The organism is Enterobacter sp. SM3 (assembly GCF_009811935.2).
Classification (GTDB): Bacteria; Pseudomonadota; Gammaproteobacteria; order Enterobacterales; family Enterobacteriaceae; genus Enterobacter; species Enterobacter asburiae_D.
The window spans coordinates 3,383,654-3,440,465 of the sequence record NZ_CP099971.1 but is presented as its reverse complement, the minus strand read 5'-3'; the positions used below and the strand labels follow the sequence as shown (position 1 = coordinate 3,440,465).

Below are 56,812 nucleotides of genomic sequence, written 5' to 3'. Positions count from 1 at the left end.
CCGTGCTGATTGCGTTGATCACCGTGCCGGTGAACCTCGTGTTCGGGACCCTGTTGGCCTGGCTGGTGACCCGCTTCAACTTCCCGGGACGTCAGCTGCTGCTGACCCTGCTGGACATTCCTTTCGCCGTATCGCCGGTGGTGGCGGGTCTGGTGTACTTGCTCTTTTACGGCTCCAACGGCCCATTGGGCGGCTGGCTGGACGAGCATAACCTGCAGATCATGTTCGCCTGGCCGGGCATGGTGCTGGTCACCATCTTCGTGACCTGTCCGTTTGTGGTGCGTGAGCTGGTGCCGGTGATGTTAAGCCAGGGCAGCAACGAAGACGAAGCGGCGGTGCTGCTGGGCGCGTCGGGCTGGCAGATGTTCCGTCGCGTGACGCTGCCGAACATTCGCTGGGCGCTGCTTTACGGCGTGGTGCTGACCAACGCCCGCGCGATTGGTGAGTTCGGCGCCGTGTCCGTCGTCTCTGGCTCCATCCGGGGTGAAACCCTGTCGCTGCCGCTACAGATTGAGCTGCTGCAGCAGGACTACAACACCATCGGCTCGTTTACTGCCGCAGCGTTGCTGACGCTGATGGCCATTTTGACCCTGTTTTTGAAGAGTGTGGTGCAGTGGCGTTTAGAAAATCAGGAAAAACGTCAGCATCAGGAGGGAAATCATGAGCATTGAGATTGCCAATATTAAGAAGTCTTTTGGTCGCACCCAGGTGCTGAATGATATCTCGCTGGATATCCCTTCCGGACAAATGGTGGCGCTGCTGGGGCCGTCTGGCTCGGGTAAAACCACGCTGCTGCGTATTATTGCCGGGCTTGAGCATCAGACCAGCGGGCACATCCGCTTTCACGGCACCGACGTGAGCCGCCTGCACGCCCGCGATCGTAAAGTAGGCTTTGTGTTCCAGCATTACGCGCTGTTCCGCCACATGACCGTGTTCGACAACATTGCGTTTGGTCTGACGGTGCTGCCGCGTCGCGAGCGTCCAAATGCAGCGGCTATCAAAGCCAAAGTGACCAAACTGCTGGAGATGGTGCAGCTGGCTCATCTGGCGGATCGTTTCCCGGCCCAGCTGTCCGGCGGTCAGAAGCAGCGCGTGGCGCTGGCGCGCGCGCTGGCCGTTGAGCCGCAAATCCTGCTGCTGGATGAACCTTTCGGCGCGCTGGATGCGCAGGTGCGTAAAGAGCTGCGCCGCTGGCTGCGCCAGCTGCATGAAGAGCTGAAATTCACCAGCGTCTTCGTGACCCACGATCAGGAAGAGGCGATGGAAGTCGCGGATCGCGTGGTGGTCATGAGCCAGGGCAACATTGAGCAGGTTGACGAGCCGGAGCAGCTCTGGCGCGAACCGGCGACCCGCTTCGTGCTGGAATTTATGGGCGAGGTAAACCGTCTTCAGGGCACTATTCGCGGCGGCCAGTTCCACGTTGGCGCGCACCGCTGGCCGCTGGGCTATACCTCCGCGCATCAGGGGCCGGTCGATCTGTTCCTGCGTCCGTGGGAAGTGGACGTGAGCCGCCGAACCAGCCTGGATTCACCGCTGCCGGTACAGGTGCTGGAAACTAGCCCTAAAGGTCACTACACCCAATTGGTGGTACAGCCGCTGGGCTGGTATACCGAGCCGCTGACCGTGGTCATGCGCGACGACGTGCCGCCGCACCGGGGCGAGCGCCTGTTTGTTGGGCTGCAGCACGCCCGTATTTATCACGGGAAGGAGCGCATCGAGACGCGCGAGGATATTGCTCTGGCGGAGTCAGCCTGATAGGTTATTAGGATGTTTATCGCCCGGTGGCGCTGCGCTTACCGGGCCTACAGTTATCATTGCGTCTTGTAGGCCGGGTAAGCGAAGCGCCACCCGGCTTTTTTATTGAGTAAAAATCGTGAATACACTCGAACACACCATCGGCAATACTCCTCTGGTCAAGCTGCAGCGCATGGGGCCGGACAACGGCAGTGAAATCTGGGTCAAACTTGAAGGCAATAACCCGGCGGGGTCGGTGAAAGACCGCGCGGCGCTGTCGATGATTGTCCAGGCCGAAAAGCGCGGAGAAATTAAGCCAGGCGACGTGCTGATTGAGGCCACCAGCGGCAACACCGGTATCGCCCTGGCGATGATCGCCGCGCTGAAAGGCTACCGCATGAAGCTGCTGATGCCGGACAACATGAGCCAGGAGCGCCGCGCCGCGATGCGTGCCTACGGAGCCGAGCTGATTCTGGTAACCAAAGAGCAGGGAATGGAAGGCGCGCGCGACCTGGCGTTAGAAATGGCCGAGCGCGGCGAAGGTAAACTGCTCGATCAGTTCAACAACCCGGACAACCCTTACGCGCACTACACCACCACCGGCCCGGAAATCTGGCAGCAAACCGATGGGCGTATCACCCATTTTGTCTCCAGCATGGGTACCACCGGCACCATTACCGGAGTATCTCGTTTTCTGCGCGAGCAGGAAAAAGCCGTCACCATCGTTGGCCTGCAGCCGGAAGAGGGGAGCAGCATTCCGGGCATTCGCCGCTGGCCCGCGGAGTATATGCCCGGCATCTTTAATGCGCAGCTGGTGGACCAGGTGCTGGATCTTCACCAGCGCGAGGCGGAAAATACCATGCGTGAGCTGGCCGTGCGCGAGGGTATCTTCTGCGGCGTCAGCTCGGGCGGCGCGGTAGCGGGTGCGATTCGGGTGGCGCAGGCAAACCCGGGGGCCGTAGTGGTGGCGATTATTTGCGATCGCGGCGATCGCTATTTGTCTACCGGCGTCTTTGGTGAAGAGAGTTATTCGCAGGGGGCGGGGATTTAAGCGTCATGGAGATGATTCTATTCCGGGATAATACCCGGGCGCAGCAAACCGACATTGTCGCTGTGCAGTCGCAGGTAGTTTACGGCAGCGTGGGGAACAGCATTGCGGTACCGAATATTCGTACCCACAGGCTGAACGTTACCGCCGTGCCGACGGTACTGTTTAGCAACACGCCGCACTACGACACGTTTTATGGTGGAGTGATCCCCGACGAGTGGTTCAGCGGCTACCTCAAGGCGCTCGAAGAGCGCGAGATCCTGCGCGAGCTTAAAGCGGTCACTACCGGCTATATGGGCAGCGCCAGCCAGATCGTTCTGCTGGCGCAGTGGCTGAAGGCGGTCAAAGCGCAGCATCCGGACCTGCTGGTGCTGGTCGACCCGGTCATCGGCGATATCGACAGCGGAATGTACGTGAAGCCCGAGATCCCGCAGGCGTATCGGGAGCACCTGCTGCCGCTGGCGCAGGGGATCACGCCAAACGTCTATGAGCTGGAAGTGTTAAGCGGCAAACCGTGCCGAACGCCGGAAAGCGCCATCGCGGCGGCGCAGGGACTGCTTTCCGACAGCCTGAAATGGGTGGCGATCACCAGCGCGCCGGTCGCTGACGACCCGGAAAACATCCACGTGGTGCTGGTGACGCATGAGGGCGTGACCGTCAGCGCGCATCCGCGCGTTGAAACCGATCTGAAAGGGACGGGCGACCTGTTCTGTTCAGAGCTGGTGAGCGGAATTGTAGAGGGGAAAACTGTCGCCGATGCTATTCGCATGGCCGGCGATCGAGTGACTGACGTGATGCTTTATACCCAGTCAAAAGGTTACGACGAGCTTATCCTCCCTGCATAAACTAAAATGGCGCCCGAAGGCGCCATTTTTCTGTGTGGCAAGAATTACTTCTTGATGCGGATAACCGGGGTTTCACCCACGGTGACGCTGCCAGACAGTTTGATCAGTTCTTTGATTTCGTCCATGTTGGAGATAACAACCGGCGTCAGGGTAGACTTGGCTTTTTCTTCCAGCAGTGGCAGATCGAATTCAATCACCGGGTCGCCAACTTTAACACGCTGGCCTTCTTCCGCGATACGTTTGAAGCCTTCGCCTTTCAGTTCAACGGTGTCGATACCGAAGTGAACGAACAGTTCGATACCGCTATCAGATTCGATAGAGAACGCATGGTTGGTTTCAAAAATTTTACCGATGGTGCCGTCAACTGGAGCAACCATTTTGTTGCCAGTTGGTTTGATAGCAATGCCATCACCAACGATTTTCTCAGCAAACACTACATCCGGCACGTCTTCGATGTTGACGATCTCGCCGGAGAGCGGAGCAACAATCTCAATAGTTCCGGAGTCTTTTTTATCATCAGAAACCAGAGATTTCAGTTTATCGAACAAACCCATGATCTTCTCCTAAGCAGTAAATTGGGCCGCATCTCGTGGATTAGCAGATTGTTTTTTCTTCAATGAACTTGTTAACCAGCGTCATTAACTCGTCCGTTGTCGGTTGAGCAAGAGCCTGCTCTGCTAATACCTTCGCATCTTCGAAGTTCGTGTTACGGATAATCTTCTTAATGCGCGGGATGGAAATGGCGCTCATAGAGAATTCGTCCAGACCCATACCCAGCAACAGAAGTGTAGCACGTTCGTCGCCTGCAAGCTCACCACACATGCCAGTCCATTTACCTTCTGCATGAGAAGCATCAATAACTTGCTTGATCAAGTTCAGTACGGACGGTGACATTGGCTGGTAGAGATGTGAAATCATATCATTACCACGGTCAACTGCCAGGGTGTACTGCGTTAAATCATTGGTGCCGATACTAAAGAAATCAACTTCTTTGGCTAAATGACGCGCAATGGTCGCCGCCGCAGGTGTTTCCACCATCACGCCGATCTCGATTGACTCGTCAAACGCTTTACCCTCGTCGCGCAGCTCCTGTTTGTAGATTTCGATCTCTTTCTTCAGTGCACGCACTTCTTCAACAGAGATGATCATCGGGAACATGATACGCAGTTTACCGAAAGCAGAGGCACGCAGGATCGCGCGAACCTGGTCACGCAGGATCTCTTTACGATCCATCGCGATACGGATTGCACGCCAGCCCAGGAACGGGTTCTCTTCTTTCGGGAAGTTCATGTACGGCAGCTCTTTGTCGCCACCGATGTCCATGGTACGGACGATAACCGCCTGAGAGCCACACGCTTCAGCCACGGCTTTATAAGCAGCAAACTGCTCTTCTTCCGTTGGCAGCGCGTCGCGGTCCATGAACAGGAATTCTGTACGATAGAGACCTACGCCTTCCGCACCGTTGCGCTCAGCGCCATCAACGTCGCGGACGGTACCGATGTTTGCACACACTTCTACCTGATGGCCGTCCAGGGTGATGGCCGGCAGGTCTTTCAGCTTAGCGAGTTCCGCTTTTTCAGTCGCAACCTGCTCCTGAACCGCGCGCAGTTTATCGATCTCTTCATTGGTTGGGTTGACGTAAACCAGATTGTTTACAGCATCCAGAATCAGATAGTCGCCGTTTTTCACCTGAGAGGTGACGCTACCGGTACCCACGATGGCAGGCAGTTCCAGAGAACGCGCCATGATAGAGGTGTGGGAAGTACGGCCGCCCGCGTCGGTGATGAAACCGAGAACCTTTTTCAGGTTCAGCTGTGCCGTTTCAGACGGGGTGAGGTCAGCGGCAACCAGGATCACTTCATCCTGAATCGCGCTCAGGTCGATGATGGCCAGGCCCAGGATGTTGCGCAGCAGGCGCTTACCGATGTCACGTACGTCAGCCGCACGCTCTTTCAGGTATTCATCATCCAGTTCTTCCAGGGCAGTTGCCTGACCTTCGATAACTTCATGCGCAGCCGCGTCGGCCGTCATGCCTTTATCTTTAATCAGGGCTATGATTTCCTGCTCCAGCTCCTCATCTTCGAGCAGCATGATGTGCCCTTCGAAGATGGCTTCTTTTTCTTCACCGAAAGTTTCGCCAGCTTTAGTTTTGATTGCTTCCAGTTGCGCAGATGCCTTGGCACGACCGCTCAGAAAACGTTCAACTTCCTGATCAACCTTGTCGGCAGAAATTTTTTTCCGGTCGATGACGATCTCGTCTTCTTTCAGCAGCAGTGCTTTGCCGAAAGCGATACCCGGGGATGCTAAAATGCCTGAAATCATAACCCTACCTTACTTGTGACTGATATTTAAAAGAACCCGGAAACTTACTCGAGCTCAGCCATCAGTTTAACCAGATGCTCAACTGCTTTCTGCTCGTCTTCACCTTCTGCAGAGATGGTGACAACGGTGCCCTGAGTCAGGCCCAGAGTCTGCAGTTTGAACAGGCTTTTTGCGCTCGCGCTTTTGCCGTTGGAAGTCACAGTGATTTCAGAAGTGAAGCCTTTTGCTTCTTTAACAAACTGAGCAGCAGGGCGGGTGTGCAGACCGTTCGGAGCGGTAATGGTAACTTCTTGCTGGAACATTGTATTTCCCCAACTTATAGGTTTAGTGTTGTGGAACTAAAGTCTAGCCTGGCGACTGAACTTTAGCCTGTATTGTTAGCGCTGACGTTTCGATCGTCATTAAACATTATGCAGCGAAAGCAAGACTTGAACCAAATCATAAAATCGATTCAGCAAGGCTATTTCGTTCACTGATTAATTTCACGCATCAAAATAATTGCTGGTTTAAATACCAGACCCAACGGGGTGAAGCAATGCCAGGAGGGGCAAAAGTTTGAAGCAGGCCACAAAAAAGCACCTGAAAAGGTGCTTTTTTACGCGTTATTAACATGCTGGCACTACTGTTGCAGCTCTTTTTCGGTAAACAGATCGGCAAACAGTGCGGTGCTCAAGTAACGCTCACCCGAGGAAGGAAGGATAACCACAATATTCTTATTGGTAAAGGCTTCATCTTCCTGAAGTTTGAGCGCTGCCGCAACGGCCGCACCGGAAGAGATTCCCGCCAGAATGCCTTCTTCATCCATCAGGCGACGCGCGGTAGAGATGGCTTCTTCGTTAGTGATGGTGACAACTTTATCGATCAGCTTCAGATCCAGGTTGCCCGGAATGAAGCCTGCGCCAATACCCTGGATTTTATGCGGGCCTGGTTTGAGCTCTTCACCCGCCAGTGCCTGGGTGATAACCGGTGAGTCAGTCGGCTCAACGGCCACGGTGATCAGGTCTTTTTTACCCTTTGTGCCTTTAATATAGCGTGACACGCCGGTCAGCGTACCGCCGGTACCCACGCCGGAGATAAAGACGTCAACCTGGCCGTCGGTATCTTCCCAGATTTCCGGACCTGTGGTCTTCTCGTGAATTTCCGGGTTAGCCGGGTTGCTGAACTGCTGCAGCAACAGATATTTTGCCGGATCGCTGGCCACAATCTCTTCGGCTTTCTGAATGGCACCTTTCATGCCCTTCGCGCCTTCGGTCAGCACCAGGTTCGCGCCCAGCGCTTTGAGCAGCTTACGACGCTCGATGCTCATGGTTTCTGGCATGGTCAGCGTCAGCTTGTAGCCACGCGCGGCAGCCACATAGGCCAGAGCGATACCGGTATTGCCGCTGGTCGGTTCCACCAGCTCAACGCCAGGCTTCAGTACGCCACGTTTTTCAGCATCCCAAATCATGTTTGCACCGATACGGCATTTTACGCTGAAGCTCGGGTTACGTGATTCGACCTTCGCCAGAATGCGTCCATTACCGATACGGTTCAGTCGAACCAGGGGCGTATGACCGATAGTCAGCGAGTTGTCTTCATAAATCTTACTCATGGCCTGTCCTTAACTGTATGAAATTGGGATACCGACCCAGCATACCTGCTAAGCAGGTAGGGGGAAGTAAGGAATTCGCATATCTATATACTGCAAGGAAATAATGGGGATCAGTATGGAATAAGGGGCGGCATAAGCCACCCCTGCTTTACACATTTTTGCATTATTTCCATAACGCGTGCTTAGCACGGTAGCAGTCGACCCACATCGCCGTCGCGCCGCAGACGGCGACGGGCATGATGAACAGATTCAGGAAGGGAATCATGGTGAACAGGCTGGTCAGCGCGCCAAACTGCATATTGGCGACCTTCTGGCTGCGCAGGGCGGTGCGCATCGCTTTAAACGGCACCTTGTGGTTATCGAACGGATAATCGCAGTACTGAATGGCCAGCATCCAGGCGCTGAACAGGAACCACAGCACCGGCGCCACCGTCTGGCCAATGCCTGGCACAAAGTAGAGGATAAGCAGCACGATCGCGCGGGGCAGGTACCAGGCAAACTTTTGCCACTCGCGCTTCATGATGCGTGGCAGGTCTTTCATGATCCCCAGCACGCCCGTATCCGGCGGCGTTGCGCCGGTAAGCCGCGCTTCCAGCTGTTCCGCCAGCAGACCGTTAAACGGAGCGGCTATCCAGTTCGCAATCGTCGAGAAAAAATACCCAAACACCAGCAGCACGGAGATCACCGCCACCGGCCAGAGCAGGTAGTTAAGCCACTGTAGCCAGTCCGGCACATGGCTCATCAGCGACGGGATCCAGCTCTCCAGCTTTGTGAACAGCCACCAGAACGCGCCGCCCATCAGAATAATGTTGATCAACAGCGGGAGAATGACGAAGCGTCGAATCCCCGGTAGGGAGACCAGTTTCCAGCCCTGAGAAAAATACCAGACGCCGCTGCGCGGGGGAGAAGAAGATGTTGAAACCATAGCCAGGCTGTACTCCTTTTTACACAACCAGTGGAATTGCCCGCCTATATTATCCACTTACGGAGCAATGACCAGTTCGGAAATGTTCGAAAAACCAGCAAAAAGCACGATTTCCTTCATCTTTATGCTGTGAATGCTCTGCACACACTTGCACTTGACGTAAACGGCAAATACTCTTAGTGAGTAAATGTTTGCCGTGGTGGCAAGGTGTTAGAACAACAGAGAATATAATGATGCAGGATTTGCGTCTGATATTAATCATTGTTGGCGCGATCGCCATAATCGCTTTACTGGTACATGGTTTCTGGACCAGCCGTAAAGAGCGTTCCTCGATGTTTCGCGATCGCCCACTGAAGCGCATGAAGTCCAGTCGTGACGACGATGACAGTGAAGATGACATCGACGGCAGCGATGACGACGGCGTGGGTGAAGTTCGTGTTCATCGGGTCAATACTGCGCCCGGCGCAGGCCATGGGGAGCATGAAGCGCCTCGTCCTTCGCAGCACCAGTATCAACCGCCGTATGCTTCTGCACAGCCGCGCCAGCCAGCGCCGCAGCCTGTGGAAGAGCCGGTGCGCCAGCCGCCGCAACAGCCTGTCTATCAGCAGCCTGCCCAGCCGGTTCAACAGCAACCGGTGCAGCAGCCCGTGCAACAACAGCCTGCTCAGCCGGTACAACAGCCGCAGCAGCCTGTTCACGTGCAGCCCGCGCCTCAGCCCGCTCCGGCTCCGCACGTTGAGCCTGAGCCCGTTGTAGAGCCAGAGCCGGTTGTTGAAAAACCGCAGCGTAAAGAAGCGGTGATCATCATGAACGTGGCCGCGCATCACGGTAGCCATCTCAACGGTGACGTGCTGCTTAACAGTATTCAACAGGCAGGCTTCAAGTTTGGCGATATGAACATTTTCCATCGCCACCTGAGCCCTGACGGTAGCGGCCCGGCGCTGTTCAGCCTGGCCAACATGGTTAACCCTGGCACCTTTGATCCGGAAATGACCGGTGATTTCGTGACCCCGGGCGTGACTATCTTTATGCAGGTGCCGTCCTACGGCGACGAACTGCAAAACTTTAAGCTGATGCTGCAGTCCGCTCAGCACATCGCTGATGAAGTCGGTGGCGTGGTGCTCGACGATCAGCGTCGAATGATGACCCCGCAGAAGCTGCGCGAGTATCAGGACCGCATCCGCGAAGTTAAGGAAGCCAACGCGTAATCGTCGCGTTTACTTCGACTCCTCCTCAACCCCCGCCTGTCGGGGGTTTTTCTCATTGATGGTGCGATATGGACTCAATCGAACAACAACTCACTGAACTGCGAACCACGCTTCGCCATCATGAATACCTCTATCATGTTATGGACGCGCCGGAAGTACCGGATGCGGAGTACGACCGCCTGATGCGCGAGCTGCGCGAGCTGGAAACTCAGCATCCGGAGCTCATCACGCCGGACTCCCCGACGCAGCGCGTCGGTGCGGAACCGCTCGGTGCTTTCAGTCAGGTACGCCACGAAGTCCCGATGCTGTCCCTGGATAACGTCTTTGATGAAGAGAGTTTCCTGGCGTTTAACAAGCGCGTTCAGGATCGCCTGAAAAGCAGTGATTCGCTGAGCTGGTGCTGCGAGCTGAAGCTGGACGGTCTGGCGGTCAGCATTCTTTATGAAAACGGCGTGCTGGTGCGTGCCGCGACGCGTGGTGACGGTACAACGGGTGAAGACATCACCACCAACGTGCGTACCATCCGTGCGATCCCGCTCAAGCTGCACGGCGAGAATATTCCTGCGCGTCTGGAAGTGCGCGGTGAAGTGTTCCTGCCTCAGGCGGGCTTCGAGAAAATAAATGAAGAGGCGCGCCGCACCGGCGGGAAGGTGTTTGCTAACCCGCGTAATGCGGCGGCAGGCTCTCTGCGCCAGCTTGACCCTCGTATCACCGCGAAGCGACCGCTTACTTTCTTCTGCTACGGTGTGGGTATTCTTGAGGGCGGCGAGCTGCCGGACACGCACCTCGGGCGTCTGCTGCAGTTTAAAGCGTGGGGCCTGCCGGTGAGCAACCGCGTTCAGCTCTGCGACTCGCCGGAAGCGGTACTGGCGTTCTACCACAAGGTGGAAGAGGACCGTCCGACGCTCGGGTTTGATATTGATGGCGTTGTCATCAAGGTGAATTCACTGGCGCTGCAGGAGCAGCTGGGCTTTGTGGCGCGCGCGCCGCGCTGGGCGGTGGCGTTTAAGTTCCCTGCTCAGGAGCAGATGACCTTCGTTCGTGACGTAGAGTTCCAGGTTGGCCGTACGGGTGCCATTACCCCGGTCGCCCGTCTGGAGCCCGTGCAGGTTGCTGGGGTGTTGGTGAGTAACGCCACGCTGCATAACGCTGATGAAATCGAACGCCTGGGCCTGCGCATTGGTGACAAAGTGGTGATCCGCCGCGCGGGCGATGTGATCCCGCAGGTGGTTAACGTCGTGGAGTCAGAACGCCCTGCCGAAACGCGCGAGATCGTCTTCCCGACACACTGCCCGGTGTGCGGCTCTGACGTCGAGCGTGTGGAAGGCGAAGCGGTGGCTCGCTGTACGGGCGGCTTAATCTGTGGCGCGCAGCGTAAAGAGTCGCTGAAGCACTTCGTTTCTCGTCGCGCAATGGACGTCGACGGCATGGGGGATAAGATTATCGACCAGCTGGTTGAGAAAGAGTATGTCCACACGCCAGCGGATCTCTTCAGGCTGACGGCAGGTAAACTGACCGGTCTGGATCGAATGGGGCCAAAGTCAGCCCAGAACGTGGTGAACGCGCTGGAAGCCGCCAAAGAGACCACCTTCGCCCGCTTCCTGTACGCGCTGGGCATTCGTGAAGTGGGTGAGGCGACGGCCGCGGGCCTGGCGGCGTACTTTGGCACGCTGGAGGCGCTGGAAAAGGCAAGCATCGACGAGCTGCAAAAAGTCCCGGACGTCGGCATCGTCGTCGCCACGCACGTCTTTAACTTCTTTGCCGAAGAGAGCAACCGTGAAGTCATCGGCAAGCTGCTGGAGGAGGGTATCAGGTGGCCCGCGCCGGTGGTGGTTAACGCCGAAGAGATCGACAGCCCGTTCGCCGGTAAAACGGTAGTCCTGACCGGTAGCCTGAGCCAGCTTTCACGCGACGATGCGAAAGCGCGTCTGGTGGCGCTGGGGGCCAAAGTGGCGGGCAGCGTGTCGAAGAAAACCGACCTGGTGATCGCCGGTGAAGCGGCGGGTTCGAAGCTGGCGAAAGCCCAGGAGCTCGGCATTGCGGTGATTGACGAAGCGGAAATGATGCGTCTGTTAGGAGAGTAACGTGGAGAAAGAACAGCTCGTTGAGATCGCCAATACGGAGATGCCGTTCGGTAAATATAAGGGCCGCAGGCTGATTGATTTGCCGGAGGAGTATCTGCTGTGGTTTGCCCGCAAGGATCAATTCCCGGCAGGGCGGCTGGGCGAGCTGATGGCTATCACGTTACTGATCAAAACCGAGGGGCTGACCCAGCTGGTTCAGCCCCTGAAACGTCCTTAAGCCTTCGCGGCGCGGGTCTCTTCCTGCGCCAGCTTCTCGGTCTGGCGCTTGTAGCGACGCGCCAGCACCGCGCAGACCATCAGCTGGATCTGATGGAAAATCATCAGCGGCAGCACCATCATCCCAATCACCGAGGTCGGGAACAGAATGTTGGCCATCGGGATACCGTTCGCCAGGCTCTTTTTCGAACCGCAGAACACAATCGTAATTTCATCCGCTTTGTTGAAGCCGCACCTGCGTGCCACAAAGACGTTTACCGCAATCACAATCGCCAGCAGGACGATGCTGACCACCACGATAAACAGCAGCGAGCCTGCACCCACCTTGTGCCAGATGCCATTTACCACCGCTTCACTGAAGGCGGAGTAAACCACCAGCAAAATCGAGGTCTGGTCGGTTTTTGAAATCCATTTTTTATGCTTCGCCACAAACGCGCCGGTCCACGGTCGGGAAAGATGCCCCAGCACAAACGGCAGCAGCAGCTGCAGACAAATTTTGCCGACCTGCTCCAGGTTACCTTCCGCACCGTGCATGTTCATCAGCAGGCCCACCAGCAGCGGAGAGACGAAAATCCCTAACAGACTGGAGGCGGATGCTGAACAAACGGCTGCCGCTACGTTGCCGCCTGCCAGCGAGGTAAAGGCGATGGCAGACTGCACGGTAGCGGGGAGAATGCACAGATACAGGAACCCGGTATACAGGGCTGGGTCGACATTGACCGGTGCCCACCAGGCAAACAGCACCCCGAGTATCGGGAACAGAATGAAGGTGCTGCACATCACCCACAGATGCAGTCGCCAGTGTCCGCCGCCTGCAATGATCGCTTCACGGGAGAGTTTGGCACCGTGCATAAAGAACAGCAGGGCGATGGCCGCCGTGGTCAGCCCTTCAAAGAATGGGACGAAACCGCCGCGAGCCGGGAAAAACGAGGCCAATAATACGGTAACTACCAGGGTAAGTGTGAACGGATCAAGAATACGAAATAGTTTCATAATGACTCCTGAAATCAGATATCGCTATTGTGCTTTTTTCCATTTGAGAAATAAAATTGATTTATTGCATCCATTCATGAACTAAACAGATGAATTACTCCTTACGTCAGCTTCGTATTTTCGTCACCGTTGCCCATGCCCGCAGCTTTAGCCGGGCAGGGGAGATGATTGGCCTGAGCCAGTCGGCGGTCAGCCACAGCGTGAAAGAGCTGGAGAATCAGACCGGGGTGAAGTTGCTTGACCGCACCACGCGCGAAGTGGTGTTGACCGAAGCAGGGCAGCAGCTGGCCCTGCGCCTCGAACGGCTGCTGGATGAGCTAAACAGCACGCTCAGAGACGTGGGGAGGCTGGGGCAGCAGCTTTCGGGGACCGTGCGCGTCGCGGCCAGTCAGACGATCTCTGCGCACCTTATCCCGCAGTGTATTGCCGAGTGCAGCCATCGCTACCCGGACATTGATTTTGTCCTGCATGACAGGCCGCAGCAGTGGGTGCTGGAGAGTATCCGCCAGGGAGATGTGGATTTTGGTATTGTTATCGATCCCGGCCAGGTGAGCGATCTGGCGTGCGAAAGCGTGCTTTCTGAGCCCTTTTTGCTGCTCTGCCGTGACGACGATCCGCTGGCCACGTTGCCGGAGGTCAGCTGGCAGTCCCTACAGGGCGCGAACCTGGTTTTACAGGATTATGCCTCGGGCAGCCGTCCGCTGATTGATTCCGCGCTGGTGAATCAGGGGGTAAAGGCAACTATCGTGCAGGAGATTGGTCACCCGGCGACGCTGTTTCCGATGGTGGAAGCCGGCATTGGCATCAGCGTGTTGCCCGCCCTGGCGCTTCCCCTGCCGCAGGGAAGCCGACTGGCCGTCAGGCGATTAACGCCCGTTGTCGAGCGAAAGCTGATGCTGGTGCGGCGAAAAAATCGCTCACTCTCGGGGGCGGCGCAGGCTATCTGGGAAGTGGTGCGTATCCAGGCACAACGATTAACCGAAGCCCGCATACGCGACCCACTGTTTAACGCATCAGAAGATTAGATGTAGATATCAATCTGATTAGTGTCTGACGGACTGTTCACCCCTTCCACTTTGCCCAGCTTTTGATCCTGCTTCTTCTGGGCCTCTTCGGCCTGCTGGCGCTGCAGCGCGGCGAGCTGCGCCTGCAGCACCTTGATCTGGGTCTGAATAAGTTCCTGCTGCTTCTTCTTCTCATCGGTGCTGACGGGACTGTTTGCCAGTTCTTTTAACTGCTGAGTCAGCTTTTTGATCTTGTCGAGAATGCGGGTGATTTGCGCAGAGATATCGTTACTGCTCGAAGTTCCACTCGCGCCGCTGGTTTGAATCTGTTGGGTTGAAGCCTGAATGGTCGTCATACTTTTTCCTCGCGTTATAAAACAGAAGTATCGGCACCGACGGGATTAGCTTGAGCAAAACTGCCATATCTGGCAGGGAGTTGCATCGATACACAATCAGTATTGATGGTGCGGTGAAAGTGTATTGGAGGTCACCGGCAGGCTGCGGATATAAGACGTAAGTCATGCGATCCTCGCTATCGCGATCTTAATCCTTAAGGAGCCTCTATGACCCTCTCGAATAACCCGTGGTACTGCGCCGACATCATTCGCGCCGCTAAGCCGAACTTCACGCCTCGCGTGGCGTTTATTCTCGGCTCTGGCCTGGGCGCGCTCGCCGACCAGATTGATGACGCCGTTTCCCTGAGCTACGAAAAGCTGCCGGGCTTCCCGGTGAGCACCGTGCATGGTCATGCTGGCGAGCTGGTGCTCGGGCATCTGGCCGGGGTGCCTGTGGCCTGTATGAAGGGGCGCGGCCATTTCTATGAAGGGCGCGGGATGACCATCATGACCGATGCGATCCGCACCTTTGCGCTGCTGGGGTGCGAGCTGCTGTTTAGCACCAATGCGGCGGGCTCGCTGCGCCCGGAGGTTCAGCCAGGAAGCCTGGTTGCCCTGAGCGACCATATCAACACCATGCCGGGCACGCCGATGGTGGGGCTGAACGATGAGCGCTTTGGCGATCGTTTCTTCTCTCTGGCCAATGCTTACGACGCGGATTACCGTGCCGTTTTACAAACCGTGGCAACGAAAGAAGGCTTCCCGCTGCATGAAGGGGTGTTTGTCTCTTATCCCGGCCCGAACTTCGAGACGGCGGCCGAGATCCGCATGATGCAGATTATCGGCGGTGATGTGGTGGGGATGTCCGTGGTGCCTGAAGTGATTTCCGCACGCCACTGCGGCCTGAAGGTCGTGGCCGTTTCTGCAATTACCAATCTCGCCGAAGGTCTGGGGGAGGTCAAACTCTCGCATGAACAAACCCTTGCCGCCGCCGAGCTCTCCCGCCAGAACTTTATCAATCTTATCTGCGGTTTTCTTCGCCATATTGCCTGAATAAAACAATAAAGTGGCCCGCCAGGGCCACACTGCTATAAGGAATGGGTTATGAACATCACGACTCGCTTAAAGATGATGTCCTTTATGCAATATTTTATCTGGGGGAGCTGGCTGGTTACCCTGGGCGCTTACATGATCAACACTCTACACTTTACCGGCTCCGACGTGGGCATGGTGTACAGCTCCAAAGGACTTGCCGCGATCGTTATGCCTTCGCTGGTGGGGATTATTGCCGACAAGTGGCTGCGGGCCGACCGTGCCTACGTGATTTGCCACCTCGTCTGCGCCGTCGCGCTCTGCTATGCCGCGCAGGTCAATGAGCCCGGGCTGATGTTCTGGGTCATGCTGGTGAATGCGATGGCCTTCATGCCCACGATTGCGCTGTCGAACACCATTTCCTACTCCTGTCTTGAACAGGCAGGGCTGGATACGGTGAGCCATTTTCCGCGCGTGCGGGTGTATGGCACCGTGGGCTTTATTGCCGCGATGTGGGCCATAAGCCTGATGGGGGCGGAGCTGAGCAACGTGCAGCTCTATATTGCGGCTGCCGCGTCCCTGCTGCTGGCGTTTTATTCTCTGACGCTACCGGCCATTCCGGTTGCGAAGACAAAAGCGTCTCCGTCTCTGGCAAGCAAGCTGGGCCTCAATGCGTTTATCCTGTTTAAACAGCCCCGCATGGCGGTGTTCTTTTTATTCGCGATGTTGCTGGGCGCCGTGCTGCAGATAACCAACACGTTTGGCAGCCCCTTCCTGCATGATTTTGCGCGTAATCCGGCGTATGCAGATAGCTTTATCGTCAAATATCCGTCCATCCTGCTCTCCGTTTCGCAAATGTCCGAGGTGTTCTTCATTCTGACCATTCCGTATTTCCTCGGACGATTTGGCATTAAAGCCGTTATGCTGATGAGCATGGTGGCCTGGATGCTGCGGTTCGGGCTATTTGCCTTTGGAGATCCGTCCGCGACGGGCTTTGTGCTGCTCATGCTCTCAATGATTGTCTACGGCTGCGCGTTCGACTTCTTCAATATTTCAGGCTCGGTATTTGTTGAACAGGAGGTCAGCGCCGATATCCGCGCCAGCGCGCAAGGGTTGTTTATGACGACCGTTAACGGTATCGGGGCGTATTTTGGTTCGGTATTGAGCGGTATGGCAGTGGATTATTTCTCGGTGGACGGGGTGAAGGACTGGCAGACGATCTGGCTGGTATTTGCGGCCTATGCCCTGGCGCTCGCGGTAGTCTTTTACTTCAGCTTTAACTACCGCCACACCTGTAAAAACAGCGGGATGCGCACAGTTGCGCACTAAATTTTCCCTCCGGACGCTGAAAGGCTTTAAGGTAGGCGCATAAGTGTTATCGCCAGGATATGTTTTGATGGAACGCGTCTATCGGACCGATCTCAAGCTGCTGCGCTATTTTCTGGCCGTGGCGGAGGAACTGCATTTTGGACGGGCTGCGGCCCGTCTCAACATGTCTCAGCCGCCGTTAAGCCTGCATATTAAAGAGCTGGAAAGTCAGCTGGGCACGTTACTGTTTATTCGCCACTCGCGAAGCGTCGCGTTGACGCATGCCGGTAAAGTGCTGATGGAAGAGTCCCGTCGGCTGCTCGCCAGCGCAAACCAGGCTCTGGCTCGCGTCGAGCAAATTGGTCGGGGTGAGGCAGGGCGCATTGAGCTGGGGATTGTCGGCACCGCCATGTGGAGCGAGGTGCGCACGGTGATGCGCGCTTTCCTGAAAGAGCATCCGAATGTTGATGTCGTTTTTCGCGAAAAATCGCCGGTAATGCAGATGGCGCTGCTTGAGCGCCGGGAGCTGGATGTCGGGATCTGGCGAATGGCAACGGAACCTACCGCGGGGTTTACCAGCCTGCGGTTGCGTGAAGCGGCTTTTCTGGTGGCGATGCCGGAAGATCACCGGCTGGTCAGGGAGCCTTCCATTGCGCTCGCAGAATTGCAGGATGAGTATTTTGTCACGATGCCGTCGGCCCATTCAGACTGGGCATTTTTACATCGCGTCTGCCAGCAGGCCGGGTTTTCGCCGATGATTGTGCGCGAAGCCGTTGAACCACAAACGGTGCTGGCGATGATCAGCATGGGGATGGGGATTACGCTCGCCGCAGACAGCTACGCGCAAATGCAGTGGCCGGGCGTGGTGTTCCGCCCGCTGAAAGAGCGTATACCGGCAGATTTATATGTAGTGTATGACGAGAAGCAGGCGACGCCCGCGGTGAAGACGTTAATTACGACGTTGACGGCTGGGAAGTAGACAAAGCGTAGATAGCAAAAAGGCGCCTTTAGGGCGCCTTTTTACATTGGTGGGTCGTGCAGGATGACTCGCTTCGCTCGCCCTTCGGGCCGTCGCCGTAAACGGCTCCGGTGCCTCACTGCGTTCGGCTCGAACCTGCTGCAGGTTCGAATCATCCATATCGCAGATAGCAAAAAGGCGCCTTTAGGGCGCCTTTTTACATTGGTGGGTCGTGCAGGATGACTCGCTTCGCTCGCCCTTCGGGCCGTCGCCGTAAACGGCTCCGGTGCCTCACTGCGTTCGGCTCGAACCTGCTGCAGGTTCGAATCATCCATATCGCAGATAGCAAAAAGGCGCCTTTAGGGCGCCTTTTTACATTGGTGGGTCGTGCAGGATTCGAACCTGCGACCAATTGATTAAAAGTCAACTGCTCTACCAACTGAGCTAACGACCCGAAATGGTGGGCGATGACGGGCTCGAACCGCCGACCCCCTCCGTGTAAAGGAGATGCTCTACCAACTGAGCTAATCGCCCAATCTCAATTCTTATCTACACTGCGAGTCTACCGAAGTAGATGGTGGGTGATGACGGGCTCGAACCGCCGACCCCCTCCGTGTAAAGGAGATGCTCTACCAACTGAGCTAATCACCCCCGCTGTGTGGAGTCGCATTATAGGGAGAGTTGAAAATGAGTCAACGCATTTTCTAAAGTTTTTATTCGTTCGTCGTAAAATTAAACAAAACGATCGCGAAACGGGCTGTGGCGCATGATTTCTAAACAAAAATCGCAAACTCGGTCACGATAAAGGGATCAACATTGAGGAATCCCCCCACAGTGATAGAATATTGCCCATCGTTTTTTCCCCAGGATTTGCCGATTGCCGGCATCTTTATAACGTAAGGCCATTTCATGAAAATCAAAACTCGCTTCGCGCCGAGCCCGACAGGCTATCTGCACGTCGGTGGTGCACGTACCGCTCTCTATTCCTGGCTTTTCGCACGCCACAACAAAGGTGAGTTCGTGCTGCGTATTGAAGACACCGATCTTGAGCGCTCCACGCCAGAAGCAATTGAAGCCATTATGGATGGGATGAACTGGCTGAATCTGGAATGGGACGAAGGCCCGTATTTCCAGACCAAACGCTTTGACCGTTACAACGCCGTCATTGATGAGATGCTGGTCGCGGGCACGGCGTATAAGTGCTACTGCTCCAAAGAGCGTCTGGATGCGTTGCGTGAAGCGCAGATGGCAAACGGTGAAAAGCCGCGCTATGACGGCCGCTGCCGCCACGACCACTGCGAGCATGCTGCTGATGAACCTTGCGTGGTGCGTTTTGCTAACCCGCAGGAGGGCTCTGTGATCTTTGACGACCAGATCCGCGGCCCAATTGAATTCAGCAACCAGGAGCTGGACGATCTGATCATCCGTCGCACCGACGGTTCCCCAACCTATAACTTCTGCGTTGTGGTTGACGACTGGGATATGGAAATTACCCACGTTGTCCGTGGTGAAGACCATATCAACAACACCCCGCGCCAGATCAACATCCTGAAGGCGCTGAATGCCCCTGTGCCAGTTTATGCGCACGTCTCCATGATCAACGGTGATGACGGGAAAAAACTGTCTAAACGTCACGGTGCGGTAAGCGTTATGCAGTATCGCGACGACGGTTATCTGCCGGAAGCGCTGCTGAACTATCTGGTGCGCCTGGGCTGGGCCCACGGTGACCAGGAGATCTTCAGCCGTGAAGAGATGATCGAACTGTTCTCTCTGAGCTCTGTGAGCAAATCAGCGAGCGCGTTTAATACCGACAAGCTCCTGTGGCTGAACCATCACTACATCAATACCATGCAGCCAGAATATGTGGCGACGTATTTGCAGTGGCATATTGAGCAGGCAAATATTGATACCCGCACTGGCCCTGAACTGGCGGATCTGGTGAAACTTCTCGGCGAGCGCTGCAAAACGCTGAAAGAGATTGCCGAAAGCTGTCGCTACTTCTATGAAGAGTTTGATGCGTTTGACGCGGACGCCGCGAAGAAACACCTCCGTCCGGTTGCGCGTCAGCCGCTGGAAGTGGTGCGTGACAAGCTGGCTGCACTCACCGAGTGGACCGCTGAGAATGTGCATCACGCCATTCAGGCGACGGCAGACGAGCTGGAAGTCGGTATGGGTAAAGTCGGTATGCCACTGCGCGTTGCGGTGACCGGTGCGGGTCAGTCTCCGGCGCTGGATGTGACGGTTCATGCCATCGGCAAGTCACGCAGCGTGGCGCGCATTAACAAGGCGTTGGATTTTATCGCTGAACGTGAAAATCAGCAGTAATTACGCCTCAGATAAAAAACGGCAGGGTAACCTGCCGTTTTTTTTTATGCCTTTTATTCCGTGATTCCCAGCCGCGTAAGAAAGCCATGTATGCCTTCGCGTTTCAATAAGGCGTCCAGACGCTTCTGCTCCGGCTGAGTCATACTCTCCAGCGTCTCAATAATGCCCAGAGACAGGTTTGAAGAGGGGTCACTGTAGGAAGTGGTGACCTCCGCGAGATGGTAGACCGCCTGACGGTTACGGATCGCCGGAAGGCTCATAATATGTTCCTTCACGCGCGCATCTACATGAATGAGCCGTGCCCGACCACCCTTCACGCCGTTGAGTCCTTCCGTTTTCCACCCCTGCTGGCGTATCCAGCGATTAACCGTTTGTCTGGCAACGCCCAAACTCTCCGCCAGCTCTTCCGTGGTCATTTTGCTACGTAATTTTTTCATATCAGTTCTGATCGCGAATCCCTAAACGTTGCAACAATCCGGTAATCCCTTCCCGCATTAACAGCGATGTCATCTGCTTCTGCTCTTCCGGCGTCATTTCATTGGCCAGCGTCAGGAGTAGGGTGTGAAGCGAACCCTCATGGCTGGCACCTTCTGGCAGTTCGGACGTTTCACTTGCCCGACGTGCGCTGCGGATAAAGTCACGGACTTTTTCGTTCACATGTACCAGGCGCGCTTTCCCGCCCTGGACGCCTGGCTTTGGTGACGTAATCCAACCCTCTTTGCGTACCCATTTATTGATGGTCTGGCGGCTATAGCCAGTGAGGAGGGCTAACTCTTCTGGCGTCATTCGTTCCTTGATCATGCAATTTCCTGAATATCTGTGGGGTTAATTAACGGCTCATTTTATAGCACCGTTTTACGTGAAAACGTGACAGGCTTAACTCCTGACTGCGAGCAGACTCGCAAAGTGATTCATTTGCATGATTTTTCGGCGATCGAATAGCGGGAATTGATTTTGCCGTTGACACTCCGCAGCGGAATTCATATTATGCCGCCCGTCAACATGACAGCTTTACAATGGGGCTATAGCTCAGCTGGGAGAGCGCTTGCATGGCATGCAAGAGGTCAGCGGTTCGATCCCGCTTAGCTCCACCAAACTCTGAACCCAACAGAGTGTGGTTAGTAAAGTCACATGTGGGGCTATAGCTCAGCTGGGAGAGCGCTTGCATGGCATGCAAGAGGTCAGCGGTTCGATCCCGCTTAGCTCCACCAAAATTGTAAACCCTCGTCAAAAGACGAGGGTTTTTTTTTATGTACTTGTAACACCCTCCACCGTATTTTGTTATCAAAAAGCAGGTATTCTCGTACCTCACCTCAATCGACATCAATAAACCAGTCTATAAATAGACTTGAACTTGATTCGTGCAATTAATAAACCTATTATCCATCCGGTCAATGATTCGAACGGATAATATACTCATCATCTTAATGAATAGAAAAACGTACAATAATGTAAAGATATTTATAATTGCCCTGACACTTTGTCTGATTGCGGTACCTGTCTCCCGTTATCTTTCTCCCCGCGCAATTGTTAATGGTCACGACGTTTATTTAGCATGGCTACCGCTAAGCGTTATGCTGGCGGTAGTTCTGCTATTTGGGCGCAGGGCAATTCTTCCCATTTTGTTAGGTTTTACTGTCACTAATTTATTTTATGTTAATTTAGCACCGCTACAATATTCAGTATTGCTGTTTTGTCAGACCTTTGCGCTGTTCACGGCGTGCGGCCTTCTGCGCATCATGCTGGGTAAGCGTTGGCGCTACGGCATCCCCAACAAGCACATCGGTTTACGTATATTCTGGCTCGGTTTTATCGTGCCGATAGGTATTAAGCTGTCGATGTATATGGCGGGCTATTTGTTTGATTTTCCGGTGACTATTTCGACCTTTTTCGGTGAAGGAACGGTAATTTATAACGTTGTGGATATACTGAGCCTGATATGTGCGGCGTTGATTTTTACCATGATGTTCTATTACCCATTAAGAATGATAATTAATCCTCGTTATGCGATGAACTTCTGGCGGCAAAGCGTGAAGCCCGTGTTTTTTCACAAGAATTCGTTATATATTTTTGTCTGGCTGATGCTTTTAAGTTTCATTCTCGTCATTTTATGCGGTCCTTTTGAATCACCCGTCATTGCCGGCTATTTGATGCCGCTGATTTTTATTCTTTTTACCTTAGCGATAAGCCGTCTTACCTACGCGCTTATCTCCCTGCAGTGGTCCGCATCCGCGCTCCTGCTGTTGACCTACAACTACAATTTCCTTAACGGGGTGGAAACGGGCCATTCGCTCTCTTTTATCCTGTCCGTGCTTATCTCCTTCGCTATCTGTCTGCTTTACATGTCGCGGATCTATCAGCGTAGCGAATGGCTCAAGCGGGGCTGGCAGGACAGGGCGCTCACCGATCCGCTGACAGGATTGCCCAACATTCGCGCGCTGGAGGAGTATCTTGAGACTCACCCGGATGCAAAAGTGAGCATTCTGCGTATGGATAACCTGGAGTTTTTGAGCCGCCACTATGGGATCCTCATGCGTGTCCATTGCAAACGCACGATCGCCACGTCGCTGCAGCCACTTTTGCAGAAGGATGAGAAGCTCTTCCAGCTCCCGGGAAGCGAGCTGGTGCTGGTATTACTGGGGCCGGAAATTGCTGAACGTCTCCAGCATATGGTCGATCGGCTCAACAGCAGTAAGATTTTCTGGAACAACGCAGGGCTGGATATTGAGTTTGGCGCGTCCTGGGGAATGGTCGAAAATGGCGAAAAGCTGCATCACACGCTGGGGCAGCTGAGCTGGCTGGCAGAGCAGGCCAGCGGAGCGCAAAACGTTCTCGCACTCACGAATAGCCTCGAGGCGGCATCAGGGCAAACAACGGAGCGCGTCCTGATGCTGGCGCGGATTAAGCATGCTCTGGAGACGGATCGATTCCATTTGTACGCGCAGCCGATCCAGAAGGCGGACGGGAGCGGGTATTACGAAATCCTGGCGCGTATGGAGAGCGAGGGCGAGATCTTCACTCCTGACCGCTTTATTCCGTTGATTGCCCAGTTCAACCTCAGCCACCGGTTTGATATGTGCATTATGGAGAAATTACTGCTGTGGCTGCGCGATAACCCTGCAACGCAGTCTGGTGCCCGTTTCTCTGTCAATCTGATGCCGCTCACGCTGATGCAAAAAGAGGTGGCGACCGAGATTTGCGCGCTCTTTGAACGCTACGGCGTTGCGCCTCAGGCCGTCGTGATTGAGATCACCGAAGAGCAGGCCTTCTCAAATTCAGGCTGCAGCATTCACAATATTCAGCAGCTGCGGGACTACGGTTTCCGGATTGCCATTGATGATTTTGGTACCGGCTACGCCAACTACGAGCGTCTCAGACGCCTGCAGGCAGATATCATTAAAATTGACGGCTGCTTTGTTAAAGACATTTGTACCGACGATATGGATGCGATGATCGTCCAGTCGATGTGTAATCTGGCGAAGACGAAATCGCTGTGCGTTGTGGCGGAATACGTAGAAACACCGGCCCAGCGCGAGATGCTGCTTCGCTTTGGCGTGGATTACCTGCAGGGCTACCTGATAGGTAAACCCAAACCGCTGGAAGAGTTGCGGGCATAAAAAAACCGGGAGCCAGGCTCCCGGTTTTTGTTTAACGGTAAAGGTTACAGGACCAGTGCCGCGATGGAAGCAGACAGGACGCTCACCAGCGTAGAGCCGTAAACCAGCTTCAGGCCAAAGCGAGAAACCACGTTACCCTGTTCTTCGTTCAGACCTTTAATCGCACCCGCGATAATCCCGATGGACGAGAAGTTCGCGAAGGAGACCAGGAACACGGACAGAATGCCTTCAGCGCGCGGAGAAAGCGTGCTGGCAATTTTCTGCAGATCCATCATCGCAACGAATTCGTTAGAAACCAGTTTGGTTGCCATGATACTCCCAACCTGCAGCGCTTCGTGAGCCGGAACACCCATCACCCATGCAACCGGGTAGAAGATGTAGCCCAGAATCCCCTGGAAGGAGATACCCAGCACAGCGGCGAACAGGGCGTTCAGCGCAGAAATCAGCGCAATGAAGCCGATCAGCATGGCGGCAACGATAATCGCCACTTTGAAACCAGCCAGAATGTATTCACCCAGCATTTCGAAGAAGCTCTGACCTTCGTGCAGGTTAGACATCTGGATGTTCTCTTCGCTGGCGTCAACGCGGTACGGGTTGATCAGCGACAGCACGATGAAGGTGCTGAACATGTTCAGAACCAGCGCCGCAACAACATACTTTGGCTCCAGCATGGTCATATATGCGCCCACGATAGACATGGAAACGGTAGACATTGCGGTTGCCGCCATGGTGTACATGCGGTTGCGGGACATTTTGCCGAGAATATCTTTATACGCGATGAAGTTCTCAGACTGACCGAGGATCAGGGAACTCACGGCGTTAAAGGATTCCAGCTTGCCCATGCCGTTCACTTTGGATAACAGGAAGCCAATACCACGAATAACGAACGGCAGAACGCGGATGTGCTGCAGAATACCGATCAGCGCGGAGATGAAGACGATTGGGCAGAGAACCTTCAGGAAGAAGAACGCCAGACCTTCGTCGTTCATTTTACCGAAGACAAAGTTGGTCCCTTCGTTGGCGAATCCGAGCAGTTTTTCGAACATTTCGGAGAAGCCTTTTACGAAGCCGAGGCCTACGTTGGAGTTCAGGAAGAACCACGCAAGTAAAACTTCAATGACCAGCAGTTGGACAACATAACGGATACGAATTTTTTTGCGGTCTGTGCTGACCAGCAATGCAAGTGCAGTAACGACAACAAGTGCCAGGACAAAATGAAGGACGCGGTCCATATTTGCTCCAAATATGAGGCAGGTTTAATTTTCGTGCACATTCTATGTAACAAGCGAAAAGAAAACGAGATCGAGGACACACTATAGTTACATCCTGTGACGAGTCTCAAAAATAGTGATCCACAATACATTTTTGTTATGTTAGGTAAATGAGTGAAAAGTTAAGTTTGTGTGCTAGTCTTCACAAAAGCGTGCGCGATTTCAGTTTCTGTTAGATCGCCCCACTTACCCGCCCGCCTATCGTTCAAAGCTATCAGAGAAATCACTGTAAACTTCACAAATGATCTTGATAATCATTCTCATTTTGATAGCATTAAACATAGCAAAGGCTATATTTCAGAGGCAGAAATGACAAACAGTCGCGTAGAGGGTAGCAGTGGCAGAGCCGCGCGCAAGTTGCGGTTCGCATTAATGGGACCTGCGTTCATCGCTGCCATTGGCTATATCGATCCAGGCAACTTTGCGACCAATATTCAGGCCGGGGCCAGCTTCGGCTATAAGCTGCTGTGGGTGGTCGTCTGGGCTAACCTGATGGCGATGCTGATTCAGATGCTCTCCGCAAAGCTGGGGATTGCCACCGGTAAAAACCTGGCGGAGCAAATTCGCGACCATTATCCGCGTCCGGCCGTCTGGCTCTACTGGGTCCAGGCTGAAATCATCGCCATGGCCACTGACCTCGCTGAATTTATTGGCGCAGCGATTGGCTTTAAGCTGATTCTGGGTGTTTCGCTGTTGCAGGGGGCGGTACTGACCGGGATTGCCACTTTCCTGATCCTGATGCTGCAGCGTCGGGGCCAAAAGCCGCTGGAGAAGGTCATCGGCGGTCTGCTGCTGTTTGTCGCGGCGGCCTACATCGTGGAGCTGATTTTCTCACAGCCGAATCTGGCGCAGCTCGGTAAAGGTATGGTGATACCAAGCCTGCCAACCTCGGAAGCGGTGTTCCTGGCCGCCGGGGTATTGGGGGCGACCATCATGCCGCATGTGATTTACCTCCACTCCTCGCTGACTCAGCATCTCCACGGTGGGACGCGCAAAGAGCGTTACTCCGCCACCAAATGGGACGTGGCGATCGCCATGACCATCGCGGGGTTTGTCAATCTGGCGATGATGGCTACCGCAGCCGCGGCTTTCCACTTCAACGGTCATACCGGTATTGCCGATCTCGACCAGGCCTATCTCACGCTGGAGCCATTGCTCAGCCATGCTGCCGCCACGATATTTGGCCTCAGCCTGGTGGCTGCCGGTCTCTCTTCGACGGTGGTGGGCACGCTGGCAGGCCAGGTGGTGATGCAGGGGTTTGTTCGGTTCCATATTCCGCTCTGGGTTCGCCGCTCTGTTACCATGCTCCCGTCATTCATCGTGATTCTGATGGGGCTCGACCCAACGCGAATTTTGGTCATGAGCCAGGTGCTGCTGAGTTTTGGTATCGCGTTGGCGCTGGTGCCGCTGCTGATCTTTACCAGCAACAAAACCCTGATGGGCGAGCTGGTCAACTCAACCCTGGTGAAAAGGACCGGGTGGGCCATCGTGGTGGTGGTGGTGGCGCTGAACCTGTGGCTGCTAATTGGCACAGCGTTGGGACTCTAAAAAGAAAAAGGAGCCGCAAGGGCTCCTTTTTTTATTAGTGATGGTGGCCGTGACCGTGACCTTTTCCGCGACCCCAGCCGCCGCGACGGTCGTCACGATCGTTCCAGCCTTCGCGGTAGCCGCGCTCATACGCGTTGTCTTTATACCAGCCGCGGTGTCTGCCGTTATCGTGTTTCCACCAGCGGTCTCCGCGCCACTCATAGTGACGGTTCCAGTAGTCACGGTCGCGCCAGTAGCCACCGTCCCAGTATCTGCCGTAGTCGTCACGATCGCCAATTTGTAATTTTACTGATGGCAACAGGGTGATTTCGCCCGCAGTGGCGATCAGCGGGGCTGAAGCCAGTAATACCGCTGCAAGAATCAGTGACCTGAACATACTCTTTCTCCTTCACGATCGGGGCCTTTGTTGGGCCTGTTAACGCAATATTACGAGTTGGTAAAGCCTCGTTTCATCGCCTCAACTCCGAATTCCTGGGTGAGAGCACTTTTTGCTAAAAGCGGTTTTATTTTGAGCTGCTCAGAATCCCTTCTATGCGGGCCAGTTCCTCCGCAGTGAAATGGCGGTTTTCCAGCATGCCCACGGCGTCATCAATCTGCGCCACTTTACTTGCCCCAATCAGTACTGACGTCACAATCTCATGGCGTAATACCCAGGCCAGCGCCATCTGGGACAGCTTCTGGCCGCGCTCTTGCGCCATGGTGTTCAGCTTTCTTACCTTCTCCAGCTTCTCTTCGGTGATCTGGTCAGGATTAAGGAACTGACTGCCGCTTGCCGCGCGTGAGTCTGCCGGAATGCCGTTCAGATAGCGGTTGGTCAGCTGCCCGCCGGCCAGCGGCGAGAAGGGAATACAGCCAACCCCTTTTTCCTGCAGCACGTCCAGCAGTCCCGCTTCCGGCGCACGCTCAAACAGAGAGTATTTCGGCTGGTGGATCAGGCAGGGCGTACCGAGATCGTCAAGAATATCAATCGCCTTGCGGGCCAGTTCTGCAGGGTAGTTGGATAACCCGACATACAGGGCTTTTCCCTGGCGCACCGCATGGTCAAGCGCTTTCATGGTTTCCAGCAGCGGCGTTTGCGGGTCAGGACGGTGATGATAGAAAATATCGACATACTCCAGCCCCATGCGCTTCAGGCTTTGATCCAGGCTCGCCAGCAGATATTTGCGTGACCCCCAGTCGCCGTACGGACCCTCCCACATGGTATAGCCCGCTTTGGTGGAGATGATCAGCTCATCGCGCCAGGGCTGGAAATCCTCTTGAAAAATACGGCCGAAATTACGTTCGGCAGATCCGGGTGGCGGACCATAGTTGTTGGCAAGGTCGAAATGCGTAATGCCCAGATCGAACGCGCGCTGTAAAAGTTGACGGCTGTTTTCGATAAGCGTGGTGTCGCCAAAATTATGCCACAGCCCAAGCGAGATGGCGGGCAACCTGAGCCCGCTTTGGCCGCAACGGCGATATTCCATTGTCCGATAACGATTTTTGTCCGGCTGATAACCCATTCTTATGACCTCTGGCGCTGAAGAAAAAAATCAGTGTATGCGTTTACATTAACGTGAAAAAAAACAGCATAGCGCAGCCTTTTTTGTAAAGCATTCTTTCCACGCCCTACTTATCGCCAATTCTGGACAGTCATCACGCTTATTTAATACTCAAGGTGAGGTCAACATTAGAAGGATACCTGTTTATGCGTACCCCATACTGCGTCGCCGATTACCTGCTGGACCGTCTTACAGATTGTGGAGCCGATCATCTGTTTGGCGTGCCGGGCGACTATAACCTGCAGTTTCTCGACCATGTGATAGACAGCCCGGATATCTGCTGGGTGGGCTGTGCCAACGAGTTAAACGCCTCCTATGCCGCAGACGGATATGCCCGATGTAAGGGCTTCGCCGCGCTGCTGACGACATTTGGCGTAGGGGAGCTAAGTGCGATGAACGGTATTGCGGGCAGCTATGCCGAGCACGTTCCGGTGCTGCATATTGTGGGCGCGCCGGGGACGGCGTCACAGCAAAGAGGGGAACTGCTGCACCATACGCTGGGCGACGGTGAGTTTCGTCATTTTTACCATATGAGCGAACCTATCACCGCTGCACAGGCGATCCTGACCGAACAAAACGCCTGCTATGAGATTGACCGGGTGTTAACTACCATGCTCCGGGAACGTCGCCCCGGCTATCTGATGTTGCCCGCCGACGTGGCTAAAAAGGCCGCCACACCGCCTGTAAACGCTCTCACTCTACGGCACGCACATGCCGATAGCGCCTGCCTGAAAGCCTTCCGGGATGCCGCAGAGAACAGGCTGGCCATGAGCAAGCGTACTGCGCTGCTGGCCGATTTCCTTGTCCTGCGCCATGGCCTCAAGCATGCCTTACAGAAATGGGTTAAGGACGTGCCGATGGCGCACGCCACTATGCTGATGGGGAAAGGCATATTTGACGAGCGTCACGCCGGTTTTTACGGCACCTACAGCGGTTCGGCCAGCGCCGGGGCGGTAAAGGAGGCGATTGAAGGGGCAGATACGGTGCTGTGCATCGGCACGCGATTTACCGATACCCTGACCGCCGGCTTCACGCATCAGTTAACCCCGTCACAAACAATTGAAGTTCAGCCTCATGCCTCACGCGTCGGCGACGTCTGGTTTACCGGCATCCCCATGCTTCAGGCAATCGAAACGCTGGTGGAGCTGTGTAAACTGCACGTGCGCGATACGCCGATACCGGCCTCTCAAAGCGCGATGGCCTATCCGCAGCCGGATGGCTCGCTGACGCAGGAGAATTTCTGGAAAACGTTGCAGACGTTTATCCGCCCGGGAGACATCATTCTTGCAGATCAAGGAACCTCGGCCTTCGGCGCAATCGACCTTCGTCTTCCGGCTGACGTGAATTTTATCGTCCAGCCGCTGTGGGGATCGATCGGCTACACGCTGGCGGCGGCATTTGGCGCGCAAACCGCCTGCCCGAACCGGCGCGTGATTGTGCTAACGGGGGATGGCGCGGCGCAGCTCACCATCCAGGAGCTTGGCTCGATGCTGCGGGATAAACAACACCCCATCATTCTGGTCCTTAACAACGAAGGGTACACGGTGGAAAGGGCGATCCACGGGCCGGAGCAGCGGTATAACGACATTGCGCTATGGAACTGGACGCAAATCCCGCAGGCCCTGAGCCTTGATCCTCAGGCCCAGAGCTGGCGAGTCAGTGAAGCGGAGGAGCTGGCGGATGTGCTGGAAAAAGTCGCGCACCACGAGCGGCTCTCGCTGATTGAAGTGATGCTGCCGAAAGCTGATATTCCACCGCTGCTGGGGGCGCTTACCAAAGCGCTGGAAGCGCGCAATAACGCCTGATCACTTGTCGTTTCGCCAGGCCATCATCATCGGTTTGCCCGCCAGCAGGAGCCAGGCGGGCAACATTACGATACAGAGCAGGGGGAAAAGCGTTGAATCGGGTACCACCACTGCCGCCATAAACAGGCTGAGCCACGCGTCGCGCGTGACCACCAGAACCAGCCCCAGAATAGAGCAGGAGACGGTAATGGCCGCCGGCACCGCATCGACATGTTCGTGCAGCATCAGCCCCAGCGCTACGCCAACAAAGACCGCCGGGAAGATGCGTCCACCGCGGAAACCGCAGGCTGCAGCCACCACCAGCGCGGCCAGCTTAATCACGGCAAACAGCAGATAGTCGGAGACGCTGAACACCTGGCTGAAGGCCAGCTGCTGCATCTCGTCCAGACCTTTGAACAATGTCACCGTCCCGCCGATTGCCCCTAAAATACCAAGAATCAAACCGCCGGCCCCCAGGATTAGCACCGGGTGTTTCAGCTTATGCACCAGCCGGTGCAAGCGAGGAAGACACCATACCGCGACCATCCCCAGCGCGATGGCGATGGCGACAACGATGGCGCCGCTGAAAATATCGGCTATCTGCATCTGGCCGTAGTGGGGAAGGGAGAGTGAAAAATGGGGATGGAAAAACAGGCTGGTCGTCAACGCCCCGGCGGCTGCGGCCATCAGCGGCGCAAACAGCTTATCCCACAGCGGGACGTCGTTATTGCTACTGAGCGTCTGCGAAAAGATCAGTGCGGCAGCGACGGGCGTGCCGAAAAGCGCTCCAATGGTGCCTGCGGAGGCGAGAATGGTCCAGTCCAGCGCGCCGACGCGGGGCAAAATACGTGAACCGAGGAAAACCGCCAGGCCAATATTCACCGCCATAATCGGATGCTCAGGTCCCAGGCTAACGCCGCCCGCCAGACCGATAATCAATGCGATAATCAGACCCGGCAGTGCCGAAGGGGAAACCGGGGCGCCAATCAGCGGTTCCTGCGCCGGGTCTGGTCCAGCATGGCCGGGACTGAAACGGATCACCAGGCCCACCGCAATACCGGTCAACGTCAGCATCATGATGATCCAGGCAGGAGACTCAGCGGTTGCCCCCAGTTTTGCCGGAAGCGCTGTCCATAATATTGTTTGCAGCACCGACGCGACTTTCATCACGACAATGAGCACCAGGCTTGAGGCTACGCCAATGATTAACGCCGGAATGGCCAGCAACAGCATGGTTCTGGCTCGCGGGTGGAGCATGATGATTTCCTTGTACAAAACGGTATTACGTTACTTTGCACATTAAGCTTTATGGCAATAGTGCAAAAGGTGCTGAAACGGTAAAGTTATTCTGTGACGAAGATCGATAATCCATGGGCATTCACCTTACGGCCGTTGTTGTTATCACGCCTTGAATTTACAGTGTCCCAAAGATTTATTCTGACTTTAGCGGAGCAGTAGAAGAATGACAAAGTATGCTTTGGTAGGTGATGTGGGCGGCACGAACGCGCGCCTCGCATTATGCGATGTAAGTAGCGGTGAGATTTCCCGGGCGAAAACCTACTCAGGGCTGGATTATCCAAGCCTTGAGGCCGTTGTCCGCGTCTATCTGGACGAGCATCAGGTAAGCGTTGAAGACGGCTGCATCGCGATTGCCTGCCCGATAACCGGCGACTGGGTCGCAATGACCAACCATACCTGGGCATTCTCCATCGCAGAGATGAAAAAAAACCTCGGGTTTTCGCATCTTGAAATCATCAATGACTTCACGGCGGTGTCCATGGCGATCCCGATGCTGAAGCCTGAGCATCTGATCCAGTTTGGCGGCGCTGAACCGGTCGAAGGCAAGCCGATCGCGGTTTACGGGGCCGGTACCGGCCTAGGCGTGTCGCATCTGGTGCATGTTGCCCAGCGCTGGGTGAGCCTGCCGGGTGAAGGCGGCCACGTAGACTTTGCGCCAAACAGCGAAGAAGAGGGCATTATCCTCGAAGAATTACGCGCTGAGATCGGCCACGTCTCCGCCGAGCGCGTCCTTTCAGGTCCGGGGCTGGTGAACCTGTACCGGGCGATTGTGAAATCTGACGGCCGTCTGCCGGAAAACCTGCAGCCGAAAGACGTTACCGAACGCGCGCTGGCGGACAGCTGCATTGACTGCCGTCGTGCCCTGTCGCTGTTCTGCGTGATCATGGGACGTTTTGGCGGCAACCTGGCGCTGACGCTGGGCACCTTCGGTGGGGTCTATATTGCGGGCGGGATCGTACCGCGCTTCCTCGACTTCTTTAAAGCCTCGGGCTTCCGCGGCGGGTTTGAAGATAAAGGGCGTTTCAGAAGCTACGTGCAGGACATTCCGGTTTATCTGATCGTGCATGATAACCCTGGCCTGCTGGGTTCGGGTGCCCATCTGCGTCAGGTTCTGGGTCAAATCCTCTGACGTAGAGCCCTCTCCCGCGGGAGAGGGCGCTTTCTTTACAGGTGCATCAGCTGGCGGAACTCTTTCACCTTGCTGCGGCTCACCGGCACCTGAAAATCCAGATCCTTCAGACGCAAAATGTAGGTGTTGTTAAACCAGGGTTCGATCTCGCGGATCTTGTTTAAATTCACGCAGAACGAACGGTGGCAGCGGAAAAAGTGTGCCGTCGGCAGCTTGCTGCAAAACTCGGTGATGTTCATTGCCATCACGTACGATTCCCGCCGCGTGTAGACAAACGTCATCTTTTCATGGGCTTCGGCATAGTAGATATCATTGACCGGCGTCACGATGATGCGCTCGTCTTTGACCAGATTAATGGTGTCGTTTTCCCGTACCGTTGGGGTGGCGCTAGCGGGGGCGGTCTGCTGCTGCCATGCGGCCTCAAGCTTTTGCAGCATGCTGACAATCCGCGACTCCTGATAAGGCTTAAGAATATAGTCAAACGCCTCCAGCTCGAAGGCCTCTACGGCGTGCTCTTTCCAGGCGGTGACGAAAACGATAAACGGCTTATGGGCAAACTGATTGATGTTTTGCGCCAGCAATACGCCATCCAGCGACGGAATATTGATATCCAGAAAAATGGCGTCGACCCGGTTATGCTGCAAAAACTTCAGCACGTCCAGACCATCATCAAACGTACCCACAATCTCCATCTGGCTGTGGGTTTTAATAAGCCAGGTGAGCTCCTGCTGAGCCAGGAATTCATCTTCTACGATGATAACTTTCATAGGCTACTCCACCTGGGGCAACAGTGATGTCGTCGTATGTGCGAGAGAGCGCTCATTCGGGACGTAAAAAGAAATTTCGGTGCCCGGCTCAAGACGGTGAATATGCAGACCGTCGCCGTAAAGCAGCTTGACCCGGTGGTGCACGTTCAGCAGGCCGATTTTATTTCCGGGCATCTCGTTAGACTCCACGCGCTCAATGACTTTTGGATCAATCCCGTGGCCGGTATCGCGCACGGCAATACGCACGCGGTTGCCGCTTTCGGTGACGCTGATGGTGACGACACCTTTGCCTTTACAGGGCTGAATACCGTGAACAATCGCATTTTCGACCAGCGGCTGGATAAGCAGGCTCGGGATCACGCAGTTGACCTCTTCATCAATATCGTAAATGACCGTGAGCTTGTCGCCAAAGCGCGCCTGCTCAATCGCGATGTAGTCCTTGATCTGATACAGCTCTTTTTTGATGTCGATCTGCTCGTCGTCCTTCAGCTCGATGTTGTAGCGCAGATAGCGCGACAGGTTAAAAATCAGCTGGCGCGCGGTGTCCGGATTAAGACGAATGGACGAGGAGATAGCGTTCAGCGCGTTAAACAGGAAATGAGGATTGATTTTACTCTGCAGCGCGCGCAGCTCTGCCTTATTTGCCATCTCACGCAGCTGTTCCGCCCGCGAAACCTCAAGCTGGGTGGAAATAATCTGCGACAGGCCAATGGCCATCTCCTGCAGGGAGGAGGTGATCTGATGCGCGTGACAGTAATAAATTTTCAGGGTGCCTGTCACGACGCCTTTCTCCCACAGCGGGATCACCAGCATCGAGTGGATTTCCGGCGTTCGGTGGGCTTCATCATTGTTTTTAATAATGATTTTACCGTAGTTAATCGCCTGCCTGGTGGTCGGGCTGATGGTGTCATCGTTGTCGCGATAGTTGTGTTCCCCGACGCCAACGTAGGCCAGCACGTGGTCAATGTTGGTGATGGCGACGGCGTCAGCATGGATATCGTGGCGGATAATTTCGCAGACCTGACGCAACGATTCCGCGTTAACGTGGCGGAAGAGCGGCAGCGTTTTGTTGGCGATATCCAGCGCCAGCTTGGCCTGACGGGCGGCACTGGCCTCTTTTTCTCCTTCAACGCTTTGCACCAGCAGCACGATAAACCCGATGCATACGCTGCCCAGGATCATCGGGATACCGATTTTCGAGACGATATCCAGCCCCAGCGCGGTGGTGGGGGCCCAGACGACGACCAGGATCATGGTCAGCGTTTCGCACACCATGCCTGCGACGATCCCGGCGCGCCAGCGCTGTTTTTTCGGGATTTTGCGGCTGATCCAGCCGGAAAGCACCCCGGCGATAATACTGGTGATAAAGCACGGCACCGCCGTTACGCCACCGATATCAATCAGGTAGCGGTGCGTCCCGGCAATCAGGCCGGTGATGACGCCCACCCACGGACCAAACAAAATCCCGCCGGACATGACGGCGATTATGCGCACGTTAACCAGCGAACCCTCTACCGGCACGCCGGACCAGGTGCTGAACAGGGCAAACAGCGAAAAAATGGCGGTAACGGCCAGCAGCTCTTTTGGCGAGTGGGCTGATTTGTGCAACAGCTCGCGAAACAGGCGAATGCGAATGAGGAAGAACAGGCAAATCAGCATTAATGCCGCGCGGTCAAAAACCGCCAGCAGCATGGTGAATATTTCGTGCACGAGTAGACCTGGGATAACGGGAAAGAACCATGATAAAAAACCTGGCGCGTATTGACCAGCTATCCGTCAGGTTTATCAAATGAGGAAAAACCATAATTTGCAAAGGGGATTATCTGGCGGTGACCGATGCGTCCTGTTTTTTCCATGCTCGCGTAACGTCAGGTAACTGTTTTGATATCATCATGTTAAACAACGGCTATCAGAAAGCCGATCCTGAAACAGAGGCTTCCGCTTTTAGGCGCAGCCGGGTTCCTGTTTTCAGACGATCGCTTTTTTTTCATTTCCCTCTCGACAGCATGATTTTTTTCAGGTTATTTTCTAAACATGCCACATCGGTGGCAGCGTCGCTCGGACGGTCCGGGCGCTAACGTTAATCTGAGGAATCTATGGCTGAATTCAGTCCTGAACGCCGTTTTACGCGTATCGATCGTCTCCCCCCTTATGTTTTCAATATCACTGCTGAGCTGAAAATGGCTGCGCGTCGGCGCGGCGAAGATATCATTGATTTCAGCATGGGTAACCCTGACGGCCCAACGCCACCGCATATCGTTGAGAAGCTCTGCACGGTTGCCCAGCGCCCGGATACGCACGGCTACTCAACCTCTCGCGGTATTCCCAGGTTACGTCGCGCGATCTCGCGCTGGTATCAGGATCGCTATCAGGTTGATATCGATCCGGAAAGTGAAGCGATTGTCACCATCGGCTCGAAAGAGGGGCTGGCACACCTGATGCTGGCCACACTGGATCATGGCGATACGGTGCTGGTGCCTAATCCAAGCTACCCGATCCATATCTACGGCGCGGTGATTGCCGGGGCGCAGGTCCGCTCCGTGCCGCTGGTGGAAGGCGTTGATTTCTTTAATGAACTGGAACGTGCGATTCGCGAAAGCTATCCGAAACCGAAGATGATGATCCTCGGTTTCCCGTCGAACCCAACGGCTCAGTGCGTGGAGCTTGATTTCTTCGAGAAAGTTGTCGCGCTGGCCAAGCGTTATGACGTGCTGGTGGTTCACGATTTAGCCTATGCTGACATCGTCTATGACGGCTGGAAAGCCCCGTCGATTATGCAGGTTCCGGGCGCGCGTGACGTGGCGGTAGAGTTCTTTACCCTGTCGAAAAGCTACAACATGGCGGGCTGGCGTATTGGCTTTATGGTGGGTAACAAAACGCTGGTGAGTGCACTGGCGCGCATTAAGAGTTATCACGACTACGGTACCTTCACGCCGCTGCAGGTCGCGGCTATCGCTGCCCTGGAAGGCGACCAGCAGTGCGTTCACGAGATTGCCGCCCAGTATAAGCGCCGCCGCGACGTGCTGGTAAAAGGGCTGCATGAAGCGGGCTGGATGGTGGAAATGCCGAAAGCGTCCATGTACGTCTGGGCGAAAATTCCGGAGCCATATGCGGCGATGGGATCGCTGGAGTTTGCCAAAAAACTGCTGCAGGATGCGAAGGTGTGTGTGTCACCGGGTATTGGCTTTGGTGATTACGGCGACACCCATGTGCGATTTGCCCTGATTGAAAACAGCGACCGTATTCGTCAGGCGGTGAGGGGCATCAAGAGTATGTTCCGGGCCGACGGTCTTCTCACCTCAAAGAGCGTCGCAGAACACCCCGCGTCGTCATGACATAAAAAAACAGGAGCCGATGGCTCCTGTTTTTTTGACTGCATGTTCTTCACTAGATCATCAGGGCAAAGGTTCCGGCCCAGACTAAAACAATCACCGAAATGCCCATAAAGAAATATTTCACGTTTCATCGCTCCGCGTATCTTGTGGTACGCATTTAAAAACAGAGTCCACCTGATTATAGAGAACTGAAATCCGGTCAAAACGGAAATGAGAATTTTCCCGTTACGCCGTTAACTCCAGCTCAGAATTCTGTGCTTTCCTGTTGCCAGACGGCGCTAATGTACGCCTAAAAATGAGGGGTGACAAGAGGCATTTTTTTAAATAATTTCCGTCACTTACGAGTGTCGTGGAACGGCGACAGTTTGATTTCGCTTCGCAATAAATTTACTTTGGGCGACGCAATCAAAGACGGTTTTCAGCGGGAAGACAGGTGATTGAAAAGGTTAGTTTCTTAGCGAAACTAACCTTTCTGAAAGACTTAAATATAGAGCGAGGCTTCGCCAAGAGGGCGGGTTTTGAAACGACGATGCATCCACAGATACTGCTCTGGGGCACGCATGATTTCAGTTTCGATGACTTTATTGATAAACGCGGCGGCTTCGCATTCGTTTTCAGGATAGTTAGCCATTTCAGGGGAGATGTGCAGACGATAGCCTGACTTATCTGCTTTTCTCACCATCGTCACGGTCAGCATGGAGGCGCCAGACAGACGCGAAATAACAAAGGTGCCGTTAGTCGTCGCAACGTCTTTCACCGCAAAGAAGGGCGCAAAGCTGCTGCCTTTACGTCCATAATCCTGATCCGGTGCAAACCAGACGGCTTCACCTTTCTTCAGCGCTCCAACCATACCGCGCAGGTTGTTACGGCTGATCATCGCCTTATTGGAACGCATGCGGCCTCGCGTCTGCACCCACTCCATCAGCGCACTGTTGTGCGGCCTGTAGGTTGCCATCATTGGCTGACAAAGCCCCATCACGCGGCCACCCAGCTCCAGCGACATAAAGTGAACGCCGACGACCATCACGCCGCGTTTTTGCATCTGCGCGCGTTTAAGGTTATCCAGTCCTTCCACGTCAAACCACTTGCGGACACGCTCATCCGGCCAGAACCAGGCCATGCCGGTTTCAAGCAGCGCCATGCCGATAGACTTAAAGTTTTCAGCGATGAGTTTCTCACGCTCTTCAGCATTGTACTGAGGAAAGCAAAGCTCAAGATTTTTACGCGCGATGGATTCGCGACGTTTCAGGAAAACGCGGGAAGCGCTGCCCAGTTTAGATCCCAGCAAACGCAGAACAGGGTACGGAAGTTGAACCAGCAGCCAGAGTACGCCAAGACCAAACCATGTAAACCAGTAACGCGGGTGCAAAAATGCGCGTTTGAAAGTCGATTGAGACAAAATAGAGAAACCTATGTAGAGCCGGTGAAAGTAACGCATAGTGCGATACCACGTGCCTATTAGACCGTAGTACAAGGTCATGGTTGCAGGCTTTACCGATCTTTACGGCGTTACCTGGCCATAGCTGACATTGGGTGGGCGGCATAATGTAACACCGTTATACGATATGTGCTATTACTCGTTTTTGATTAAAAAAGCGGCAGTTTGGAAGGTGTTTGATTTTACAGATTTTATAGACTTAAACGTGGAATGGCGTCTTTGCTGGGGCATAACAGTTGTATCTGATGTGCACACTGTTGAGTTGACTGGATGTGGCCACACCAGATGGGCTTTTTTTATGGTATCCAACAGATTACCGCCGAGCTGTCACGTCCTTGCAAGGCTGGGATGAGGATTACTACGGCTGGAAAAGTTACCGGAAGGACACGGTGCGTGCCGGATTATCGTTGCGCTGAAAAGATTGACTGAGCATGGTGTCCCCTGCAGGAATCGAACCTGCAACTAGCCCTTAGGAGGGGCTCGTTATATCCATTTAACTAAGGGGACGAGGCGGCACGAGTATAGCTCTATTTACACTTTGGGTTAAGCGCATTGCCGCCTGACTGCTCAAAGAGTCACCATTCAGGTCGATTTTTTTGTCGATTTATCATCATTTTCCCGTGCCTTAAGCTCAGCTTTGCGTTTGTTCGACATGTCGTTACGGATTTGGGCATGGCTTAACAGCGCGAAGATAAACGTTCCGCCGCAGATGTTTCCCGCCAGCGTCGGAAGGGCGAACGGCCAGAAAAAATCGCTCCAGTGAAGCGTACCGTTAAAGACCAGATAGAGGATTTCCACGGTGCCGACCACAATATGCGTGGTGTCCGCCAGCGCAATCAACCACGTCATGAGTATGATCACCACGATTTTGGCGCTTCCCGCTGAAGGAAACATCCACACCATCGTGGCGATAATCCAGCCGGAGATGATGGCATTTGAGAACATCTCGACCGGGGTGTTTTTCATCACATCCATGCCAATTTTCACAAACGCATCCCGGGTGGGTTCATCAAAGATCGGCATATATTCAAACGCCCATGCCGCGATGCCCGTGCCGATGATATTACCCAGCAGGACCACGCTCCAAAGCCGCATCAATAAACCGAAATTACCGAGGGTGGGGTTTTGCATTACCGGCAGAACCGCGGTCACCGTGTTTTCGGTAAACAGCTGCTGGCGGGCCATGATGACAATAATAAAGCCGAAGGTATAGCCGAGGTTCTCCAGTAAAAATCCGCCGGGTACGCCTTCCAGCTGCACATGAAATATCCCTTTTGCGAGCAGTGACGCGCCCATAGAGAGCCCGGCAGCGATGGCTGACCAGAAGAGGGCCATGGCATCGCGCTCCATCTCCTTTTCGCCATCCTGGCGGATATGCTCGTGGATGGCCATCGCGCGGGAGGGGAGGCGATCTTCATCAATTTCTATCTTCTCGCCGCGCGCTTTCTCCTCGCTTTCAATTTCAAGTTCCTCAGTGTTCTCGCCAATTTTTTCTTCGCCCACGTCTTTCATATTTGCTCCCGGAGGTTGATCTTTCTGTTAAGCGTAGCGGCTTTTATCGGGATGCCTGTGGGGATGCTCTTAAATTGGCGGCAATGACAACAAAGGTGATACATCTCTTTCAAAGTCATTATAAAATTGGCAGCGAAACGAATTCCAAAAGCCAGGCTATGCTGAGATCAGAGTCACGGTGGTTACTGCCCGTAATTGTGCTCATAGACATCGGTAAACGTGCTGTTACAATCGCTTGCACGTTTACAGACGGAGCGTCAACGGCTCCGTTACGGATGGCAATCAACGATAGCCATACTGAACAGGGAGATATTTATGAAACTTCGGCTGTCGGCGCTTGCGCTTGGCGCGACGATGCTTGTGGGCTGCGCCAGCTCCGGTGAGCAAACGGGACGCTCCGATCCTCTCGAAGGATTTAACCGCTCAATGTATAGCTTCAACTACAACGTACTGGACCCGTATGTGGTTCGTCCGGTGGCAGTAGCATGGCGCGATTATGTTCCACAACCAGCGCGTAACGGGTTAAGCAACTTTACCAGCAACCTCGAAGAACCTGCGGTAATGGTGAACTACTTCCTGCAGGGCAACCCGTATCAGGGGATGGTCCACTTTACCCGCTTCTTCCTGAACTCCATTCTGGGGATGGGGGGCTTTATTGATGTTGCAGGTATGGCTAACCCGAAACTGCAGCGTGAACAGCCGCACCGTTTCGGCAGCACGATGGGACACTACGGCGTCGGGTATGGTCCGTACATGCATTTACCGTTCTACGGCAGTTTCACCCTCCGTGATGATGGCGGCGATATGGCGGATACCCTGTATCCGGTTCTGTCATGGCTGACCTGGCCGCTGTCGGTGGGTAAATGGACAGTGGAGGGGATTGAAACCCGCGCGCAACTGCTCGACTCTGATGGTCTGCTGCGCCAGTCTTCTGACCCGTACATTATGGTACGTGAAGCGTACTTCCAGAATCATGACTTTATTGCCAACGGCGGTAAGCTGAAGCCGGAAGAGAATCCAAACGCGAAGGCGATCGAAAACGAACTAAAAGACATCGATTCGGAATAAATAAAAAAGGTGAGCAATGCTCACCTTTTTTGATTTCAGCGCGATTAGAACGCGTAGTTGAAGTTCGTACCGAACAGCCAGGCTTTACCTTCAGAGGTAAACTCGTACGGACCTTCTTTGAACGTCACTTTCTGACCGTGCATATAAGATACGCCCGCGTCGATGGAGGCATTTTCGTTGAGCGCATAGGTCGCGCCAGCACTCAACCAGAAACGGTCCTGATCCGGAATGGAAATGGAACGTTTGTCTGCCGGAACCGGGCTGTCGTCAAATGCGATACCGGAACGGAAAGTCCAGTTTTTATCGTAGTAGTAGGTAGTACCCAACGCAATACGATAGGCGTCGTGGAAGCTTTCGTCCTTATAGAACAGCGTTTGACCATTGGTTCCGGTCGCTTTCAGCTCCTGGAACTGGCTCCAGCTGGTATAGGCCAGGCTGTAGTGAATGGCCCATTGTGGTGCAACGCGGTTGTAACCGGAGACTTCCCACATTTCTGGCAAATGCAGTGACAGTGAACCTGGAACGGTCTGGTTTGATGTTCCCCAAGGAATGGTGGTGCCCGCACCTGGAACCAGATTGTTCACAGGCGTCAGGATGCCGCTCTTGTAATCGCCGTCGAAGTCAATTTTGACTTCAGAACGATAGGTCAGGCCCCAGCGGTTGTTTTTATCCAACTCGTACAGGATGCCGGCGTTCCAGCCATAGCCCCACTCATCACCTTTAAGGCTGGCAATTTTATTGCTGTTTTTAGGCAGGCGAGCAGTCTGTTCCCCGGCATAACGTTCGATTTTGGCATCAGCATAGACGGCATCAAAGCCCAGACCAAAACTCCAGCTATCGTTCAGGCGATACGCACCGCTCAGGTTAAGGTTCAGCGTAGTAAGGTCTGTTTTACCGCCGTATTCACCTGCCGGATAGTTGTTATTGAACTCGGTAGCAAGACCGTAGTTAGACGTTACGGATGCACCCCAGCCAAACTGTTCGTTGATAGGTGCAACGAAGTGCAGGTTCGGGATCCATGCTGTTGGGGCAATATTATCCGCTTTAAGGCTCGCACCTGAAGGCGACTTGCCGGAAATATTGACATCAGGATCGATATACACCGCACCAGCAGAGAAAGTCGGACGATCAAACATCATGATCAATGCAGGGTTACGACTCGCGTTACCTGCATCATCAGCAATAGCGCCTTCCCCGGAATACGCACGGCCAAGGCCAGAGGAAGAAAATTCGTTTAACTGAAAGCCCGCTGACCAGGCGGAAGTGGAGACGAGTGCCACTGCGACTGCCAGCGCAGTCTTGTTGAACAGGGTTTTCTGGCTCATGACCATAACCTCATTGAGTTATTTTTATTCAATAATTGTTACATACCGTAACAGGAGCGCGAAGTGTAGGGTCTGAGGTATGACAGACAAATCAGACCAGTGGCCAGAGTATAGGTCTGACCAGCCTGAATGTTGCAAGTTTGTTTATTAATATTTTCAAACATGTTTCGCGAAACGAGATCTGGTTGGCAAAATTGTGACCATCGCGACTCACCCAAAAGGGTGGTTTTTGTTTTAGATCATTTTTTAGTGTGATATTGGTCACTTATCCGATTTTGCGCCATTAACGGCTGGAGAGAGCCCGCCCCGGGGCGTAAAATAGCAGCATCGTGTTTATCTCGCGCGCTGCGCGAATACAGAGGAAATTGAGCTATGAGTAAATGCAGTGCTGATGAAACCCCGGTTTGCTGCTGTATGGATGTTGGGACCATCATGGACAACACCGATTGCACCGCCTCTTACAGCCGCGTATTCAGCAACCGTGCCGAAGCGGAAGAGACCCTGACCGCACTGAGCAAGCGTGCGCGTGATGTTGAATCCGATCCGTGTGAAATCAAGTCTACCTTTACCGAAGTGGAAGGCGGCGTGAAGCTGGACATCGACTTTGTCTTCGCCTGCGAAGCAGAAACGCTGATTTTCCAGCTGGGCCTGCGTTAATTTCTGCGGCCTGAAGCCCTCACCCCGACCCTCTCCCACGGGAGAGGGTGCAAACATTAAAAACGGTAACCTACGGGTTACCGTTTTGCTTTTACCTTGCGCACCCGGCAACAAACCGCACAAATGCCTCTGTCATGCAGGGGCATTTTCTTTTTCTTCTCTGTGCCTTAGCTCGCACTTTTTCGTTTCCCCGATTGGCTGAATGTAAAAAAATGGTTAAGACTATTATCAGGTCAGACCACTTTATGTTCGAGAAAATTTTTTACAGGGGAGTGTTATGAGTCAGGCATTACCGCTTATTACCCGTCAGGGCGATCGCATTGCCATAGTCAGTGGATTGCGCACGCCATTTGCGCGTCAGGCAACGGCGTTTCATGGCATTCCGGCCGTCGACCTGGGGAAAATGGTAGTGGGGGAGATGCTGGCTCGCAGCGAAATTCCGCCTGAGGTCATCGAACAGCTGGTATTCGGTCAGGTCGTGCAGATGCCAGAAGCCCCCAACATTGCGCGGGAAATCGTCCTCGGTACAGGTATGAACGTGCATACCGATGCCTACAGCGTCAGCCGCGCCTGTGCAACCAGTTTCCAGGCCGTGGCTAACGTCGCCGAAAGCCTGATGGCGGGCACGATTCGCGCCGGGATTGCGGGTGGGGCGGACTCCTCTTCAGTGCTGCCGATTGGGGTCAGTAAAAAACTGGCGCGCATCCTGGTGGATGCCAATAAAGCCCGCACGATGGGTCAGAAACTCAAACTCTTCTCGCGTTTACGCCTGCGCGACCTCATGCCTGTACCACCTGCCGTCGCGGAATACTCCACCGGCCTGCGCATGGGCGATACCGCCGAGCAGATGGCTAAAACGTATGGCATCACCCGTGAACAGCAGGATGCTCTGGCGCATCGTTCGCACCAGCTCGCTGCGAAGGCCTGGTCGGAAGGCAAACTTGCCGACGAGGTGATGACGGCTTACGTCCCGCCTTACCGTGAACCGCTCGCGGAAGATAACAATATTCGCGGCACCTCGACGCTGGCGGATTATGCAAAGCTGCGCCCGGCGTTTGACCGCAAGCACGGCACGGTGACGGCGGCGAACAGTACGCCGCTAACGGATGGCGCCGCCGCCGTGATCCTGATGACCGAATCCCGCGCGAAGGAGTTGGGCATCACTCCCCTTGGGTATTTACGCAGCTATGCCTTCACCGCCATTGATGTCTGGCAGGACATGCTGTTAGGTCCTGCGTGGTCTACGCCGCTGGCGCTGGAGCGCGCGGGGCTAACGCTGGCTGATTTAACCCTGATTGATATGCACGAGGCGTTTGCCGCGCAAACTCTGGCAAACGTTCAGCTGCTGGCAAGCGAGCGTTTCGCGCGCGATGTGCTGGGCCGCGCCCACGCCACAGGCGAAGTGGATCAGAGTAAATTCAACGTGCTGGGCGGCTCTATCGCCTATGGTCATCCGTTCGCCGCCACAGGGGCGAGGATGATCACGCAAACATTACATGAACTCCGTCGCCGTGGCGGCGGGTTTGGCCTTGTTACCGCCTGTGCGGCGGGTGGCCTTGGCGCAGCAATGGTTCTGGAGGCTGAATAATGGATATGCCATCTGCATTTAATCTGACGGTTCGCCTCGATAACGTGGCCGTTATCACTATTGATGTGCCTGATGAAAAGATGAATACCCTGAAGGCCGAATTTGGTGTTCAGGTGCGCGCGATGCTAAAGCAGATCCGCGACAACAAAGCTATTCGTGGTCTGGTGTTTATCTCTGCCAAGCCGGATAACTTTATCGCCGGGGCCGATATCAATATGATCGCCCGGGCGCAAAGCGCTCTGGAGGCCGAAGAGCTTGCGCGTCAGGGCCAGCAGGTGATGGCGGAGATCAACAGCTTGCCGATCCCTGTCATTGCCGCGATCCACGGTGCCTGTCTGGGTGGCGGGCTAGAGCTGGCGCTGGCATGCCACAGCCGGATTTGTACTGACGATGCGAAAAGCATTCTGGGTCTGCCGGAAGTGCAGCTGGGCCTGCTGCCAGGCTCCGGCGGAACGCAAAGACTGCCGCGCCTGGTGGGCGTCAGCACAGCGCTGGAGATGATCTTAACCGGTAAACAGCTGCGCGCCCGCCAGGCGCTGAAGGCCGGTCTGGTCGATGACGTCGTGCCGCCGTCCATTTTGCTGGAGGCCGCCGTTGAGCTTGCGCTGAAAGGGCGCCAGGAAAAACGTCCTCTGCCGGTACGTGAGCGCGTGCTGGCCGGCCCGCTGGGGAGAACGCTCCTGTTCAGCATGGTGGGCAAAAAGACCGAACAAAAAACCAAAGGCAATTACCCGGCGGCAAAGCGAATCCTGGAAGTGATCGAAACAGGTCTGTCGCAGGGCAGCAGCAGCGGCTATGCCGCTGAAGCTAAAGCCTTTGGCGAGCTGGCGATGACGCCGCAGTCACAGGCGCTGCGCAGCATCTTCTTCGCCAGCACGGACGTGAAAAAAGATCCTGGCAGCGAGGCTGAGCCTGCGCCGCTGCGTGCCATTGGCGTACTGGGCGGGGGGCTCATGGGCGGCGGTATTTCTTTTGTTACCGCCAGCAAAGGCAAATTGCCTGTACGAATCAAAGACATTAATCCTAAGGGGATCAACCACGCGCTGCAGTACAGCTGGCAGAACCTTGATCAAAAGGTCAAACGCCGCCATATCAAGGCAAGCGAGCGTGATAAAACCCTGGCGATGATTTCCGGTACCACGGATTACAGCGGTTTTGCGCACCGCGATCTGGTGATTGAAGCCGTGTTTGAGGATCTGGCGCTTAAGCAGCAGATGGTGGCAGACGTTGAGCAACATTGCGCCCCACATACCATTTTTGCGTCCAATACGTCGTCATTACCCATTGGCGATATCGCGGCGAAAGCCGAGCGTCCGGAGCAGGTGATTGGACTGCATTTCTTTAGCCCGGTCGAAAAAATGCCGCTGGTGGAGGTGATTCCGCATGCGACCACCAGTCCGCAAACCATCGCCACGGTAGTCAAGCTTGCGAAGAAGCAGGGGAAAACGCCGATCGTGGTAGCAGATAAAGCCGGCTTCTACGTTAACCGCATTCTGGCTCCCTACATTAATGAAGCAATGCGGTTGCTGACGGAAGGCGAGAAAATCGAACACGTCGACGAGGCGCTGGTAAAGTTTGGTTTCCCCGTTGGCCCAATCCAACTTTTGGATGAGGTGGGAATAGATACCGGCACTAAAATTATACCAGTGCTGGAAGCCGCCTATGGCGATCGTTTTAGCCCACCTGCAAACATTGTTTCTGCGATTTTGAAGGACGATCGCAAAGGCAGAAAAAATGAACGCGGTTTCTATCTTTACGGCGCGAAAGGGCGTAAAAGCAAGAAACAGGTCGACCCTTCGGTTTATGGGCTTATTTCGACCACCGGTCAGGGAAAACTGTCCGCCGTTCAGTGCGCTGAGCGCTGCGTGATGATGATGCTCAATGAAGCGGCGCGCTGCTTTGGTGAACAGGTGATCAAGAGCGCACGCGATGGTGACATCGGCGCGGTATTTGGCATTGGCTTCCCGCCGTTCCTGGGCGGCCCGTTCCGTTACATGGATACGCTCGGCGCGGGTGAAGTGGTTGCTATCCTGCAACGTCTGGCTTCGCAATATGGTCCACGGTTTACACCCTGTGACGAATTATTGCAGATGGCGGAACGCGGCCAGACATTTTGGCCTGCAAGGGAAACTGTCCTCGTAAGCTGAGGTCAAAGAAGGGTAAATCCTGAAGTGAATGAACCTGTTCTGGCGATTTTGTAAACAGAGATTGACTATACTTACGCCATTGAGGTAAAAAACAGCGTTTCATTCACCGAATGGATCAGGCACAATGCCCGGCCATCGGGTTTTCTACCTCGCAGTATTTATCGCGGGTAGCTAACGCCGGTGATTCTGGTTAACAAAAGCGGTGCAATATGCAAGTTTTTATCATGCGTCACGGCGACGCGGCACTCGATGCCGCCAGTGACTCAGTACGTCCTTTGACCGTCTGTGGCTGCGACGAATCTCGTCTGATGGCGACCTGGCTTAACGGTCAAAAAGTGGACATCGAACGCGTTCTGGTGAGTCCGTTCCTGCGTGCAGAACAGACGCTGGACGTGGTAGGGGAGTGTATGAACCTGCCATCCAGTGTGGATGTTCTCCCTGAACTCACCCCATGTGGCGATGTAGGCCTTGTCAGCGCTTATCTTCAGGCGCTGTGCAATGAAGGTGTCGCTTCCGCGCTGGTCATTTCCCACCTGCCACTGGTTGGCTATCTGGTATCTGAGCTGTGCCCAGGCGAGACCCCGCCGATGTTCACGACATCCGCCATTGCCAATGTTTCTCTCGACGAAACGGGCAAAGGTGTCTTCAACTGGCAAATGAGTCCGTGCAACCTGAAGATGGCAAAAGCGATCTGACGTGACGTGCGATATGGCGGGGTGCAATGTGCTTCCCGCCATTCTGTCAGGGCAACTCTGGCGGCTGCCACTCTTCCACTTCAATCAACACCAGCAATGCGGCATCTCCGCCGTACTCTTTGGGTGCCTGATGAAAAGCCATCACGTGTGGATGCTGAGCCAGCCACAGCGGCGTCTGTTGTTTGAGGATATGTTTACCGTGTCCATGCATCACGCAGGCGCAGAAAACATGTTCACGGCGACAGGCAGCGATCAACGCTCCCAGCTCCTGTTTTGCCTGCATCTGCGTTAAACCGTGCAGATCGAGAAACAGCTCCGGCGAATAATCTCCGCGACGTAACTTTTTCAGCTCAAAATGGCTGACGTCTTCGCGCACGTATTTTACAGCCCCCTGCGTGTTCAGCAGCGGCTGAAATTCATCTGAAAAATAGTGGCTGTTATCCGCCTGCTCCTGCAGCAGGCGTTTGACCGGTACTTCGCTGATTTTTTTACGCTGCGGGCGATGGACGATGGTGTCCTGCGCGATTTTACGCGTCCCGGTCATCAGCTGTTGGAAGAGCGCCTGATCCTCCTCGCTGAGCGATGTTTTCTTTTTCATTCGTCATTCTCATCTCGTATTTCCGACAGTGTACCCGACTAAACGCATTTTTTAACCTCAAGCGAGACGCGTCATTGCTGATTTATCGCCGTCTTCATGGCAAACTAGCCGCCGAAAATTATGCGAGCATGCCCTGGAGGAAAGAGTGGATAAAATATTTGTCGATGAAGCAGTAAACGAGCTGCATACCATACAGGACATGTTGCGCTGGTCGGTTAGCCGCTTCAGCGCCGCCAATATCTGGTACGGTCATGGTACCGATAACCCGTGGGATGAAGCCGTGCAGCTGGTGCTGCCGTCCCTCTACCTGCCGCTGGATATCCCGGAAGACATGCGCACCGCGCGCCTGACCTCCAGCGAAAAACACCGCATCGTTGAGCGCGTGATCCGCCGCGTGAACGAGCGCATTCCGGTCGCCTATCTGACCAACAAAGCCTGGTTCTGCGGCCACGAGTTCTACGTCGATGAACGCGTGCTGGTGCCGCGCTCGCCGATTGGCGAGCTGATTAACAACCACTTTGAAGGTCTGATCGGCCATCAGCCGCAGCACATTCTGGATATGTGCACCGGCAGCGGCTGCATTGCGATTGCCTGCGCGTACGCCTTCCCGGAAGCGGAAGTGGACGCCGTCGATATCTCCACCGACGCGCTGGCCGTGACCGAGCACAACATTGAAGAGCACGGCCTGATCCATCACGTTACGCCAATTCGCTCTGACCTGTTCCGCGATCTGCCAACGCTGCAGTACGATCTGATCGTCACCAACCCGCCGTACGTCGATGCGGAAGACATGTCCGATCTGCCGAACGAATACCGTCACGAGCCGGAGCTGGGTCTGGCGTCAGGCTCTGATGGCCTGAAGCTGACGCGCCGTATTCTGGCCTGCGCGCCGGATTATCTGACCGACGATGGCGTTCTGATTTGTGAAGTGGGCAACAGCATGGTACATCTGATAGAGCAGTACCCGGATGTGCCGTTCACCTGGCTTGAGTTCGACAACGGCGGTGACGGCGTCTTTATGCTGACCAAAGCGCAGCTGCTCGACGCGCGCGAACACTTCAGCATCTATAAAGATTAATCCAGCGGGCTTCGGCCCGTTTCACAACGCTCAAACACAAACAACAACATCGGAGCCGTGATGGCAGGAAACAGTATTGGACAGTTATTCCGCGTGACCACCTTTGGCGAGTCGCACGGGCTGGCGCTGGGCTGTATCGTTGATGGCGTACCGCCAGGCATCGAACTGACCGAAGCCGATTTACAGCACGACCTCGACCGTCGTCGTCCGGGCACCTCTCGCTACACCACGCAGCGTCGCGAGCCGGACCAGGTAAAAATTCTCTCCGGCGTCTTTGAAGGCCGCACCACCGGGACCAGCATTGGTCTGCTGATCGAAAACACCGATCAGCGCTCCCAGGACTACGGCGCCATCAAAGACGTCTTCCGTCCGGGCCACGCCGACTACACCTACGAACAAAAGTACGGCTTCCGCGACTATCGCGGCGGCGGGCGTTCTTCCGCGCGTGAAACCGCGATGCGCGTGGCGGCAGGGGCAATTGCTAAGAAATATCTGCAGCAGAAGTTTGGCATCGTCATTCGCGGCTGCCTGACCCAGATGGGCGACATTCCGCTGGCGATCAAAGACTGGGATCAGGTTGAACAAAACCCGTTCTTCTGTGCCGATGCCGACAAGCTGGAGGCGCTGGACGAACTGATGCGCGGGCTGAAAAAAGAGGGCGACTCCATTGGGGCGAAAGTCACCGTGGTGGCCGACGGCGTCCCGGCTGGCTGGGGCGAGCCGGTATTCGACCGTCTCGACGCCGACATTGCCCACGCGCTGATGAGCATCAACGCGGTGAAGGGCGTAGAGATTGGCGACGGCTTTGACGTGGTTCAGCTTCGCGGCAGTCAGAACCGCGACGAAATCACGAAGGCGGGCTTCCAGAGCAACCATGCGGGCGGCATCCTGGGCGGTATCAGCAGCGGGCAGCAGATTGTTGCCAACATCGCGCTGAAGCCAACTTCCAGCATCACCGTACCGGGCCACACGATTAACCGCGATGGCGAAGAAGTTGAGATGATCACCAAAGGACGTCACGATCCGTGCGTGGGGATCCGCGCGGTGCCGATCGCAGAAGCGATGCTGGCGATCGTGCTGATGGATCACTTCCTGCGCCAGCGCGCGCAGAATGCGGATGTGACGACCACCATTCCACGCTGGTAAACATGAAAAAAACCGCAATTGCTCTGCTGGCGCTGCTTGCCAGTGGAGCCAGTCTGGCCGCGACGCCATGGCAAAAAATCACCCACCCGGTGGCGGGGAGCGCGCAGTCCATTGGCGCCTTTTCCAACGGCTGTATCGTCGGTGCCCAGGAGCTTCCTCTCCAGTCTGATACCTATCAGGTGATGCGCACCGATCAGCGACGTTATTTCGGCCACCCGGATCTGGTGCTGTTCATCCAGCGTCTGGGAAACCAGGTGCATAACCTGGGGCTGGGCACGATGCTGATTGGCGATATGGGGATGCCTGCCGGCGGTCGCTTTAACGGTGGACACGCCAGTCACCAGACCGGACTGGATGTCGATATCTTCCTGCAGCTGCCGAAAACGCGCTGGACCTCCGCCCAGCTGCTGAAACCGCAGGCGCTGGATCTGGTGGCGAGCGACGGTAAGCGCGTAGTGCCGTCCCTGTGGACGCGGGACGTATCCAGCATGATCAAGCTGGCCGCGGAAGATAATGACGTCACGCGGATTTTCGTTAACCCGGCCATCAAGCAGCAGCTTTGTCTTGATGCCGGAACCGATCGCGACTGGCTGCGTAAAGTGCGCCCGTGGTTCCAGCATCGTGCGCACATGCACGTTCGTCTGCGCTGCCCGGCGAATAGCCTGGAATGTGAAGATCAGCCGCTACCACCGCCAGGCGATGGCTGCGGTGCGGAACTGCAAAGCTGGTTTGAACCGGCAAAACCTGGAACCTCTAAGCCTGAGAAGAAGACACCGCCTCCGTTGCCGCCTTCCTGCCAGGCGCTACTGGATGAGCATGTACTTTAATGGATAATTTCGTCGATCTGTTTATGGTGTCACCGTGGATGCTGGCGGCACTGTTTTTTGTTGCGATGTTAGCCGGTTTTATCGATGCCCTGGCGGGCGGGGGCGGTTTGCTGACCGTTCCGGCACTGCTGGCGGTGGGGATGAGCCCTGCCCAGGCGCTCGCCACGAATAAACTTCAGGCCTGCGGTGGTTCGCTCTCCGCGTCGCTCTACTTTATTCGGCGAAAAGTGGTAAACCTTGGCGATCAGAAGCTGAATATTCTGATGACCTTTATCGGCTCGACCTCAGGTGCGCTGCTGGTTCAGCACGTGCAGTCTGATATTTTGCGTCAGATTCTGCCGATTCTGGTTATCTGCATTGGCCTCTATTTTTTGCTGATGCCTAAGCTCGGTGAAGAGGACCGCCAGCGTCGTCTGCACGGCCTGCCGTTTGCGCTGATTGCCGGGGGCTGTGTGGGTTTTTACGACGGTTTCTTCGGGCCGGGGGCCGGTTCATTTTATGCGCTGGCCTTCGTGACGCTGGCCGGGTTTAACCTCGCCAAATCCACCGCCCATGCCAAAGTGCTCAACGCGACCTCAAACGTCGGCGGCCTGCTGCTGTTTATCATCGGCGGTAAGGTTATCTGGGCAACCGGATTTGTGATGATGGCAGGGCAGTTCCTGGGCGCGCGCGCGGGCTCGCGTCTGGTGTTAAGCAAAGGACAAAAACTTATTCGCCCGATGATCGTCATCGTCTCGGCCGTAATGAGCGCCAAACTTCTTTATGACAGCCATGGACAGGAGATCCTCACCTGGTTGGGGATGCACTAATGAACAGTACGCATAAATACGAACAGCTGATTGAGATTTTCGACGGCTGTTTTGCTGACGATTTTAATACCCGTCTGATTAAAGGCGACGACGAACCGATCTATCTTCCTGCTGATGCAGAGGTTCCGTATAACCGCATCGTCTTTGCCCACGGCTTTTACGCCAGCGGCTTGCACGAGATTTCACACTGGTGCATTGCGGGGAAAGCGCGGCGCGAGCTGGTGGACTTCGGCTACTGGTACTGCCCGGACGGACGTGATGCCGCAACGCAGGGGCAGTTTGAGGATGTGGAAGTGAAGCCGCAGGCGCTGGAATGGCTATTCTGCGTCGCGGCGGGTTTCCCGTTCAACGTGAGCTGTGACAACCTCGAAGGCGACTTCGAGCCAGACCGTATCGTCTTCCAGCGCCGCGTTCACGCGCAGGTGATGGAATATCTTGAGAAAGGCATCCCGGAACGTCCGGCACGCCTGATCGAGGCCTTACAGAATTATTACCACACGCCGGTTATCACGGCGGAATGCTTCCCTTGGCCGGAAGATCTTTAACAGAGGAAAGAAGATGATCGCAGAATTTGAATCACGCATTCTGGCGTTAATTGATGACATGGTGGAACACGCCAGTGATGATGAGCTGTTCGCCAGCGGTTATCTGCGTGGTCACCTGACGCTCGCGGTAGCCGAGCTGGAAGCGGGTGACGATCACTCTGCCGATGCCGTTCACGCTGAAGTCACTCGCAGCCTGGAAAAAGCCATTCTGGCCGGAGAGCTCTCTCCGCGCGACCAGTCGCTGGTGCTGGGCATGTGGGACACTTTGTTCCAGCAGGCTAAACGCTAAGCCGCCGCCTTCTCTTCCCTCTCCCCTTTGGGGAGAGGGCCAGGGTGAGGGGATTTGACCGCACCCTACTTAACCTTCTTCCCCTTCAGCAGTTTCCGTACCCACAAGCGATTCGGATTCAGCCCCGCAAGCGTAACCCTGTCCAGCGGAATCGGCTCGTCGCTCATTTGCGCGGCTAACACTTCAGCCAGCAGCGGTGCGGAACACAGCCCGCGAGATCCTAATCCACCCAGCATATACAGCTCCGGATAAACCGGCGCGCTTACCGCGTTATCCCGGTTATCAGCAAGGTCCTGATAGGCCTCAATCGTTGCCTCATAGTCCGGCACATTTCCCGCCATCGGCAGATGATCGCGGGTGGCGCAGCGAACGCCGCAGCGCGCTTCCCCCTCGCTGACGTCAACCTCTTGCGCCCATGCCGCATTCGGGAAACAGTCAATCAGGCGCTGGCGGTTCTGCGCCTGATCCGCGCCGCTGTAGCACATATCCGTTTCGCCACGATGGTAGCTGGCCCCGATGCAGTGATGACCGTTAGACGGATTTTGCGGCGTCAGATAGCCGTCATAGCACAGCACCTGACGCAGTTTGCTCAGTTCGGGCGCGGAAGGAATATGGCTTACCTGGCCGCCGACCGGATAAACCGGCAGCGTTTCTGTCTGGATAAACTGGCTGATGTGATGCCCGTTTGCCAGCACAACGCTGGCATGGCTTACCGTTTTGCCATCCGCAAAACGCAGATTCCAGCGCTCGCTTCGGCTCAGCGATTCAACGGTGTGAGCATAATGCGCCGTCAGCCCGCGCGACTGCGCCAGGGCAATGACCGCCGCGGTCAGTTCAGCCGGGCACAGCCAGCCGCCGAGCGGATACTGAATTCCCCCACAGCCGGTTTCCACGCCAGCGGTGTCTGCCACCTCTTGCGCACTTACCGCACGGGCAATCTCGTCAGGCAGGCCCAGCGACAGCATCTGCGTGATTTTTTGCTGGCTCTTTTCATCCCAGCCGAGCTGCGTCACGCCGCACCAGTCATGGTCAAACGCCACCGGCAGGGCGTCGTACAGGTGACGTGCGAAGGTAAACGCCGCCGGGAAAAACCGGAACAGGGCCGGGTCATGCGCGCTTAAAAGCGGATAGAGCGCCCCCTGGCGGTTGCCGGAGGCGCCGCTTGCTGGCGCATCGTCAGCACAGTAGAGCGTGACCTGCCAGCCACGGTGGAGAAGCGCGAGGGACAGCAGGGCGCTGGCGATCCCCCCGCCGACTATCGCCACCTCACGTGATGCGCTGGCGCAGCGTGCAAACCAGGGCGCCTGAGCGGGAACGTCCAGCGTCTGTTCCATTCTGCCGACCAGCATGTCGCGCTTGCGGCCAAAGCCTTTGGTCTTCTGCATGGTAAAGCCCGCCTCCTGCAGCCCGCGGCGGACAAAGCCTGCCGAGGTGAAGGTGGCAAGCGTTGCGCCAGGACGCGCCAGCCGCGCCATCGCGCTAAACAGATGCTGGCTCCACATGTCTGGGTTTTTGGCGGGGGCAAAGCCGTCCAGGAACCACGCGTCAACCGTCTGATTCATCGAATCATCGAGCGTATCGGTCAGATCATTGATGTCGCCAAGCCATAAATCCAGCGTTACGCGTCCGCCGTCCAGAATCAGACGATGGCAGCCGCCGATGTGAGGCGGCCACTGCGCCTGAAGCTGCTCCGCCAGGGTGGCAAGCTCAGGCCAGCGCTGATGAGCGAGCCGCAGATCGTGCGCGGTGAGCGGGAATTTTTCGAAACTGATGAAATGTAATCTTTGTAGCGTAGCCTCAGGGTGTGCAGCGTGAAACTGGTTAAACGCCTGCCAGAGGGTTAAAAAATTCAGCCCGGTGCCGAATCCACTTTCCGCGACCACAAACAGGCTCCGCGGATGCTCCGGGAAGCGGGTGCTGAGATGGTTTCCGTCGAGGAAAACATAGCGAGTTTCTTCGAGTCCATTATCATTAGAAAAATAGACGTCATCAAAATCTCGGGAAACAGGTGTACCCTCAGCGTTGAATTCGAGGTTGGCGGGTTGTATAGCGTTTTGTTTCACGTAAGTTACTCGTCTGACAGGCAGTGGCACGATCTTAACGATGTGAGTCCATCGGTGCAAATTTCCGCAGAAAATGTCTGATCGGACTTGTTCGGCGTACAAGTGTACGCTATTGTGCGACTCGAAACTTACTATAGTGCGACTTACAGAGGTATTGAATGAAACGTGCAGTGATTACTGGCCTGGGCATTGTTTCCAGCATCGGTAATAACCAGCAGGAAGTCCTGGCATCTCTGCGTGAAGGACGCTCCGGGATCACTTTCTCTGAAGAGTTTAAAGATTCAGGTATGCGTAGCCACGTATGGGGTAACGTCAAACTGGACACCACCGGTTTGATTGACCGCAAAGTGGTTCGTTTCATGAACGATGCCTCTATTTATGCTTATCTCTCCATGCAGGAAGCGATCAAAGATTCCGGCCTGAGTGAAGAGGTTTATCAGAACAACCCGCGCGTGGGTCTGATCGCCGGTTCCGGCGGCTCGTCAAAAGCGCAGGTATTCGGCGCTGACGCAATGCGTAGCCCGCGTGGTCTGAAAGCAGTAGGTCCGTACGTGGTCACCAAAGCCATGGGTTCTGCGGTTTCCGCGTGCCTGGCGACCCCATTCAAAATCCACGGTGTGAACTACTCCATCAGCTCCGCGTGTGCGACTTCCGCACACTGTATCGGTAATGCTGTTGAGCAGATCCAGTTGGGTAAACAGGACATCGTATTTGCTGGCGGCGGCGAAGAGCTGGGCTGGGAAATGGCCTGTGAATTCGACGCGATGGGCGCACTGTCCACCAAGTACAATGAAACCCCGGATAAAGCCTCCCGTACCTATGATGCGCACCGTGACGGTTTCGTTATCGCTGGCGGCGGCGGTATGGTTGTGGTTGAAGAGCTCGAGCATGCCCTGGCACGTGGCGCGCACATCTACGCTGAGATCGTGGGCTACGGTGCAACGTCTGACGGCGCCGACATGGTTGCGCCATCCGGCGAAGGCGCGGTGCGCTGCATGAAGATGGCGATGCACGGCGTTGACACCCCAATCGACTACCTGAACTCCCACGGTACCTCTACTCCGGTAGGCGACGTGAAAGAGCTGGGTGCGATCCGTGAAGTCTTCGGCGACAACAGCCCGGCGATCTCCGCGACCAAAGCCATGACCGGTCACTCTCTGGGTGCGGCTGGCGTACAGGAAGCGATCTACTCTCTGCTGATGCTGGAAAACGGCTTTATCGCGCCAAGCATCAACATTGATGAGATGGACGAGCAGGCTGCTGGCCTGAACATCGTGACCAAACCAATGGACGCGACGCTGACCACCGTCATGTCAAACAGCTTCGGCTTCGGTGGCACCAACGCCACGCTGGTAATGCGTAAGCTGAAAGCATAAGCGTTTGAATGTATAGTAGAAGGGAGCCTGATGGCTCCCTTTTTTTATGCCTGAATTCGGAGTTATGCATGACGGCCGCAACCTCAGAAAAAAACGCCACGTCCGGGAACATCTCGCTGTTCCGCATCGCTTTTGCGGTATTTCTAACCTATATGACCGTTGGCCTGCCGCTGCCGGTGATCCCGCTGTTCGTTCATCAGGAACTGGGCTATGGCAACACCATGGTCGGCATTGCCGTGGGCATTCAGTTTTTAGCCACGGTATTAACCCGCGGTTACGCCGGACGGCTGGCGGATCAGCACGGTGCAAAACGTTCGGCATTACAGGGGATGTTTGCCTGTGGGCTGGCGGGCGGCGCATGGCTGCTGGCTGCTCTGCTGCCGGTAGACGCCGCGTATAAATTTGCGCTGCTGGTGCTGGGCCGTTTAATCCTTGGCTTTGGTGAAAGCCAGCTGCTGACCGGCACCCTGACCTGGGGAATGGGTCTGGTGGGGCCGGCACGCTCCGGCAAGGTGATGTCCTGGAACGGCATGGCCATCTATGGCGCGCTGGCCGCAGGCGCACCGCTTGGGCTGCTGATTAATAGCCAGTTTGGATTTGCGGCGCTGGCCGCCACCACGATGGTTTTACCCCTGCTAGCGTGGGCGTTTAACGGCTCGGTGCGAAAGGTGCCCGCGCACAAAGGCGAGCGTCCTTCCCTGTGGAGCGTGGTCGGTCAGATCTGGCAGCCGGGTCTTGGACTGGCGCTGCAGGGCGTGGGTTTTGCGGTGATTGGTACCTTCGTCTCGCTCTATTTTATGAGCCGCGGCTGGGCGATGGCCGGTTTTACGCTTACCGCGTTTGGCGGCGCATTTGTGCTGATGCGCGTGCTTTTTGGCTGGATGCCGGATCGCTTCGGCGGCGTGAAGGTCGCGGTAGCGTCGCTGATGATAGAGACCGTGGGTCTGCTGCTGCTGTGGAATGCACCCGTGGCGTCCGTTGCGCTGCTTGGCGCGGCGCTGACCGGCTGCGGCTGTTCCCTGATCTTCCCGGCGCTGGGCGTTGAAGTGGTGAAGCGCGTGGCCCCGCAGGTGCGCGGTACGGCGCTGGGCGGCTATGCGGCGTTTCAGGATATCTCATACGGGGTAACCGGACCGCTGGCCGGGGTGTTAGCCACCTCGTTTGGTTATCCGTCCGTCTTCCTGGCCGGTGCGGTTTCTGCGGTGGTGGGGATCGTGGTGACGCTGGTGGCGTTTCGCAGGACTTGAGCCGTTGTTGCCGGGTGGCGGCTGCGCCTTACCCGGCCTACGATTCGAGCCGTTGTAGGCCCGGTAAGCGCCGCGCCACCGGGCAAAACCTCAGGCAACCAGCCAGAAAATCGCCAGTGCAATCAGTAGCGCAATAAACATCAACCCCGGACGCGCAGAGAGCGTCCTGAACGTCTCGACGACCG

At 55.3% G+C, this 56,812-nt stretch carries 52 protein-coding genes, 6 tRNA genes and 2 other RNA genes (2 of these 60 cut by a window edge); 32 read left to right on the top strand and 28 right to left on the bottom strand.

The genetic code is table 11. From position 1 onward, the window contains the following. The 4 genes from cysW to pdxK all read left to right on the top strand — a co-directional run. Window positions 1-671, top strand: the 3' portion of a protein-coding gene (cysW, locus tag GVO84_RS16115) for a sulfate/thiosulfate ABC transporter permease CysW (protein WP_023308733.1). 205 nt of this gene lie to the left of the window's left edge; 671 of the gene's 876 nt are visible here — the last part of the coding sequence; the start codon falls outside the window, past its left edge; its stop codon occupies window positions 669-671. Then, on the top strand, window positions 661-1,755 hold the full coding sequence (gene cysA / locus GVO84_RS16110; protein ID WP_159514644.1) for a sulfate/thiosulfate ABC transporter ATP-binding protein CysA: 1,095 nt from the start codon (window positions 661-663) through the stop codon (window positions 1,753-1,755). The genes cysW and cysA overlap by 11 nt, the downstream gene beginning before the upstream one ends. A gap of 118 nt (window positions 1,756-1,873) precedes the next feature. Further along, a complete protein-coding gene (gene cysM / locus GVO84_RS16105; protein ID WP_032643539.1) occupies window positions 1,874-2,785 on the top strand; it encodes a cysteine synthase CysM in 912 nt (303 codons plus the stop codon). A gap of 5 nt (window positions 2,786-2,790) precedes the next feature. Beyond that, on the top strand, window positions 2,791-3,627 hold the full coding sequence (gene pdxK, locus GVO84_RS16100; protein WP_159514643.1) for a pyridoxine/pyridoxal/pyridoxamine kinase: 837 nt from the start codon (window positions 2,791-2,793) through the stop codon (window positions 3,625-3,627). 44 nt (window positions 3,628-3,671) lie between these two features. Here pdxK and crr read toward each other — a convergent pair whose 3' ends face one another. The 5 genes from crr to cysZ form a co-directional block, all read right to left on the bottom strand. Continuing rightward, window positions 3,672-4,181, bottom strand: a complete 510-nt coding sequence (crr, locus tag GVO84_RS16095; RefSeq protein ID WP_003861316.1) for a PTS glucose transporter subunit IIA — start codon at window positions 4,179-4,181, stop codon at window positions 3,672-3,674. A gap of 40 nt (window positions 4,182-4,221) precedes the next feature. Continuing rightward, entirely contained in the window at window positions 4,222-5,949 is a 1,728-nt protein-coding gene (ptsI, locus tag GVO84_RS16090; protein ID WP_023332954.1) for a phosphoenolpyruvate-protein phosphotransferase PtsI, read from the bottom strand. Window positions 5,950-5,993: 44 nt separating this feature from the next. Continuing rightward, entirely contained in the window at window positions 5,994-6,251 is a 258-nt protein-coding gene (gene ptsH / locus GVO84_RS16085; protein WP_000487600.1) for a phosphocarrier protein Hpr, read from the bottom strand. Window positions 6,252-6,568: 317 nt separating this feature from the next. Then, window positions 6,569-7,540: a cysteine synthase A gene (cysK, locus tag GVO84_RS16080; RefSeq protein ID WP_014884739.1), complete on the bottom strand. Its 972-nt coding sequence runs from the start codon at window positions 7,538-7,540 to the stop codon at window positions 6,569-6,571. A gap of 163 nt (window positions 7,541-7,703) precedes the next feature. Beyond that, window positions 7,704-8,465 (bottom strand): sulfate transporter CysZ, encoded by a 762-nt coding sequence (cysZ, locus tag GVO84_RS16075; protein WP_159514642.1) that lies wholly within the window; start codon window positions 8,463-8,465, stop codon window positions 7,704-7,706. 230 nt (window positions 8,466-8,695) lie between these two features. Between cysZ and zipA the strand changes: the two genes are divergently transcribed. From zipA to GVO84_RS16060, 3 genes are all read left to right on the top strand, one after another. Next, the gene (gene zipA / locus GVO84_RS16070) at window positions 8,696-9,673 is read left to right on the top strand and encodes a cell division protein ZipA (RefSeq protein ID WP_023332952.1); all 978 of its coding nucleotides are present in this window, start codon (window positions 8,696-8,698) and stop codon (window positions 9,671-9,673) included. Between the two features lie 68 nt (window positions 9,674-9,741). Continuing rightward, window positions 9,742-11,757, top strand: a complete 2,016-nt coding sequence (ligA, locus tag GVO84_RS16065) for an NAD-dependent DNA ligase LigA (protein ID WP_159514641.1) — start codon at window positions 9,742-9,744, stop codon at window positions 11,755-11,757. 1 nt (window position 11,758) lies between these two features. Beyond that, window positions 11,759-11,974, top strand: a complete 216-nt coding sequence (locus GVO84_RS16060) for a DUF3820 family protein (RefSeq protein ID WP_121425215.1) — start codon at window positions 11,759-11,761, stop codon at window positions 11,972-11,974. Here the strand turns inward: GVO84_RS16060 and GVO84_RS16055 are convergent. Then, window positions 11,971-12,966, bottom strand: coding sequence for a bile acid:sodium symporter family protein (locus tag GVO84_RS16055; RefSeq protein WP_023332950.1), 996 nt, complete (start codon window positions 12,964-12,966; stop codon window positions 11,971-11,973). The two genes, GVO84_RS16060 and GVO84_RS16055, sit on opposite strands and share 4 nt — an antisense overlap. Window positions 12,967-13,055: 89 nt before the next feature. Here GVO84_RS16055 and GVO84_RS16050 point away from each other — a divergent pair, with 89 nt between their 5' ends. Then, on the top strand, window positions 13,056-13,991 hold the full coding sequence (locus tag GVO84_RS16050) for a LysR family transcriptional regulator (protein WP_159514640.1): 936 nt from the start codon (window positions 13,056-13,058) through the stop codon (window positions 13,989-13,991). Here GVO84_RS16050 and GVO84_RS16045 read toward each other — a convergent pair. Beyond that, window positions 13,988-14,326, bottom strand: coding sequence for a FlxA-like family protein (locus GVO84_RS16045; protein ID WP_029740388.1), 339 nt, complete (start codon window positions 14,324-14,326; stop codon window positions 13,988-13,990). The two genes, GVO84_RS16050 and GVO84_RS16045, sit on opposite strands and share 4 nt — an antisense overlap. Window positions 14,327-14,533: 207 nt before the next feature. Between GVO84_RS16045 and xapA the strand changes: the two genes are divergently transcribed. From xapA to GVO84_RS16030, 3 genes are all read left to right on the top strand, one after another. After that, window positions 14,534-15,358, top strand: a complete 825-nt coding sequence (gene xapA, locus GVO84_RS16040; protein ID WP_023332947.1) for a xanthosine phosphorylase — start codon at window positions 14,534-14,536, stop codon at window positions 15,356-15,358. A gap of 51 nt (window positions 15,359-15,409) precedes the next feature. Further along, window positions 15,410-16,666 (top strand): nucleoside permease, encoded by a 1,257-nt coding sequence (locus tag GVO84_RS16035; protein ID WP_159514639.1) that lies wholly within the window; start codon window positions 15,410-15,412, stop codon window positions 16,664-16,666. A gap of 67 nt (window positions 16,667-16,733) precedes the next feature. After that, entirely contained in the window at window positions 16,734-17,624 is an 891-nt protein-coding gene (locus GVO84_RS16030; RefSeq protein ID WP_159514638.1) for a LysR family transcriptional regulator, read from the top strand. A gap of 47 nt (window positions 17,625-17,671) precedes the next feature. Here GVO84_RS16030 and GVO84_RS16025 read toward each other — a convergent pair. The 5 genes from GVO84_RS16025 to GVO84_RS16005 all read right to left on the bottom strand — a co-directional run bounded on the left by GVO84_RS16025 (window position 17,672) and on the right by GVO84_RS16005 (window position 18,254). Continuing rightward, window positions 17,672-17,797, bottom strand: a non-coding RNA gene (locus GVO84_RS16025) — RtT sRNA. 29 nt (window positions 17,798-17,826) lie between these two features. Next, a non-coding RNA gene (locus GVO84_RS16020) (RtT sRNA) lies at window positions 17,827-17,952 on the bottom strand. Between the two features lie 29 nt (window positions 17,953-17,981). Further along, a tRNA-Lys gene (locus GVO84_RS16015) sits at window positions 17,982-18,057 on the bottom strand. Window positions 18,058-18,061: 4 nt separating this feature from the next. Next, window positions 18,062-18,137: transfer RNA gene (locus tag GVO84_RS16010), tRNA-Val, on the bottom strand. 41 nt (window positions 18,138-18,178) lie between these two features. Continuing rightward, window positions 18,179-18,254, bottom strand: a tRNA-Val gene (locus GVO84_RS16005). A gap of 258 nt (window positions 18,255-18,512) precedes the next feature. Here GVO84_RS16005 and gltX point away from each other — a divergent pair. Next, entirely contained in the window at window positions 18,513-19,928 is a 1,416-nt protein-coding gene (gene gltX, locus GVO84_RS16000; RefSeq protein ID WP_159514637.1) for a glutamate--tRNA ligase, read from the top strand. 53 nt (window positions 19,929-19,981) lie between these two features. On the opposite strand, the gene GVO84_RS15995 is transcribed toward gltX, so the two are convergent. Then, a complete protein-coding gene (locus GVO84_RS15995; protein ID WP_159514636.1) occupies window positions 19,982-20,365 on the bottom strand; it encodes a YfeC-like transcriptional regulator in 384 nt (127 codons plus the stop codon). A gap of 1 nt (window position 20,366) precedes the next feature. Next, on the bottom strand, window positions 20,367-20,729 hold the full coding sequence (locus GVO84_RS15990) for a YfeC-like transcriptional regulator (RefSeq protein ID WP_159514635.1): 363 nt from the start codon (window positions 20,727-20,729) through the stop codon (window positions 20,367-20,369). Window positions 20,730-20,946: 217 nt separating this feature from the next. Between GVO84_RS15990 and GVO84_RS15985 the strand changes: the two genes are divergently transcribed. The 3 genes from GVO84_RS15985 (at window position 20,947) to GVO84_RS15975 (ending at window position 23,545) form a co-directional block, all read left to right on the top strand. Continuing rightward, window positions 20,947-21,022, top strand: a tRNA-Ala gene (locus GVO84_RS15985). Window positions 21,023-21,063: 41 nt separating this feature from the next. Continuing rightward, window positions 21,064-21,139, top strand: a tRNA-Ala gene (locus GVO84_RS15980). 216 nt (window positions 21,140-21,355) lie between these two features. After that, window positions 21,356-23,545, top strand: coding sequence for a sensor domain-containing phosphodiesterase (locus GVO84_RS15975; RefSeq protein WP_159514634.1), 2,190 nt, complete (start codon window positions 21,356-21,358; stop codon window positions 23,543-23,545). A 44-nt stretch (window positions 23,546-23,589) separates the two neighbouring features. On the opposite strand, the gene GVO84_RS15970 is transcribed toward GVO84_RS15975, so the two are convergent. Next, window positions 23,590-24,777, bottom strand: a complete 1,188-nt coding sequence (locus GVO84_RS15970) for a NupC/NupG family nucleoside CNT transporter (protein WP_008501591.1) — start codon at window positions 24,775-24,777, stop codon at window positions 23,590-23,592. A gap of 348 nt (window positions 24,778-25,125) precedes the next feature. On the opposite strand from GVO84_RS15970, the gene GVO84_RS15965 reads away from it, so the two are divergent. After that, complete coding sequence (locus GVO84_RS15965) at window positions 25,126-26,364, top strand: Nramp family divalent metal transporter (protein WP_063143495.1); 1,239 nt, start codon at window positions 25,126-25,128, stop codon at window positions 26,362-26,364. Window positions 26,365-26,398: 34 nt separating this feature from the next. On the opposite strand, the gene GVO84_RS15960 is transcribed toward GVO84_RS15965, so the two are convergent. Continuing rightward, window positions 26,399-26,740, bottom strand: a complete 342-nt coding sequence (locus GVO84_RS15960) for a DUF2502 domain-containing protein (protein WP_121425226.1) — start codon at window positions 26,738-26,740, stop codon at window positions 26,399-26,401. A gap of 127 nt (window positions 26,741-26,867) precedes the next feature. Further along, complete coding sequence (gene mgrA, locus GVO84_RS15955; protein WP_121425228.1) at window positions 26,868-27,866, bottom strand: L-glyceraldehyde 3-phosphate reductase; 999 nt, start codon at window positions 27,864-27,866, stop codon at window positions 26,868-26,870. A 185-nt stretch (window positions 27,867-28,051) separates the two neighbouring features. On the opposite strand from mgrA, the gene ipdC reads away from it, so the two are divergent. Beyond that, window positions 28,052-29,710: an indolepyruvate decarboxylase gene (gene ipdC, locus GVO84_RS15950; RefSeq protein WP_159514633.1), complete on the top strand. Its 1,659-nt coding sequence runs from the start codon at window positions 28,052-28,054 to the stop codon at window positions 29,708-29,710. On the opposite strand, the gene GVO84_RS15945 is transcribed toward ipdC, so the two are convergent. Beyond that, on the bottom strand, window positions 29,711-30,946 hold the full coding sequence (locus GVO84_RS15945) for an ion channel protein (RefSeq protein ID WP_159514632.1): 1,236 nt from the start codon (window positions 30,944-30,946) through the stop codon (window positions 29,711-29,713). Between the two features lie 205 nt (window positions 30,947-31,151). On the opposite strand from GVO84_RS15945, the gene glk reads away from it, so the two are divergent. Beyond that, the gene (glk, locus tag GVO84_RS15940; RefSeq protein ID WP_023332935.1) at window positions 31,152-32,117 is read left to right on the top strand and encodes a glucokinase; all 966 of its coding nucleotides are present in this window, start codon (window positions 31,152-31,154) and stop codon (window positions 32,115-32,117) included. 35 nt (window positions 32,118-32,152) lie between these two features. Here glk and GVO84_RS15935 read toward each other — a convergent pair whose 3' ends face one another. Both GVO84_RS15935 and GVO84_RS15930 read right to left on the bottom strand, forming a co-directional pair. Continuing rightward, a complete protein-coding gene (locus GVO84_RS15935; protein ID WP_048977832.1) occupies window positions 32,153-32,884 on the bottom strand; it encodes a LytR/AlgR family response regulator transcription factor in 732 nt (243 codons plus the stop codon). A 3-nt stretch (window positions 32,885-32,887) separates the two neighbouring features. Next, entirely contained in the window at window positions 32,888-34,594 is a 1,707-nt protein-coding gene (locus GVO84_RS15930) for a sensor histidine kinase (RefSeq protein ID WP_121425231.1), read from the bottom strand. A 386-nt stretch (window positions 34,595-34,980) separates the two neighbouring features. On the opposite strand from GVO84_RS15930, the gene alaC reads away from it, so the two are divergent. Then, window positions 34,981-36,219, top strand: coding sequence for an alanine transaminase (gene alaC, locus GVO84_RS15925; RefSeq protein WP_023308710.1), 1,239 nt, complete (start codon window positions 34,981-34,983; stop codon window positions 36,217-36,219). 52 nt (window positions 36,220-36,271) lie between these two features. Here alaC and ypdK read toward each other — a convergent pair whose 3' ends face one another. The 4 genes from ypdK to GVO84_RS15905 form a co-directional block, all read right to left on the bottom strand. After that, complete coding sequence (gene ypdK, locus GVO84_RS15920; protein ID WP_099458937.1) at window positions 36,272-36,343, bottom strand: membrane protein YpdK; 72 nt, start codon at window positions 36,341-36,343, stop codon at window positions 36,272-36,274. Window positions 36,344-36,700: 357 nt separating this feature from the next. Next, entirely contained in the window at window positions 36,701-37,657 is a 957-nt protein-coding gene (lpxP, locus tag GVO84_RS15915) for a kdo(2)-lipid IV(A) palmitoleoyltransferase (RefSeq protein ID WP_121425233.1), read from the bottom strand. 432 nt (window positions 37,658-38,089) lie between these two features. Continuing rightward, a tRNA-Arg gene (locus GVO84_RS15910) sits at window positions 38,090-38,164 on the bottom strand. A 75-nt stretch (window positions 38,165-38,239) separates the two neighbouring features. Further along, entirely contained in the window at window positions 38,240-39,169 is a 930-nt protein-coding gene (locus GVO84_RS15905; RefSeq protein ID WP_121425235.1) for a formate/nitrite transporter family protein, read from the bottom strand. Between the two features lie 315 nt (window positions 39,170-39,484). On the opposite strand from GVO84_RS15905, the gene mlaA reads away from it, so the two are divergent. Next, entirely contained in the window at window positions 39,485-40,237 is a 753-nt protein-coding gene (gene mlaA / locus GVO84_RS15900; RefSeq protein WP_121425236.1) for a phospholipid-binding lipoprotein MlaA, read from the top strand. Between the two features lie 44 nt (window positions 40,238-40,281). Here the strand turns inward: mlaA and fadL are convergent, their stop codons facing one another. Next, window positions 40,282-41,562: a long-chain fatty acid transporter FadL gene (gene fadL / locus GVO84_RS15895; protein WP_121425237.1), complete on the bottom strand. Its 1,281-nt coding sequence runs from the start codon at window positions 41,560-41,562 to the stop codon at window positions 40,282-40,284. Between the two features lie 372 nt (window positions 41,563-41,934). Between fadL and GVO84_RS15890 the strand changes: the two genes are divergently transcribed. The 4 genes from GVO84_RS15890 to sixA all read left to right on the top strand — a co-directional run bounded on the left by GVO84_RS15890 (window position 41,935) and on the right by sixA (window position 46,649). Further along, window positions 41,935-42,219 (top strand): YfcZ/YiiS family protein, encoded by a 285-nt coding sequence (locus GVO84_RS15890; RefSeq protein WP_045330955.1) that lies wholly within the window; start codon window positions 41,935-41,937, stop codon window positions 42,217-42,219. Between the two features lie 277 nt (window positions 42,220-42,496). Further along, window positions 42,497-43,807, top strand: a complete 1,311-nt coding sequence (fadI, locus tag GVO84_RS15885) for an acetyl-CoA C-acyltransferase FadI (RefSeq protein ID WP_159514631.1) — start codon at window positions 42,497-42,499, stop codon at window positions 43,805-43,807. Beyond that, on the top strand, window positions 43,807-45,954 hold the full coding sequence (gene fadJ / locus GVO84_RS15880) for a fatty acid oxidation complex subunit alpha FadJ (RefSeq protein ID WP_159514630.1): 2,148 nt from the start codon (window positions 43,807-43,809) through the stop codon (window positions 45,952-45,954). The genes fadI and fadJ overlap by 1 nt, the downstream gene beginning before the upstream one ends. A 209-nt stretch (window positions 45,955-46,163) precedes the next feature. Next, window positions 46,164-46,649, top strand: a complete 486-nt coding sequence (sixA, locus tag GVO84_RS15875) for a phosphohistidine phosphatase SixA (RefSeq protein WP_045330962.1) — start codon at window positions 46,164-46,166, stop codon at window positions 46,647-46,649. A gap of 46 nt (window positions 46,650-46,695) precedes the next feature. Here sixA and smrB read toward each other — a convergent pair whose 3' ends face one another. Beyond that, window positions 46,696-47,247 carry an endonuclease SmrB gene (gene smrB / locus GVO84_RS15870; protein ID WP_159514629.1) on the bottom strand — a complete coding sequence of 184 codons (552 nt, stop codon included), beginning with the start codon at window positions 47,245-47,247 and terminating at the stop codon, window positions 46,696-46,698. 145 nt (window positions 47,248-47,392) lie between these two features. Between smrB and prmB the strand changes: the two genes are divergently transcribed. From prmB to GVO84_RS15840, 6 genes are read left to right on the top strand one after another with little or no spacing between them, the layout of a single operon-like run. Further along, complete coding sequence (prmB, locus tag GVO84_RS15865; RefSeq protein ID WP_008502612.1) at window positions 47,393-48,325, top strand: 50S ribosomal protein L3 N(5)-glutamine methyltransferase; 933 nt, start codon at window positions 47,393-47,395, stop codon at window positions 48,323-48,325. A gap of 60 nt (window positions 48,326-48,385) precedes the next feature. Continuing rightward, entirely contained in the window at window positions 48,386-49,471 is a 1,086-nt protein-coding gene (gene aroC, locus GVO84_RS15860; protein ID WP_029742149.1) for a chorismate synthase, read from the top strand. Window positions 49,472-49,473: 2 nt separating this feature from the next. Next, the gene (mepA, locus tag GVO84_RS15855) at window positions 49,474-50,298 is read left to right on the top strand and encodes a penicillin-insensitive murein endopeptidase (protein ID WP_024908935.1); all 825 of its coding nucleotides are present in this window, start codon (window positions 49,474-49,476) and stop codon (window positions 50,296-50,298) included. Continuing rightward, complete coding sequence (locus GVO84_RS15850; protein WP_159514628.1) at window positions 50,298-51,107, top strand: sulfite exporter TauE/SafE family protein; 810 nt, start codon at window positions 50,298-50,300, stop codon at window positions 51,105-51,107. Before mepA ends, GVO84_RS15850 begins: the two co-directional genes overlap by 1 nt. Continuing rightward, complete coding sequence (locus GVO84_RS15845; protein WP_033146101.1) at window positions 51,107-51,652, top strand: elongation factor P hydroxylase; 546 nt, start codon at window positions 51,107-51,109, stop codon at window positions 51,650-51,652. Before GVO84_RS15850 ends, GVO84_RS15845 begins: the two co-directional genes overlap by 1 nt. A gap of 13 nt (window positions 51,653-51,665) precedes the next feature. Beyond that, window positions 51,666-51,941 carry a YfcL family protein gene (locus GVO84_RS15840; protein WP_033146100.1) on the top strand — a complete coding sequence of 92 codons (276 nt, stop codon included), beginning with the start codon at window positions 51,666-51,668 and terminating at the stop codon, window positions 51,939-51,941. A 65-nt stretch (window positions 51,942-52,006) separates the two neighbouring features. On the opposite strand, the gene mnmC is transcribed toward GVO84_RS15840, so the two are convergent. Next, window positions 52,007-54,004: a bifunctional tRNA (5-methylaminomethyl-2-thiouridine)(34)-methyltransferase MnmD/FAD-dependent 5-carboxymethylaminomethyl-2-thiouridine(34) oxidoreductase MnmC gene (mnmC, locus tag GVO84_RS15835; protein ID WP_159514627.1), complete on the bottom strand. Its 1,998-nt coding sequence runs from the start codon at window positions 54,002-54,004 to the stop codon at window positions 52,007-52,009. Window positions 54,005-54,162: 158 nt separating this feature from the next. On the opposite strand from mnmC, the gene fabB reads away from it, so the two are divergent. Together fabB and GVO84_RS15825 are read left to right on the top strand one after the other, a co-directional pair. After that, a complete protein-coding gene (gene fabB / locus GVO84_RS15830; RefSeq protein ID WP_023312571.1) occupies window positions 54,163-55,380 on the top strand; it encodes a beta-ketoacyl-ACP synthase I in 1,218 nt (405 codons plus the stop codon). Window positions 55,381-55,448: 68 nt separating this feature from the next. Next, window positions 55,449-56,627 carry an MFS transporter gene (locus tag GVO84_RS15825; RefSeq protein ID WP_159514626.1) on the top strand — a complete coding sequence of 393 codons (1,179 nt, stop codon included), beginning with the start codon at window positions 55,449-55,451 and terminating at the stop codon, window positions 56,625-56,627. Window positions 56,628-56,717: 90 nt separating this feature from the next. On the opposite strand, the gene flk is transcribed toward GVO84_RS15825, so the two are convergent. Then, window positions 56,718-56,812, bottom strand: the final stretch of a protein-coding gene (gene flk, locus GVO84_RS15820; protein WP_159514625.1) for a flagella biosynthesis regulator Flk. The gene runs 910 nt beyond the window's last position; the window shows 95 of its 1,005 coding nt (coding positions 911-1,005); its start codon lies beyond the right edge, outside the window; it ends in the stop codon at window positions 56,718-56,720.

What these genes read in the sequence shown, in the direction of transcription:
- lpxP (WP_121425233.1), bottom strand. Translation starts at nt 37,657, where the DNA reads ATGCGTTACTTTCACCGGCTCTACATAGGTTTCTCTATTTTGTCTCAA.
- sixA (WP_045330962.1), top strand. Translation starts at nt 46,164, where the DNA reads ATGCAAGTTTTTATCATGCGTCACGGCGACGCGGCACTCGATGCCGCC.
- aroC (WP_029742149.1), top strand. Translation starts at nt 48,386, where the DNA reads ATGGCAGGAAACAGTATTGGACAGTTATTCCGCGTGACCACCTTTGGC.
- GVO84_RS15935 (WP_048977832.1), bottom strand. Translation starts at nt 32,884, where the DNA reads ATGAAAGTTATCATCGTAGAAGATGAATTCCTGGCTCAGCAGGAGCTC.
- GVO84_RS15975 (WP_159514634.1), top strand. Translation starts at nt 21,356, where the DNA reads ATGAATAGAAAAACGTACAATAATGTAAAGATATTTATAATTGCCCTG.
- GVO84_RS15840 (WP_033146100.1), top strand. Translation starts at nt 51,666, where the DNA reads ATGATCGCAGAATTTGAATCACGCATTCTGGCGTTAATTGATGACATG.
- crr (WP_003861316.1), bottom strand. Translation starts at nt 4,181, where the DNA reads ATGGGTTTGTTCGATAAACTGAAATCTCTGGTTTCTGATGATAAAAAA.
- ptsI (WP_023332954.1), bottom strand. Translation starts at nt 5,949, where the DNA reads ATGATTTCAGGCATTTTAGCATCCCCGGGTATCGCTTTCGGCAAAGCA.
- fadI (WP_159514631.1), top strand. Translation starts at nt 42,497, where the DNA reads ATGAGTCAGGCATTACCGCTTATTACCCGTCAGGGCGATCGCATTGCC.
- GVO84_RS16045 (WP_029740388.1), bottom strand. Translation starts at nt 14,326, where the DNA reads ATGACGACCATTCAGGCTTCAACCCAACAGATTCAAACCAGCGGCGCG.
- GVO84_RS15970 (WP_008501591.1), bottom strand. Translation starts at nt 24,777, where the DNA reads ATGGACCGCGTCCTTCATTTTGTCCTGGCACTTGTTGTCGTTACTGCA.
- pdxK (WP_159514643.1), top strand. Translation starts at nt 2,791, where the DNA reads ATGGAGATGATTCTATTCCGGGATAATACCCGGGCGCAGCAAACCGAC.
- ptsH (WP_000487600.1), bottom strand. Translation starts at nt 6,251, where the DNA reads ATGTTCCAGCAAGAAGTTACCATTACCGCTCCGAACGGTCTGCACACC.
- fadL (WP_121425237.1), bottom strand. Translation starts at nt 41,562, where the DNA reads ATGAGCCAGAAAACCCTGTTCAACAAGACTGCGCTGGCAGTCGCAGTG.
- GVO84_RS15905 (WP_121425235.1), bottom strand. Translation starts at nt 39,169, where the DNA reads ATGAAAGACGTGGGCGAAGAAAAAATTGGCGAGAACACTGAGGAACTT.
- smrB (WP_159514629.1), bottom strand. Translation starts at nt 47,247, where the DNA reads ATGAAAAAGAAAACATCGCTCAGCGAGGAGGATCAGGCGCTCTTCCAA.
- GVO84_RS16030 (WP_159514638.1), top strand. Translation starts at nt 16,734, where the DNA reads ATGGAACGCGTCTATCGGACCGATCTCAAGCTGCTGCGCTATTTTCTG.
- cysK (WP_014884739.1), bottom strand. Translation starts at nt 7,540, where the DNA reads ATGAGTAAGATTTATGAAGACAACTCGCTGACTATCGGTCATACGCCC.
- GVO84_RS15990 (WP_159514635.1), bottom strand. Translation starts at nt 20,729, where the DNA reads ATGATCAAGGAACGAATGACGCCAGAAGAGTTAGCCCTCCTCACTGGC.
- GVO84_RS15960 (WP_121425226.1), bottom strand. Translation starts at nt 26,740, where the DNA reads ATGTTCAGGTCACTGATTCTTGCAGCGGTATTACTGGCTTCAGCCCCG.
- cysA (WP_159514644.1), top strand. Translation starts at nt 661, where the DNA reads ATGAGCATTGAGATTGCCAATATTAAGAAGTCTTTTGGTCGCACCCAG.
- fabB (WP_023312571.1), top strand. Translation starts at nt 54,163, where the DNA reads ATGAAACGTGCAGTGATTACTGGCCTGGGCATTGTTTCCAGCATCGGT.
- alaC (WP_023308710.1), top strand. Translation starts at nt 34,981, where the DNA reads ATGGCTGAATTCAGTCCTGAACGCCGTTTTACGCGTATCGATCGTCTC.
- GVO84_RS15965 (WP_063143495.1), top strand. Translation starts at nt 25,126, where the DNA reads ATGACAAACAGTCGCGTAGAGGGTAGCAGTGGCAGAGCCGCGCGCAAG.
- GVO84_RS15945 (WP_159514632.1), bottom strand. Translation starts at nt 30,946, where the DNA reads ATGCTCCACCCGCGAGCCAGAACCATGCTGTTGCTGGCCATTCCGGCG.
- GVO84_RS15995 (WP_159514636.1), bottom strand. Translation starts at nt 20,365, where the DNA reads ATGAAAAAATTACGTAGCAAAATGACCACGGAAGAGCTGGCGGAGAGT.
- GVO84_RS16050 (WP_159514640.1), top strand. Translation starts at nt 13,056, where the DNA reads ATGAATTACTCCTTACGTCAGCTTCGTATTTTCGTCACCGTTGCCCAT.
- glk (WP_023332935.1), top strand. Translation starts at nt 31,152, where the DNA reads ATGACAAAGTATGCTTTGGTAGGTGATGTGGGCGGCACGAACGCGCGC.
- mlaA (WP_121425236.1), top strand. Translation starts at nt 39,485, where the DNA reads ATGAAACTTCGGCTGTCGGCGCTTGCGCTTGGCGCGACGATGCTTGTG.
- GVO84_RS16035 (WP_159514639.1), top strand. Translation starts at nt 15,410, where the DNA reads ATGAACATCACGACTCGCTTAAAGATGATGTCCTTTATGCAATATTTT.
- xapA (WP_023332947.1), top strand. Translation starts at nt 14,534, where the DNA reads ATGACCCTCTCGAATAACCCGTGGTACTGCGCCGACATCATTCGCGCC.
- ipdC (WP_159514633.1), top strand. Translation starts at nt 28,052, where the DNA reads ATGCGTACCCCATACTGCGTCGCCGATTACCTGCTGGACCGTCTTACA.
- zipA (WP_023332952.1), top strand. Translation starts at nt 8,696, where the DNA reads ATGATGCAGGATTTGCGTCTGATATTAATCATTGTTGGCGCGATCGCC.
- GVO84_RS15845 (WP_033146101.1), top strand. Translation starts at nt 51,107, where the DNA reads ATGAACAGTACGCATAAATACGAACAGCTGATTGAGATTTTCGACGGC.
- mepA (WP_024908935.1), top strand. Translation starts at nt 49,474, where the DNA reads ATGAAAAAAACCGCAATTGCTCTGCTGGCGCTGCTTGCCAGTGGAGCC.
- GVO84_RS16055 (WP_023332950.1), bottom strand. Translation starts at nt 12,966, where the DNA reads ATGAAACTATTTCGTATTCTTGATCCGTTCACACTTACCCTGGTAGTT.
- ligA (WP_159514641.1), top strand. Translation starts at nt 9,742, where the DNA reads ATGGACTCAATCGAACAACAACTCACTGAACTGCGAACCACGCTTCGC.
- cysZ (WP_159514642.1), bottom strand. Translation starts at nt 8,465, where the DNA reads ATGGTTTCAACATCTTCTTCTCCCCCGCGCAGCGGCGTCTGGTATTTT.
- GVO84_RS15825 (WP_159514626.1), top strand. Translation starts at nt 55,449, where the DNA reads ATGACGGCCGCAACCTCAGAAAAAAACGCCACGTCCGGGAACATCTCG.
- GVO84_RS15850 (WP_159514628.1), top strand. Translation starts at nt 50,298, where the DNA reads ATGGATAATTTCGTCGATCTGTTTATGGTGTCACCGTGGATGCTGGCG.
- gltX (WP_159514637.1), top strand. Translation starts at nt 18,513, where the DNA reads ATGAAAATCAAAACTCGCTTCGCGCCGAGCCCGACAGGCTATCTGCAC.
- GVO84_RS15890 (WP_045330955.1), top strand. Translation starts at nt 41,935, where the DNA reads ATGAGTAAATGCAGTGCTGATGAAACCCCGGTTTGCTGCTGTATGGAT.
- fadJ (WP_159514630.1), top strand. Translation starts at nt 43,807, where the DNA reads ATGGATATGCCATCTGCATTTAATCTGACGGTTCGCCTCGATAACGTG.
- mgrA (WP_121425228.1), bottom strand. Translation starts at nt 27,866, where the DNA reads ATGGGTTATCAGCCGGACAAAAATCGTTATCGGACAATGGAATATCGC.